Origin of the sequence: Clavibacter vidaverae, from assembly GCF_047529985.1 — a bacterium.
GTDB classification, from domain to species: Bacteria; Actinomycetota; Actinomycetes; order Actinomycetales; family Microbacteriaceae; genus Clavibacter; species Clavibacter nebraskensis_A.
The window spans coordinates 556602-613038 of record NZ_JBLJAM010000002.1; the positions used below are offsets into that span (position 1 = coordinate 556602).

General features: G+C 73.2%; 51 protein-coding genes, 1 tRNA gene and 1 riboswitch (2 of these 53 only partly in view). Of the genes, 26 read left to right on the forward strand and 26 right to left on the reverse strand.

Features of this window, described 5'->3' with window-relative positions; translation table 11 throughout:
* Nucleotides 1–744, reverse strand: the 5' portion of a protein-coding gene (locus ACMT9T_RS15360) for a sensor histidine kinase (RefSeq protein WP_414746357.1). It extends 420 nt beyond the left edge of the window; the window shows 744 of its 1164 coding nt (coding positions 1–744); the start codon lies at nt 742–744; the stop codon falls past the left edge of the window.
* A gap of 208 nt (nt 745–952) precedes the next feature.
* Here ACMT9T_RS15360 and phoU point away from each other — a divergent pair, with 208 nt between their 5' ends.
* Nucleotides 953–1606, forward strand: coding sequence for a phosphate signaling complex protein PhoU (gene phoU / locus ACMT9T_RS15365; RefSeq protein WP_015491088.1), 654 nt, complete (start codon nt 953–955; stop codon nt 1604–1606).
* Nucleotides 1607–1707: 101 nt separating this feature from the next.
* Here the strand turns inward: phoU and ACMT9T_RS15370 are convergent, their stop codons facing one another.
* Nucleotides 1708–2463 (reverse strand): phosphoglyceromutase, encoded by a 756-nt coding sequence (locus ACMT9T_RS15370; RefSeq protein WP_167603812.1) that lies wholly within the window; start codon nt 2461–2463, stop codon nt 1708–1710.
* A gap of 35 nt (nt 2464–2498) precedes the next feature.
* Between ACMT9T_RS15370 and ACMT9T_RS15375 the strand changes: the two genes are divergently transcribed.
* The gene (locus tag ACMT9T_RS15375; RefSeq protein ID WP_414746358.1) at nt 2499–3317 is read left to right on the forward strand and encodes a class I SAM-dependent methyltransferase; all 819 of its coding nucleotides are present in this window, start codon (nt 2499–2501) and stop codon (nt 3315–3317) included.
* Between the two features lie 23 nt (nt 3318–3340).
* On the opposite strand, the gene ACMT9T_RS15380 is transcribed toward ACMT9T_RS15375, so the two are convergent.
* The 5 genes from ACMT9T_RS15380 to ACMT9T_RS15400 all read right to left on the reverse strand — a co-directional run bounded on the left by ACMT9T_RS15380 (nt 3341) and on the right by ACMT9T_RS15400 (nt 8137).
* Nucleotides 3341–4660 (reverse strand): hypothetical protein, encoded by a 1320-nt coding sequence (locus tag ACMT9T_RS15380; RefSeq protein WP_414746359.1) that lies wholly within the window; start codon nt 4658–4660, stop codon nt 3341–3343.
* Nucleotides 4661–4847: 187 nt separating this feature from the next.
* Complete coding sequence (locus ACMT9T_RS15385; RefSeq protein WP_414746360.1) at nt 4848–5969, reverse strand: FUSC family protein; 1122 nt, start codon at nt 5967–5969, stop codon at nt 4848–4850.
* Nucleotides 5953–7110: a CAF17-like 4Fe-4S cluster assembly/insertion protein YgfZ gene (gene ygfZ, locus ACMT9T_RS15390; RefSeq protein WP_414746361.1), complete on the reverse strand. Its 1158-nt coding sequence runs from the start codon at nt 7108–7110 to the stop codon at nt 5953–5955. The genes ACMT9T_RS15385 and ygfZ overlap by 17 nt, the downstream gene beginning before the upstream one ends.
* Nucleotides 7100–7699 (reverse strand): heme-binding beta-barrel domain-containing protein, encoded by a 600-nt coding sequence (locus ACMT9T_RS15395; RefSeq protein ID WP_414746362.1) that lies wholly within the window; start codon nt 7697–7699, stop codon nt 7100–7102. The genes ygfZ and ACMT9T_RS15395 overlap by 11 nt, the downstream gene beginning before the upstream one ends.
* 171 nt (nt 7700–7870) lie before the next feature.
* On the reverse strand, nt 7871–8137 hold the full coding sequence (locus tag ACMT9T_RS15400) for a hypothetical protein (RefSeq protein WP_414746363.1): 267 nt from the start codon (nt 8135–8137) through the stop codon (nt 7871–7873).
* 53 nt (nt 8138–8190) lie between these two features.
* Here ACMT9T_RS15400 and ACMT9T_RS15405 point away from each other — a divergent pair, with 53 nt between their 5' ends.
* From ACMT9T_RS15405 to pstB, 8 genes are all read left to right on the forward strand, one after another.
* Nucleotides 8191–8883 carry a response regulator transcription factor gene (locus ACMT9T_RS15405; protein ID WP_116056266.1) on the forward strand — a complete coding sequence of 231 codons (693 nt, stop codon included), beginning with the start codon at nt 8191–8193 and terminating at the stop codon, nt 8881–8883.
* Complete coding sequence (gene mshD / locus ACMT9T_RS15410) at nt 8852–9766, forward strand: mycothiol synthase (protein ID WP_414746364.1); 915 nt, start codon at nt 8852–8854, stop codon at nt 9764–9766. The genes ACMT9T_RS15405 and mshD overlap by 32 nt, the downstream gene beginning before the upstream one ends.
* A gap of 93 nt (nt 9767–9859) precedes the next feature.
* Nucleotides 9860–12040, forward strand: a complete 2181-nt coding sequence (locus ACMT9T_RS15415; RefSeq protein ID WP_414746365.1) for an RNA degradosome polyphosphate kinase — start codon at nt 9860–9862, stop codon at nt 12038–12040.
* A gap of 58 nt (nt 12041–12098) precedes the next feature.
* Nucleotides 12099–13040 (forward strand): NUDIX hydrolase, encoded by a 942-nt coding sequence (locus ACMT9T_RS15420; protein WP_414746366.1) that lies wholly within the window; start codon nt 12099–12101, stop codon nt 13038–13040.
* A gap of 206 nt (nt 13041–13246) precedes the next feature.
* Complete coding sequence (locus ACMT9T_RS15425; RefSeq protein WP_414746367.1) at nt 13247–14344, forward strand: phosphate ABC transporter substrate-binding protein PstS; 1098 nt, start codon at nt 13247–13249, stop codon at nt 14342–14344.
* A 106-nt stretch (nt 14345–14450) separates the two neighbouring features.
* A complete protein-coding gene (gene pstC / locus ACMT9T_RS15430; protein WP_414746368.1) occupies nt 14451–15461 on the forward strand; it encodes a phosphate ABC transporter permease subunit PstC in 1011 nt (336 codons plus the stop codon).
* Nucleotides 15461–16561 carry a phosphate ABC transporter permease PstA gene (pstA, locus tag ACMT9T_RS15435; protein WP_414746369.1) on the forward strand — a complete coding sequence of 367 codons (1101 nt, stop codon included), beginning with the start codon at nt 15461–15463 and terminating at the stop codon, nt 16559–16561. Before pstC ends, pstA begins: the two co-directional genes overlap by 1 nt.
* A gap of 44 nt (nt 16562–16605) precedes the next feature.
* Nucleotides 16606–17385 (forward strand): phosphate ABC transporter ATP-binding protein PstB, encoded by a 780-nt coding sequence (pstB, locus tag ACMT9T_RS15440; protein WP_043673462.1) that lies wholly within the window; start codon nt 16606–16608, stop codon nt 17383–17385.
* A 75-nt stretch (nt 17386–17460) separates the two neighbouring features.
* On the opposite strand, the gene ACMT9T_RS15445 is transcribed toward pstB, so the two are convergent.
* The 3 genes from ACMT9T_RS15445 to ACMT9T_RS15455 form a co-directional block, all read right to left on the reverse strand.
* On the reverse strand, nt 17461–18324 hold the full coding sequence (locus ACMT9T_RS15445; RefSeq protein WP_414746370.1) for an anti-sigma factor: 864 nt from the start codon (nt 18322–18324) through the stop codon (nt 17461–17463).
* Complete coding sequence (locus tag ACMT9T_RS15450) at nt 18321–18923, reverse strand: sigma-70 family RNA polymerase sigma factor (protein WP_191147383.1); 603 nt, start codon at nt 18921–18923, stop codon at nt 18321–18323. Before ACMT9T_RS15450 ends, ACMT9T_RS15445 begins: the two co-directional genes overlap by 4 nt.
* Before the next feature lie 549 nt (nt 18924–19472).
* Nucleotides 19473–20105: a hypothetical protein gene (locus ACMT9T_RS15455; RefSeq protein WP_043673457.1), complete on the reverse strand. Its 633-nt coding sequence runs from the start codon at nt 20103–20105 to the stop codon at nt 19473–19475.
* Between the two features lie 119 nt (nt 20106–20224).
* On the opposite strand from ACMT9T_RS15455, the gene ACMT9T_RS15460 reads away from it, so the two are divergent.
* From ACMT9T_RS15460 to ACMT9T_RS15470, 3 genes are all read left to right on the forward strand, one after another.
* Nucleotides 20225–20395, forward strand: a complete 171-nt coding sequence (locus ACMT9T_RS15460) for a hypothetical protein (protein WP_199409390.1) — start codon at nt 20225–20227, stop codon at nt 20393–20395.
* 34 nt (nt 20396–20429) lie between these two features.
* A tRNA-Lys gene (locus ACMT9T_RS15465) sits at nt 20430–20502 on the forward strand.
* Nucleotides 20503–20607: 105 nt separating this feature from the next.
* Nucleotides 20608–21042, forward strand: a complete 435-nt coding sequence (locus ACMT9T_RS15470; RefSeq protein WP_414746371.1) for an LbetaH domain-containing protein — start codon at nt 20608–20610, stop codon at nt 21040–21042.
* Between the two features lie 35 nt (nt 21043–21077).
* Here ACMT9T_RS15470 and ACMT9T_RS15475 read toward each other — a convergent pair whose 3' ends face one another.
* Nucleotides 21078–22499 carry a right-handed parallel beta-helix repeat-containing protein gene (locus ACMT9T_RS15475; protein ID WP_414746372.1) on the reverse strand — a complete coding sequence of 474 codons (1422 nt, stop codon included), beginning with the start codon at nt 22497–22499 and terminating at the stop codon, nt 21078–21080.
* A 206-nt stretch (nt 22500–22705) separates the two neighbouring features.
* Here ACMT9T_RS15475 and ACMT9T_RS15480 point away from each other — a divergent pair, with 206 nt between their 5' ends.
* The gene (locus ACMT9T_RS15480; protein ID WP_414746373.1) at nt 22706–22951 is read left to right on the forward strand and encodes a hypothetical protein; all 246 of its coding nucleotides are present in this window, start codon (nt 22706–22708) and stop codon (nt 22949–22951) included.
* Here the strand turns inward: ACMT9T_RS15480 and ACMT9T_RS15485 are convergent.
* The 3 genes from ACMT9T_RS15485 to ACMT9T_RS15495 form a co-directional block, all read right to left on the reverse strand.
* Nucleotides 22948–23142 carry a hypothetical protein gene (locus ACMT9T_RS15485; protein WP_414746374.1) on the reverse strand — a complete coding sequence of 65 codons (195 nt, stop codon included), beginning with the start codon at nt 23140–23142 and terminating at the stop codon, nt 22948–22950. The two genes, ACMT9T_RS15480 and ACMT9T_RS15485, sit on opposite strands and share 4 nt — an antisense overlap.
* Nucleotides 23143–23231: 89 nt before the next feature.
* A complete protein-coding gene (locus ACMT9T_RS15490) occupies nt 23232–24152 on the reverse strand; it encodes an aldose 1-epimerase family protein (protein ID WP_414746375.1) in 921 nt (306 codons plus the stop codon).
* Nucleotides 24153–24162: 10 nt separating this feature from the next.
* Nucleotides 24163–24987, reverse strand: a complete 825-nt coding sequence (locus tag ACMT9T_RS15495) for a DeoR/GlpR family DNA-binding transcription regulator (protein ID WP_414746376.1) — start codon at nt 24985–24987, stop codon at nt 24163–24165.
* Between the two features lie 93 nt (nt 24988–25080).
* Between ACMT9T_RS15495 and galT the strand changes: the two genes are divergently transcribed.
* Genes galT through ACMT9T_RS15515 form a run of 4 tightly spaced genes read left to right on the forward strand, consistent with a single transcriptional unit; the run spans nt 25081 to nt 28935 of the window.
* Nucleotides 25081–26223: a galactose-1-phosphate uridylyltransferase gene (gene galT / locus ACMT9T_RS15500; protein WP_414746377.1), complete on the forward strand. Its 1143-nt coding sequence runs from the start codon at nt 25081–25083 to the stop codon at nt 26221–26223.
* Nucleotides 26220–27380 carry a galactokinase gene (gene galK, locus ACMT9T_RS15505; protein ID WP_414746378.1) on the forward strand — a complete coding sequence of 387 codons (1161 nt, stop codon included), beginning with the start codon at nt 26220–26222 and terminating at the stop codon, nt 27378–27380. The genes galT and galK overlap by 4 nt, the downstream gene beginning before the upstream one ends.
* Nucleotides 27381–27418: 38 nt before the next feature.
* Nucleotides 27419–28345, forward strand: coding sequence for a GNAT family N-acetyltransferase (locus ACMT9T_RS15510; RefSeq protein WP_414746379.1), 927 nt, complete (start codon nt 27419–27421; stop codon nt 28343–28345).
* Nucleotides 28342–28935 carry a gamma carbonic anhydrase family protein gene (locus ACMT9T_RS15515; protein WP_414746380.1) on the forward strand — a complete coding sequence of 198 codons (594 nt, stop codon included), beginning with the start codon at nt 28342–28344 and terminating at the stop codon, nt 28933–28935. The genes ACMT9T_RS15510 and ACMT9T_RS15515 overlap by 4 nt, the downstream gene beginning before the upstream one ends.
* A gap of 63 nt (nt 28936–28998) precedes the next feature.
* Here the strand turns inward: ACMT9T_RS15515 and ACMT9T_RS15520 are convergent, their stop codons facing one another.
* Both ACMT9T_RS15520 and glyA read right to left on the reverse strand, forming a co-directional pair.
* Nucleotides 28999–29901, reverse strand: coding sequence for a bifunctional methylenetetrahydrofolate dehydrogenase/methenyltetrahydrofolate cyclohydrolase (locus ACMT9T_RS15520; protein WP_414746381.1), 903 nt, complete (start codon nt 29899–29901; stop codon nt 28999–29001).
* Nucleotides 29898–31175 (reverse strand): serine hydroxymethyltransferase, encoded by a 1278-nt coding sequence (gene glyA, locus ACMT9T_RS15525; protein WP_414746382.1) that lies wholly within the window; start codon nt 31173–31175, stop codon nt 29898–29900. The genes ACMT9T_RS15520 and glyA overlap by 4 nt, the downstream gene beginning before the upstream one ends.
* A gap of 32 nt (nt 31176–31207) precedes the next feature.
* A riboswitch (ZMP/ZTP riboswitch) is annotated at nt 31208–31291 on the reverse strand.
* A 211-nt stretch (nt 31292–31502) separates the two neighbouring features.
* Here glyA and ACMT9T_RS15530 point away from each other — a divergent pair.
* Together ACMT9T_RS15530 and ACMT9T_RS15535 are read left to right on the forward strand one after the other, a co-directional pair.
* Nucleotides 31503–33068, forward strand: a complete 1566-nt coding sequence (locus ACMT9T_RS15530) for an alpha-amylase family glycosyl hydrolase (RefSeq protein ID WP_414746383.1) — start codon at nt 31503–31505, stop codon at nt 33066–33068.
* Between the two features lie 40 nt (nt 33069–33108).
* Nucleotides 33109–33612, forward strand: coding sequence for a hypothetical protein (locus ACMT9T_RS15535; RefSeq protein WP_414746384.1), 504 nt, complete (start codon nt 33109–33111; stop codon nt 33610–33612).
* A 15-nt stretch (nt 33613–33627) separates the two neighbouring features.
* On the opposite strand, the gene ACMT9T_RS15540 is transcribed toward ACMT9T_RS15535, so the two are convergent.
* Entirely contained in the window at nt 33628–34485 is an 858-nt protein-coding gene (locus ACMT9T_RS15540) for a LysR substrate-binding domain-containing protein (RefSeq protein ID WP_414746412.1), read from the reverse strand.
* A 153-nt stretch (nt 34486–34638) separates the two neighbouring features.
* Here ACMT9T_RS15540 and ACMT9T_RS15545 point away from each other — a divergent pair, with 153 nt between their 5' ends.
* Nucleotides 34639–36108 (forward strand): MFS transporter, encoded by a 1470-nt coding sequence (locus tag ACMT9T_RS15545; RefSeq protein WP_414746385.1) that lies wholly within the window; start codon nt 34639–34641, stop codon nt 36106–36108.
* Here ACMT9T_RS15545 and ACMT9T_RS15550 read toward each other — a convergent pair.
* A complete protein-coding gene (locus tag ACMT9T_RS15550) occupies nt 36017–37048 on the reverse strand; it encodes an aldo/keto reductase (protein WP_414746386.1) in 1032 nt (343 codons plus the stop codon). The two genes, ACMT9T_RS15545 and ACMT9T_RS15550, sit on opposite strands and share 92 nt — an antisense overlap.
* 105 nt (nt 37049–37153) lie before the next feature.
* Between ACMT9T_RS15550 and ACMT9T_RS15555 the strand changes: the two genes are divergently transcribed.
* Entirely contained in the window at nt 37154–37834 is a 681-nt protein-coding gene (locus ACMT9T_RS15555; RefSeq protein ID WP_414746387.1) for a metal-dependent transcriptional regulator, read from the forward strand.
* 32 nt (nt 37835–37866) lie between these two features.
* On the opposite strand, the gene ACMT9T_RS15560 is transcribed toward ACMT9T_RS15555, so the two are convergent.
* From ACMT9T_RS15560 to ACMT9T_RS15570, 3 genes are all read right to left on the reverse strand, one after another.
* Complete coding sequence (locus tag ACMT9T_RS15560; protein WP_414746388.1) at nt 37867–39117, reverse strand: Nramp family divalent metal transporter; 1251 nt, start codon at nt 39115–39117, stop codon at nt 37867–37869.
* A 142-nt stretch (nt 39118–39259) separates the two neighbouring features.
* Nucleotides 39260–40189: a Cof-type HAD-IIB family hydrolase gene (locus ACMT9T_RS15565; RefSeq protein WP_414746389.1), complete on the reverse strand. Its 930-nt coding sequence runs from the start codon at nt 40187–40189 to the stop codon at nt 39260–39262.
* Nucleotides 40190–40238: 49 nt separating this feature from the next.
* Nucleotides 40239–41552, reverse strand: coding sequence for an MFS transporter (locus ACMT9T_RS15570; protein WP_414746390.1), 1314 nt, complete (start codon nt 41550–41552; stop codon nt 40239–40241).
* A 78-nt stretch (nt 41553–41630) separates the two neighbouring features.
* On the opposite strand from ACMT9T_RS15570, the gene purU reads away from it, so the two are divergent.
* A complete protein-coding gene (gene purU / locus ACMT9T_RS15575; protein ID WP_414746391.1) occupies nt 41631–42503 on the forward strand; it encodes a formyltetrahydrofolate deformylase in 873 nt (290 codons plus the stop codon).
* Nucleotides 42504–42582: 79 nt separating this feature from the next.
* Here purU and ACMT9T_RS15580 read toward each other — a convergent pair whose 3' ends face one another.
* The 3 genes from ACMT9T_RS15580 to ACMT9T_RS15590 form a co-directional block, all read right to left on the reverse strand.
* On the reverse strand, nt 42583–46200 hold the full coding sequence (locus tag ACMT9T_RS15580) for a S8 family serine peptidase (RefSeq protein ID WP_414746392.1): 3618 nt from the start codon (nt 46198–46200) through the stop codon (nt 42583–42585).
* Nucleotides 46201–46506: 306 nt separating this feature from the next.
* On the reverse strand, nt 46507–50091 hold the full coding sequence (locus ACMT9T_RS15585) for a S8 family serine peptidase (RefSeq protein ID WP_414746393.1): 3585 nt from the start codon (nt 50089–50091) through the stop codon (nt 46507–46509).
* A 249-nt stretch (nt 50092–50340) separates the two neighbouring features.
* Nucleotides 50341–51555 carry an NADP-dependent isocitrate dehydrogenase gene (locus ACMT9T_RS15590; RefSeq protein ID WP_414746394.1) on the reverse strand — a complete coding sequence of 405 codons (1215 nt, stop codon included), beginning with the start codon at nt 51553–51555 and terminating at the stop codon, nt 50341–50343.
* Between the two features lie 200 nt (nt 51556–51755).
* On the opposite strand from ACMT9T_RS15590, the gene ACMT9T_RS15595 reads away from it, so the two are divergent.
* From ACMT9T_RS15595 to ACMT9T_RS15605, 3 genes are all read left to right on the forward strand, one after another.
* Nucleotides 51756–52208, forward strand: a complete 453-nt coding sequence (locus tag ACMT9T_RS15595; RefSeq protein ID WP_043673388.1) for a GNAT family N-acetyltransferase — start codon at nt 51756–51758, stop codon at nt 52206–52208.
* A 3-nt stretch (nt 52209–52211) separates the two neighbouring features.
* Nucleotides 52212–52532, forward strand: coding sequence for an MGMT family protein (locus ACMT9T_RS15600; RefSeq protein ID WP_414746395.1), 321 nt, complete (start codon nt 52212–52214; stop codon nt 52530–52532).
* Nucleotides 52533–52680: 148 nt separating this feature from the next.
* Nucleotides 52681–53199 (forward strand): hypothetical protein, encoded by a 519-nt coding sequence (locus ACMT9T_RS15605; protein ID WP_414746396.1) that lies wholly within the window; start codon nt 52681–52683, stop codon nt 53197–53199.
* Nucleotides 53200–53221: 22 nt separating this feature from the next.
* Here the strand turns inward: ACMT9T_RS15605 and ACMT9T_RS15610 are convergent, their stop codons facing one another.
* Both ACMT9T_RS15610 and ACMT9T_RS15615 read right to left on the reverse strand, forming a co-directional pair.
* A complete protein-coding gene (locus ACMT9T_RS15610; RefSeq protein WP_414746397.1) occupies nt 53222–55030 on the reverse strand; it encodes an ABC transporter ATP-binding protein in 1809 nt (602 codons plus the stop codon).
* A protein-coding gene (locus ACMT9T_RS15615) for an ABC transporter ATP-binding protein (RefSeq protein ID WP_414746398.1) crosses the window boundary here: on the reverse strand, nt 55027–56437 show its 3' portion. Its footprint extends 437 nt past the window's final position; only the last 1411 of its 1848 coding nucleotides appear in the window; its start codon lies beyond the right edge, outside the window; the stop codon is at nt 55027–55029. The genes ACMT9T_RS15610 and ACMT9T_RS15615 overlap by 4 nt, the downstream gene beginning before the upstream one ends.

A 56437-nucleotide genomic window follows, 5' to 3' on the forward strand; every position in this document is an offset into this window, starting at 1 on the left:
CTCGATGCCGCGGAGCTCCGCGCCGAGGTGCACCTGGTCGAGCGCGACGCTGATCACGTGGTCCACGTCGACGGGCTCCGCCTTCTCCAGCGCGTTCGACGCCTCGAGCCGCGACAGCTCGATGATCTCCTGCGTGATGCGCGCGAGCCGGGCCGACTCCGTGGTGAGCCGGGCGGCGAAGCGCCGCACCTGCACGGCGTCGTCGGCGCACGAGTCGAGCGCCTCCGCGAGCAGGCCCACCGCGCCGATGGGCGTCTTCAGCTCGTGGCTGATGTTGGCCACGAAGTCGCGGCGCACCTGGTCGAGCCGGTGCGACTCCGTGCGGTCCTGCGCGAGGAGCAGGACGTAGCGCGTGCCGAGCCGGGCGACGCGCACGTGCATCTGGAACTCGGCCGCGCCGAACGGGCCGCGCGCGAGCGACACCTCCTCGGCCATCGGCTCGCCGGACCGGCGCACGCGGTCGACCATGGACACGAGCTCGGGGTGCACGAGGGCCTGGTGGAAGACGAGGCCGGACGAGATCGCGCCGGGCGAGGCCTTCATGACGTTGTTGGACGGGTCGAGCACGATGCCGGCCGACTCCAGCGCGTCGAGCACCTGGTCGACGCCGTCCGGGACGACCGGGTTGGTGATCTCGACGGCACGGTCGCCGCGGTCCGCCGCGTGGTGCAGCAGCCACACGAATCCCGCGCCGACCGCCAATCCGATGAGGAGGCAGACGAGCACCAACGCACCGGTGTCCATGGGCCCAGACTAGGAGACCGCGCGTGGGCCTCCCGGCCGTCCGACCGCCCGCTGCGGGGCACGGAGCCGCGAATTCAGCTCGCCGGCACCGTGCGTTAACCTCGCATGACCAGAGTCGTCAGGACGTGGACCCGTCACCCGGGGTCCGCCGTGCCCGAGAACCACCCCGCCCCTCCTGCAGCGGGGCGGCCTGAAAGGACGTCCCCCCATGCGCGAAGTGTTCCAGCAGGAGCTCCACGAGGTCCAGGAGCGTCTCATCGAGATCTCCGCGCTCGTCGCCATCTCCATCGAGAACGCGACCCGGGCGTTCAACGAGTCGAACGTCAGCCTCGCCGAGACCGTCATCGAGCAGGACCGCCGCATCGACGAGCTCGCCACGAGCCTCGACGAGCTGGCCATCAACATCCTCGCCCGCCAGCAGCCGGTGGCCCGCGACCTCCGCATCGTGGTGAGCGCGCTCCGCATCAGCGCGTCGCTCGAGCGCATGGGCGACCTCGCCGAGCACATCGCGCAGCTGTCGCGCTACCGCTTCCCGGACAAGGTGGTGCCGAAGTCGCTCCGCCCCACGTTCCTGGAGCTCGGCCAGCTCGACGTCGCCATCGCCCGCAAGCTCACCGACCTCCTCACCACCGAGGACGCGAAGCTCGCCGAGGAGATCCGCAACGACGACGACCGCATCGACGAGCTGCACCTCAGCGTCTTCGACAAGGTGCTCGGCGAGACCTGGAAGGGCGCGGCCGTCGACACGGTCGACTCCACCCTGGCCAGCCGCTACCACGAGCGCTTCGCCGACCACGCGGTGTCCATCGCCAAGACCGTGCAGTACCTCGCGACCGGCGACTGGGTCCAGGCCGACGCCTGATCCGCGCCCGCCGGCCCCGCGCCGGCCCGCCGCCCCGCGGTGAGACGACGAGAGCCCGACCGGATGATCCGGTCGGGCTCTCGTCGTACGTGCGGGAGGCGCTACTTCTTGGAGCCCTGCGCGGCCACGGCCGCGGCGCCCGCGGCGGCCGCCTCGGGGTCGAGGTACTCACCGCCGGGGACGATCGGGCGGAAGTCCTCGTCGAGGCGGTAGACGAGCGGGATGCCGGTCGGGATGTTGAGCTCGGCGATGTCCGCGTCGGAGATGCCGTCGAGGTGCTTCACCAGCGCGCGCAGCGAGTTGCCGTGCGCGGTGACGAGCACGGTGCGGCCGGACGCGAGGTCGGGCTGGATGTCCGACTCCCAGTACGGCAGCATGCGCTCGATGACGTCCTTGAGGCACTCGGTGCGGGGCAGCGCGTCGCCGAGGTCGGCGTAGCGCGGGTCGCGGGACTGCGAGTACTCGTCGTCGTCGTCGATGGGGGGCGGCGGCACGTCGAACGAGCGGCGCCAGGTGGCGAACTGCTCGGGGCCGTACTCGGCGAGGGTCTGCGCCTTGTCCTTCCCCTGGAGCGCGCCGTAGTGGCGCTCGTTGAGGCGCCAGGTGCGCTGCACGGGGATCCACGAGCGGCCGGCGCGCTTGAGCGCGATGTTCGCGGTGTCGATGGCGCGGATGAGGACGGAGGTGTGCAGCACGTCGGGGAGGATGCCGGACTCGGCGAGGAGCTCGCCGGCGCGCTGGCCCTCCGCGACGCCCTGCTCGCTCAGCTCGACGTCCACCCATCCGGTGAACAGGTTCTTCTGGTTCCAGTCGCTGTTGCCGTGACGCAGCAGCACGAGGGTGCGGGGTTCAGCCATGCCGCCAGCCTATCGAGCGATGGGAGACTGGACCCATGCCGGGCGCCGCCTCCCCCGTCGGCTCCGTCACGCGCGGGACGACCAACACGAACCGCCTCCGGCGCGTGGACAGGTGGATCCGGACCCTCGACTCCCTGCGCACCGCCGAGGCCCCGCTCGTCGTCGACCTCGGCTACGGCGCCAGCGGGATCACGGCGCTCGAGATGCACCGGCGGCTGCGGGAGGCCCGGCCCGACGTGCGCGTCGTCGGCATCGAGATCGAGCCGGGACGCGTGGCGCGCGCCCGGGAGCAGCTCGCGGCGTGGCCCGACCCCGGGGCGCGGGAGCGCGTGTCGTTCGCGCGCGGCGGCTTCGAGGTGCCGCTGCCGGGCGGCGAGCGGGCGACCGTGATCCGCGCGTTCAACGTGCTGCGGCAGTACGACGAGGCGGAGGTGCCGGCCGCCTGGGACCGCATGACGACGCGGCTCGCGCCCGGCGGATCCGTGGTCGAGGGCACGTGCGACGAGATCGGCCGGGTCGCGAGCTGGGTCGACGTGCGCCAGGACGGACCCCGGAGCCTCACGATCTCGCTGCGGCTGGCCGGCCTCGAGCTGCCGTCGATCGTGGCGGAGCGCCTGCCGAAGGCGCTCATCCACCGCAACGTCCCCGGCGAGCGCGTGCACGAGGTGCTCGCCCTGCTCGACCGGAGCTGGATCCTCAGCGCCCCGCTCGGCGTGTACGGCCCGCGGCAGCAGTGGCTGGGCGCCGTCGAGCGGATGCGCGACGCGGGCGTCCCCGTGGAGGGCAGGCACGCACGCTGGCGGCTCGGCGAGCTGACGGTGCCGTGGTCGGCGGTGGCGCCTGCCGCCGGCTGACCGCGGAGGCCGACACCCGAGGATCAGGCCGGCAGCCGGAGGACGTCCGCCACGTCCCACCGCGATCCGGGGAGGTCCGCATCCAGGTTCACGGCGGTCGGGGCGGTGGTCCCCGACATCCCCGGCATGCCGCTCATCCCGGGCATGCCCGCGGCGTGCTGCATCATCGCGCCGGAGGGCACCGACGAGTCCGTGCTGCGCATCGGCTCCACGGTGGTCCCGCCCGCACCGCAGGGGACGGTCACGTCCACGGTCGCCCGATGCGCGGTCTCGTCCATGCTCACGACGCGGACCGACATGCCGTGTCGCAGGTCCGCCTCGTCCCCCGGCAGGAGGCGCTCGGCCATGACGGAGGTGTCCCCCGGTCGCACCGCGATGGAGGTGGCCTCCGGATACAGGGGATCCGTCCGCGACAGCTGGACGCCGGACGGGCGGATGTCGTCCCCCGCCCACGGGGACTCCGTCGCACCCGGGTACTCCTGGCCGTCGACGACGTCGCGGTACTGCACGAACCAGCTCACCGCCGGGTCTCCCGGATCCGCCCACGAGATGATCCGCTGCGCGTCGAAGCCGCCCGACATGGTGCTGATCGTGATGCGGCGCGCGCTCCCGCACGTGGGCACGACGCGGTGCGAGATCAGCCCCAGCCGATCGAGCGTTCCGGCGGTGAAGGGCAGGAAGGTGTGCGCGCGGCCCATGAGGTCGGCGTCGTTCCCGTACTCGTCGCGGACGCATGAGGCGGGCATGGCACGCTCGTCGTAGTCCCACGAATCGGAGCAGCTGACCGACGACGCGTGGAACAGGGACATGTTGTGGCCGAGCTCATGGGCGAGGGCGGTCGGGATCTCCTGGGCGATGAACGCGAAACCCCCGGCGTTCGCGCCCGACCCCTCCGTCCCCCTCGAGGCCTGCGCGCACGCGCTGTTCTGCGGCACCAGCGCCATGAGGTGCTTGTCCGGCCCGGGGGTGAAGCCCGAGAACCGGGCCGCGAAGTCGTGGATCGACTCGAAGTCGTCGCAGCGCACGCTGGGATCGTCGGTGACCTGCCAGTCGCTGATCGACTCCGCATGGATGCGCACGCGTCCGTCCGTCTCGTTCGCGTAGTAGGCGTCGGCCCGCTCCAGATCGGCCGCGACCTTCTCCGGCGTGTAGTTCGTCGGGATCCCCTCCGGCGCGACGAGGACGGCCGTCACCTCCTCCACCGCGGCCTGCCCGTTCGGGGTGGCGGCCATCACCCGATAGGGCGCAGGCCCCCGGGCCGCGGCGTCCGCCGAGGACGCGGTGGACGCAGTGAGGGCGATCGCCGCCAGCGTGCAGACGAGGATCGGGCGGGTGATGCGCATGGTGGGGCCTTTGTCTGGTCCGCCGGGGCGGAGGGGAGGGGGATCCGACGAGCCGCCGGAGGATCACCTCGGCGGGCGGGCGGTCGTCGCGCGTGCCCGCCCGCGCGGACGGCGTCGCCGCGTTCGAGCAGACCGTAGCGTTCGCCAGACGACCGTCGAGCGGAGCCCGCACAGTCGGCTGGGTGCCTCAGACCTCGGGCAGCGCGGCGCGCGCCGCATCTGCGTCGACGCCCGCCGCGACCTGCAGGTCGACGAGGAGCGGCCGCAGCAGCATCACGAGCATCACCTCGCCGACGGGGGCGCCGGGGATGAGCTCGCGGGGATCCAGCCGCACGGCGACGAGCACGAGGTTCTGCTGGGCGAGCGGCGCGGCCGACGGGTCGGACAGGCTCTGCCCGAGGAGGTTCACGCCGTTCGACACGGTGGCCAGCAGCTCGGCGAGCACCGGCCGCCGCACGCCGTCGACCACGAGGAAGTCGATGCGGCGCGAGATGACCCGGAGGTTCCGCACCGCGAGGTCCATGCCGTCGAGCACGCGCCGCTGGGCGCGCAGCTCCGGCAGGTGGCGACGGAGGAAGGGCGAGATGCGCGCGATCGAGAGGGCCGAGTCCGCCGCGGCGCTCCACGCGTCGACGAGCGGCTGGGTGCGCCGGAGCCGGTCGAGCGCCCGGTCGGCGGCCGTCGCGTCGCCGAGCCGCAGCGCGGTGACGAGCGAGGTGAGCGCGTACGAGCACTCGGAGAACACGCGGCGGGCCTCGCGGATGGCCTGCCTGCGCGGATCCCGCGGGATGAGCGCCGTCGCGAGCAGCGCGACCGCGCCACCCACGAGCCCGTCCACGCTGCGCACGAACACGCCGCCGGGCGGCGCGGGCAGGAGCGCGACGAGGACGGCCTGCACCCCCGCGGCCACGGCGAACGCGGAGTTCGACGACAGCAGCCGCGCCACGAGCAGCGTCGCCAGGATGATGACGAACAGCTGCCACGCGCCCCGCCCGATCCCGAGCAGCAGCACCTCGCTCAGCGTGATGCCCACGGTCATGCCGATCGCGGTCTCGAGCACGCGCACCGGGCGCGCGTCGCGCACGAAGCCGAGGCTCGTGATGGTGACGGTCGTCGCGAGCAGCGGGGTGTCGTGGCCGAGGACGTGGTGCGCGAAGGCCCACCCAGCCGTGGCCGCGATGGCGATCTGGAGGGCGGCGGGCGCGGATCCCCACAGCCGCAGGAGCGCGGCCCGCGGATCCGCCCGGTGCCTCAGGGTGCGGGCGGCACGGGCCGAGCGCTCCCGCGCGCGCTCAGCGGCGGACCGCACCGAGCCGGGGCAGGCGGGGGACGTCGGCGGAGCGGCCGGCGTCGGTGGGCACGATGACGTCCTGCATGGCCTGCACGCGCACGTCGTCGGCGACGACCTCGAGCTGCGCGGCGGGATCCACGTTGCGGCGGACGACCGCGAGCGCGACCGGCCCGAGCTCGTGGTGCAGGGCGGAGGAGGTGACGGATCCGACGACCTCGCCGGGCGCTCCGTCGGCGTCAGCGGGGAGCCGCACGTCGGATCCGGCGCCGGGCAGGACCGCGTCCGACCCGTCGAGCTGCAGCAGCACGAGCCGGCGCGGCGGACGGCCGAGGTTGTGCACCTTGGCGACCGTCTCCTGCCCGCGGTAGCAGCCCTTGCTGAGGTGCACGGCGCTGCGCAGCCAGTCGAGCTCGTGCGGGATGGTGCGGTCGTCGACCTCGGTGGCGAAGCGCGGCCGCCACGCGGCGATCCGCAGGGCCTCGGCCGCGAGGACGCCCGCGACGGGCAGGTCGCCGGACCCGACCCGCGCGGCGAGCGCCGGCAGCTCGGAGCGGAGCACGAGGCGCTCGCTCCAGCTCCAGCCCTCGCCGGGGTGCGGCGACGCGGCCGCGTACTGGTGGCCGCCGGACGCGACGTGCGCCCACGGGTCCCGCCACACGAGCGGCACGCCCGCGGGCGCGGCGACGGGGAGGTCGGGCTCGCCCAGCGTGCCGATGACCGCGAGCTCGGCCGTGCGGTCGGCGGGCTCGACGCGCAGCATGAAGCGCATGCGCTGCAGGTAGGCGAGCAGGGCGGGCGCGTCCGCGGCGCCGAGCAGGAGCCACGTGGACGTCCCGTCGTCGAGCACGCCGACCGCGTGCTCGAGGCGGCCGTTCTGGTCGAGGAAGAGCGTCTCGGCCGAGTCGCCGGGCGCGAGGCCGCGGAGCGACTGGCTGGTGATGGAGTCGAGCCAGGTCAGCCGGTCCTCGCCCGTGACGGAGAGGACCGCCCGGTGCGAGAGGTCGACGATCGCCGTGCCCGCGGCGAGCGCGCGCTGCTCCTGCACCAGCGAGCCGTGGTGCGCGGGGACGCCCGCGTCGGGTCCTCCGGCGTCGGCCGCGACGGCGCCCGGCAGGTCGAGGAACGGGGAGCGGGAGACGGGATCCGGGTCAGTCGACATGCGCCACCCGCCCGGAGGCGTGCGTGCGCAGCGGCTGGCCGAGCGCCGCGATGTCCCACGCCCAGAGCAGGTCGCGCTCGACGAGGCCGTAGAGGCGCGTGGCGCCCGTGTACTCCTTGGCGCCCTCGGTGCGCATGACCGCGTCCGTGGCGAGGTCGATGCGCGCGCTCTTCACCTGGCCGACGTAGAGCTCGCTGACGCCGCCCGGGTGCACGAGCGCGACCTCGACGTCGAAGCCGCCGTCCGCGTTGCGGAGCGTCTCGACCTCGTCGGCCGTCGTGAAGGGACGCTGCCCCGTTGGCGGCAGCATGGCCGGGCCCGGGTCACCGTCGGTGACGCGGCGGCGCAGGCGCCAGTAGCCGGTCTCGGTCACGAAGGGGACGGGGCCGTCGTCACCCTCGACCCACGCGTAGGAGGAGTAGTTGAGGTGCGGGAGGCCGTCGTGGCTGAAGCTGATGCGCTGCCCGAACTCGCGGCGGACGACCTCGTCGCCCACGGTGTACTCGACGACGCCGGAGCCCTCCCAGACCCCGAGGAGCCAGGACAGCGGGACGAGCTCGGCGGGGAGGCCGGTCGGGATCTCGATCATGCGGCGCGCGGTCAGCGCTGGCCGCGGAAGAGGTTGTACACCACGACGAGCGACACCCAGCCGATGGAGAGGCTCGCCAGGACCAGCAGTCCGGTGAAGAGGAGTTCCAGAGCAAGCAGCGACGACATGGCCTCAATCTACCCCACGGGCGGCCGCCGCAGGCCTGCCGGATCAGGCGGAGGCGGGCAGGAGCAGCACGACCGCGGTGGCCGCGGCGAGCACGAGCACGGCCCCCACGACGCTGCCGACGGCGCGGTCGACGAAGCCGGTCTTGCGGGGCAGCGCCAGCTGGATCACGAAGGTCGCGACCACGCACGTCGCGAGCACGAGCGGGAACCACCGCGGGGCGGCGTCCGGCCCGACGGCGACAGACACCACGACCGCGCCGACGACGGCGGCCAGCCAGACGGGGACGAGGCTGCGCAGGGGGGAGGTCACCCGCCAATCCTGCCCCACGTATCATGGGGACAATTCATCCATGGAGGATCCCTGTGGCCCAGCTGTTGATCCTGACCTCGTCCGCGGACACCGACGTGCTCCCGGCGCTCGGGCTCCTCAGCCACCGCACGCGCCACATCCAGGCGGATGCCGCCAGCCTCGTGAATGCCCCCGCGGCCGACCTCGTGCTCGTGGACGCGCGCCGCGACCTCGCCAGCGCCAAGTCCCTCTGCAAGATCCTCACGACCACGGGCGGCGGCACGCCGCTCATCCTCGTGCTCACCGAGGGCGGCCTCACCGCGGTCAGCGCCGACTGGGGAGCGACCGACGTGATCCTCGACTCGGCCGGCCCCGCGGAGGTCGACGCGCGCGTCCGCCTCGTCATCGGCCGCGCGGCGCAGGAGCACACGGGCAGCAAGATCCAGGCGTCCGGCGTCGTCATCGACGAGGCCAGCTACTCCGCCAAGGTGCACGGCAAGCCGCTCGACCTCACCTTCAAGGAGTTCGAGCTGCTCCGCTTCTTCGCGAGCCACCCGTCGCGCGTCTTCACGCGCGAGCAGCTGCTCAGCGAGGTGTGGGGCTACGACTACTTCGGCGGCACGCGCACGGTCGACGTGCACGTGCGGCGCCTCCGGGCCAAGCTCGGCGACCTCGAGTCGCTCATCGGCACGGTGCGCAACGTCGGCTACCGGTTCAACGTGTACGAGGAGGACAGTGAGCGCGTTCCCGCCCCCGCAGGAGCCTGAGGCCCCGCGCGTCGACCGGGTCGACGCGACCCCCGACGCCGTCCGCGGGATCCTCGCGCTCGCCGACCGCGCCCGCGAGGCCGACGGGCCCGCGCCCTTCAACGAGCAGACGCGCCTGACCCTGGGCGCCGACGACGGGCCGGCCGCGCTCGTCGTCCGCGGGGAGGACGACCGCCCGGTCGGCGCGGCCGTCGTCGCGCGCGGCGACGGCGGCCTCGAGGCCGAGCTCGTCGTGGATCCGGCCCACCGCCGCCGAGGCGTCGGGCGCGCGCTCCTCGACACCGTGCTCGCGGACGCCGCGGGCTCCCCCGTCTCGGTCTGGGCGCACGGCGACCACCCGGCCGCGCGCGCCCTGGCCGCCGCCACCGGGCTCGACCGGGCCCGCGAGCTGCTGCAGCTGCGCGCGTCGGTCACGGAGGCGCGCGCCGGCCTCGGCGAGCGCCCCCTGCCCGCCGGCCTCGCGCTCGCCTCCTTCTCCCCCGACGACGCCGACGACTGGGTCGCGCTCAACGCGCGCGCCTTCGCGAGCCACCCGGAGCAGGGCCGCATGACCCGCGGCGACCTCGACGACCGCGTCGCCGAGCCCTGGTTCGACCCGGCCCTGCTGCTCCTCGCCCGCGACGCGGACGGCCGACTCGCCGGCTTCCACTGGCTCAAGGTCGAGGGCGACGAGGCCGAGGTCTACGTGCTCGGCGTGGATCCCGACCGCGCCGCCCGCGGGCTCGGCTCCGCGCTCCTCGCGGCCGGCCTCGACGCGCTCGCCGCGCGCGGCCACCAGGAGGTCGACCTCTACGTCGAGGCCGACAACGCGCCCGCTCTCGCGCTCTACCGCCGAGCCGCGTTCCGGGACGCCGCGGTCGACGTCCAGTACCGCCGGGCCTGATCCCCGCGCCTCCCCCGGCGCTCCCCCGATGCGGTTCACCGTGCGTTCACCTCCCGGAGGGCGGAGCGCACACCGCGATGCCATGATGGGCGGATGGACAGCGAGACGTACATCGGCGACGCGAAGGCGGTCGCCGAATCCCTGGACGACTTCGACGAGGACGAGATCCTCGAGGACGACGGGACCCTCCCGGAGGGGCGCTTCCTCGACCGCGAGCTGAGCTGGCTGGCCTTCAACCGCCGCGTGCTCGAGCTCGCCGAGGACCCGGAGCTGCCCGTCCTCGAGCGCGCCAACTTCCTCGCGATCTTCGCGAGCAACCTCGACGAGTTCTTCATGGTCCGCGTCGCCGGCCTCAAGCGCCGCATCGCGACGGGCCTCGCCGTCCCCACCAACATCGGCCGCACCCCCGCGGAGGTGCTCTCCGCCATCAACGAGACCGCCTACCGCCTGCAGGTCCGCCATGCGGCCGCCTTCAACGACAGCGTCCGCCCGGCGCTCGAGGAGAACGGCATCCGCATCGTCCGCTGGGACTCGCTCGACGAGGCCCAGCAGGACCGCCTGCACGAGCTGTTCTCCGAGCAGGTGTTCCCCGTGCTCATGCCCCTCGCCGTGGATCCGGCCCACCCGTTCCCCTACATCTCCGGCCTGTCGCTCAACCTCTCCGTGCGCATCCGCAACCCGAAGACGAACCGCCAGGAGTTCGCGCGCATCAAGGTGCCGCAGATGCTGCCGCGCTTCATGCCGCTCACGCCGGACACCCGCTCGGGCCGCATCGACTTCATCGCCCTCGAGGACCTCATCGCGAACCAGCTGGAGACGCTGTTCCCCGGCATGGAGATCGTCGAGCACCACGTCTTCCGCGTCACGCGCAACGAGGACGTGCAGATCGAGGAGGACGAGACCGAGAACCTCATCCAGGCCCTCGAGAAGGAGCTGCTGCGCCGCCGGTTCGGCCCGCCCATCCGCCTCGAGATCTCGGACGACATGGACGCGGTCACGCTCGACCTGCTCATGCGCGAGCTCGACATCACCGAGCAGGAGGTGTTCACGCTCCCCTCCCCGCTCGACCTGGGCGGCCTGTTCGACCTCGCCAAGCTCGACCGGCCGGCGCTGCACTACCCGAACAACGTGCCCACGACCGCGGTGGCCCTGAAGCCCGCCGAGGACAACTCGCGGGCCGACATCTTCCGCTCCATCGCGCAGCAGGACATCCTGCTGCACCACCCGTACGAGTCGTTCACCACGAGCGTGCAGGCGTTCCTCGAGCAGGCCGCGGCGGATCCGCACGTGCTCGCCATCAAGCAGACGCTCTACCGCACGAGCGGCGACAGCCCCATCGTCGAGGCGCTCATCGACGCGGCCGAGGCGGGCAAGCAGGTCCTCGCGCTGGTGGAGATCAAGGCGCGCTTCGACGAGCAGGCCAACATCACGTGGGCGCGCAAGCTCGAGAAGGCCGGCGTGCACGTCGTCTACGGCGTCGCGGGGCTCAAGACGCACTGCAAGCTCGCGCTCGTCATCCGGCAGGAGAAGGGCGGGGTGCTCCGGCACTACAGCCACATCGGCACGGGCAACTACAACCCCAAGACGAGCCGCATCTACGAGGACCTCGGGCTCCTCACGGCGGACGACGTGGTGGGCAAGGACCTCACCCGCCTGTTCAACGAGCTGTCCGGCTACGGCATCGAGAAGAAGTTCAAGCGCCTGCTCGTCGCTCCGCTGCACCTGCGGAAGGGCCTGCTGAAGCGCATCGCCGTGGAGACGCAGAACGCGCTCGACGGGAAGCCGAGCGGCATCCGCATCAAGGTCAACTCCATCGTCGACGAGAAGATCATCGACGCGCTCTACCGGGCCAGCAACGCGGGCGTGCCCGTGCAGGTCTGGGTGCGCGGCATCTGCTCGCTCACGCCGGGGCAGCCGGGGCTCAGCGAGAACATCGAGGTGCGGTCGATCCTCGGGCGCTACCTCGAGCACTCCCGGGTCTTCTCGTTCGTCAACGACGGCGACCAGGCCACCTACATCGGCAGCGCGGACATGATGCACCGCAACCTCGACCGCCGCGTCGAGGCGCTCGTCCGGCTCGTGGATCCCGCGCACCTGCAGGAGATCGAGGACCTCTTCGACCGCGCCATGGCCGACACCACGTCGGCGTGGGTGCTCGACTCCGACGGCGAGTGGACCAGGCGCAACAAGGGCCCGGACGGCACCACGCTGGAGGACCTGCAGACCGCGGTCATGGGCATCGTCACCAAGCGCAAGCGGCGCGTGCTCCGCTGAGCACCGCTCCGCTGAGCGCGGCGTCCCGGTCGTCGTCGACCCGGCTAGCGTGGGAGTCGTGAGAAGCGCCCCCACCGTCCTCGCCGCCGGCGCCGTCGTCTGGCGGGTCGTCGAGGGGCGCATCCGGGTGCTCATCATCCACCGCACCCGCCGACGCGACACCTCGCTCCCCAAGGGCAAGGTGGATCCGGGCGAGACGCTCCCGCAGACCGCGGTCCGCGAGGTGCACGAGGAGACGGGCCTCCGGGTCGCGCTCGGCGTGCCCCTGGGCGCGATCGAGTACGGCATCTCGGGCGGACGCCGGAAGTCCGTGAGCTACTGGGCCGCCGAGGCGACGGACGCCGTGGTGGAGGCCGGCCGCTTCGAGCCGGACGACGAGGTCGAGAGCGTCGAGTGGGTGTCGATCCCGAACGCGCGCAAGCGCCTCGACTACCCGGGCGAGATCGACATCCTCGACCTGTTCGCCGGGCTCGTGGAGACGGGCTCGCACCGCTCGTTCACCCTCATCGCGCTGCGTCACGGCCACGCCGTGCAGCCCTACGAGTGGGACGGCGCCGATGCCGGCCGGCCGCTCAGCGCGCGCGGTCGCGAGGAGGCGCGCTCCATCGTCCCGACGCTCGCCGCGTTCGGGCCCCGCGTCATCACGAGCAGCACGGCCGAGCGCTGCCTCGAGACCGTCGCGCCGCTCGCCGAGGCCCTCGGGCGTCGCGTCAAGGAGGACGCGGGCATCAGCCAGGACGCGTACGAGACCGACGGCGGATCCGTGCGCGAGACCGTCGCGAAGCGCGTGCGCAAGGCCAGGAGCGCGGTGCTCTGCAGCCACAGCCCGGTGCTGCCGGAGATCCTGCACGAGATCGCGCTCGCGACCGAGACGCCCGACGCGAGCCGCATGCCGCGGGCCGGGATGCTGTCGCCCGCCGAGTTCTCGGTGGTGCACCTGTCGGCGTCGGATCCGGAGGCGGGGATCCTCGCGGTCGAGAGCTACGGGCCCTCCGCCTGACGGCCGCCGCCCGAGCGGGAGACGACCCCCGTTCGGAGTCCGACCGACCACTGTGCGCCCGCGAGCCTGAGCCCGTGCCGATCCGCGCGGTCTGTTCACCTTCCGTTCACCGATATCGGCCGATCCGGTCAAGAGCCCGACATAGCTTCTTCGAGGGGCATGCACCGGCCCCCTCACAGCAAGAAATACCCGGAAGGCTCCATCACGTGAAGATCTCGCGTCTCGGCAGCGCAGCAGCGCTCGCCGCCGTCACCGCCCTCGCACTCTCCTCCTGCGCCTCCAACGAGGCGCCCGCCGAGGGGGGCGCCGCATCCACGTCCACCCTGTCCGGCACGCTCAACGGCATCGGCGCCACCTCCCAGGGCGCCGCCCAGGAGGCCTGGAACGCCGCGTTCCAGACCGCGAACCCCGACGTCACCGTCACCTACGCCGGCGAGGGTTCCGGCGCCGGGCGCGAGGCGTTCATGGCCGGCGGCCAGAACGCCAACTTCGCCGGCTCCGACCGCGCGCTCAAGACCGACGAGCTGACGAAGACGTTCGGCCAGTGCGCCGACGGCGTCAAGCCGATCGACCTCCCCGCCTACATCTCCCCCATCGCGCTGATCTTCCAGGTCGAGGGCGTGAAGGAGCTGCACCTCGACGCCGCCACCACGGCGGGCATCTTCAAGGGCACCATCACGAAGTGGAACGACCCGGCCATCGTCGCGCTCAACCCCGACGCCACGCTGCCCGACGCCGGCATCACCGCCGTGCACCGCTCGGACGACTCGGGCACCACCGAGAACTTCGCGAAGTACCTCAACACCACGGCGAAGGCCGTCTGGGACGCCGAGCCCAAGGGCGTCTGGCCCTACCAGGGCGGCGAGGCGGCCCAGGGCACGACCGGCGTCGTCGACGCCGTCAAGGGCGGCAGCAACATCATCGGCTACGCCGACGCGTCCAAGGCCGGCACGCTCGGCGTCGCGAAGATCAAGGTCGGCGACGAGTTCGTCGGCTACTCCCCGGAGGCCGCAGCGGCCGTCGTCGAGGCCTCGCCCGAGGCCGAGGGCCGCGAGGCGAACGACGTCGTCTTCGACATCGACTACTCCACCACCGAGTCGGGTGTCTACCCGATCGTCCTCGTCAGCTACCTCATCGCCTGCCAGGAGTACAAGGAGCCGGCCGTCGGCGAGCTCGTCAAGGCCTACCTCGGCTACGTGACCAGCCCCGAGGGCCAGAAGGTCGCCGCCGAGAAGGCCGGCGCCGCGCCGCTGTCCGACACGGTCTCCGCTCAGGTGAAGACCGCGGTCGAGTCCATCAAGTAGCACCCGCTGTCCGCCCCCTGATCCGCGCTCGCGCGGGTCAGGGGGCGCTCCCACGGGCGGCCCCACCGCCCCCAGCCCCACCATCTCGACCGAGGGAACCCGACCCATGACGACCGCCTCCCCGCAGCCTCCCGAGGCTCCCGAGTCCGATCGGCCGCGCGACGTCGCCGCCGGCACCGCAGCTCCCCGCAGCTCCCAGGACGCGAAGCCCAAGGCCCGCGTCGGCGACCGCGTGTTCTCCGGCCTCTCCCGCGGATCCGGCACGCTCATCCTCGTCATCCTCGCGGCCGTCGCGCTGTTCCTCGTCGTGCAGAGCATCCCCGCCCTCACCGCGCCTCCCGCCGAGGTCTCCGGCGGAGGCGGCTTCTGGGCGTACGTCGGGCCGCTCATGTTCGGGACCGTCTACGCCGCGGCGCTCGCCATGCTCATGGCCGTGCCCGTCGCCATCGGCATCGCGCTCTTCATCTCGCACTACGCGCCCCGCCGCCTCGCGCAGGGCCTCGGCTACGTGATCGACCTGCTGGCCGCCGTGCCCTCCGTCGTCTTCGGCCTGTGGGGCATCGCGGTGCTGGCGCGGTTCCTGCAGCCGTTCTACGCGTTCCTCACCGACACGTTCGGCTGGTTCCCGCTCTTCGCCGGCCCCGTCTCCGGCACCGGCCGCACGATCTTCACGGTCGCCGTCGTGCTCGCCGTCATGATCCTGCCGATCGTCACCGCGCTCTGCCGCGAGGTCTTCCTCCAGACGCCGAAGCTGCACGAGGAGGCGGCGCTGGCCCTCGGCGCCACGCGCTGGGAGATGATCCAGACCGCCGTGCTGCCCTTCGGCCGCCCGGGCATCATCTCGGCGTCCATGCTCGGCCTCGGCCGCGCCCTCGGCGAGACGATGGCGGTCGCGATCGTCCTCTCCCCCGCCGCGGTCGTGAACTTCGCGTGGTTCCAGTCGACGAACTCGAACACCATCGCCGCCAACATCGCGCTGAGCTTCCCCGAGGCGTACGGCCTCAAGGTCAACGAGCTCATCGCCTCCGGCCTCATGCTCTTCGTCATCACGCTGGCCGTCAACATGCTGGCCCGCTACATCATCAGCCGCCGCAAGGCCTTCTCCGGAGCGAACTAATGGCGACGACTGCCCCCACCCGCCCGCGGCCCGTCGCGAGCACGCTGCCCAACTCCCTCACCGCCGGCAAGCTCAACCGCTTCACGGCCCCCGCGATCTTCGTCGCGTCCTGGGTCGTGATGGCGGCCATCTTCCTGGTGCTCCAGATCTCCGGCGCCGCGGACGACTTCAACATCGTGGGCACCGCGGTGTTCGGCACGCTGCTGTTCGGGATCGCGCTGTTCTGCATCTCGCTCGCCGTCGAGGGCGAGCGGAAGGCGAAGGACCGGGTCATCACGATCCTCGTCACGGTCGCGTTCGTGCTCGCGCTCATCCCGCTGGTGTCGCTCGTGTTCACGGCCGTCTCCAACGGCTCCGCCCGCTTCGACCCGCTGTTCTTCAACTCGAGCCTCCGGAACGTCGTGGGCGAGGGCGGCGGCGGCCTCCACGCGATCATGGGCACCTTGATCGTCACGGCCATCGCCTCGGTGATCTCCATCCCCGTGGGCCTCATGGCGGCCATCTACCTCGTCGAGTACGGCCGCGGCCGCCTGGCGCGCGCCATCACGTTCTTCGTCGACGTCATGACGGGCATCCCGTCCATCGTCGCGGGCCTCTTCGCCTACGCGCTGCTGGTGATCTTCCTCGGCCCGGGCGTCCGCCTCGGCTTCGGCGGCGCGCTGGCGCTGTCCGTGCTGATGATCCCCGTGGTCGTGCGCAGCGCCGAGGAGATGCTGAAGCTCGTGCCGAACGAGCTGCGCGAGGCCTCCTACGCGCTCGGCGTGCCGAAGTGGCTGACGATCGTGAAGATCGTTCTGCCGACCTCGCTCGCCGGCATCGTCACGGGCGTGATGCTCGCGATCGCCCGTGTCATCGGCGAGACCGCCCCGCTGCTCATCGTCGCCGGCTTCACGCAGAGCATGAACTACAACCCCTTCCAGGACCAGATGATGACCCTGCCGGTGTTCGTCTTCCGGCAGTACGCGGACCAGGGCTCCGACGCGTTCGCCTACGTGGACCGCGCGTGGACGGGCGCGCTCGTGCTGATCCTCATCGTCATGGCGCTCAACATCATCGCCCGCCTCATCGCCCGCATCTTCGCCCCCAAGCTCGGCCGCTAGCGCCCGCTCCCCCGGCCCACTCACCCGATCGGTAGGAACACCCTTTGTCCAAGAGCATCGAAGTCAACGACCTGAACGTCTACTACGGCAAGTTCAAGGCGGTCGAGGACGTCAACCTGCGGATCGAGCCGCGTACCGTCACGGCCTTCATCGGCCCGTCCGGCTGCGGCAAGTCGACCTTCCTGCGCACGCTCAACCGCATGCACGAGGTCATCCCCGGCGCGTACGTGGAGGGCGAGGTGCTGGTCGACGGCAACGACCTCTACGGCCCCGGCGTCGACCCGGTGCTCGTGCGCCGCCAGGTGGGCATGGTCTTCCAGCGGCCGAACCCCTTCCCCACCATGTCGATCCGCGACAACGTGCTCGCGGGCGTCAAGCTCAACAACCGCAAGATCTCGAAGTCCGACGCGGACGCGCTCGTCGAGCAGTCGCTCATGGGCGCCAACCTCTGGAACGAGGTGAAGGACCGCCTGGCGCTGCCCGGATCCGGCCTCTCGGGCGGCCAGCAGCAGCGCCTCTGCATCGCGCGCGCCATCGCCGTGCAGCCCGACGTGGTGCTGATGGACGAGCCGTGCTCCGCCCTCGACCCGATCTCCACGCTCGCCATCGAGGACCTCATCGAGGAGCTCAAGGCGCAGTACACGATCGTGATCGTGACGCACAACATGCAGCAGGCCAGCCGCGTCTCCGACCGCACCGCGTTCTTCAACATCGCGGGCACCGGCAAGCCCGGCAAGCTCATCGAGTACGACGACACCACCACGATGTTCTCCAAGCCCAGCGTGCAGGCCACCGAGGACTACGTGAGCGGCCGCTTCGGCTGATCCCGACGCCCGTACGACGACGGCCCCGCATCCTTCGCAGGATGCGGGGCCGTCGTCATGATGGCGTGCGCGCGGTCAGGTGCTGGTGACCGCCACGATGGGCTCGCTGGTGGGCTGCTCGGATCCGCCCTCGGGCTCGACCGTGATGGCCACGGTGTCGCCCGGCGTGTAGCTGCCCTCGAGCACGGCGTGACCCGCGCCGTCCGCCGACGGCATGACGCCGGCGGACACGGGGCCGGCCTTGCCGACGTACCACATCTGCAGGACGCGGCCCTCGGGCAGCGGCGACGCGTCGTTGAGCACGACGGCCGTCTTGGCCTCGGACGCGGAGAAGTAGACCGTGGCGGTGCCGCCGCCGACGACGTCGCGCTTGTCGATCACGACGTCGGACGCGGTGGTCACCTGCTCGTACGCCGAGGCGACGGGCGTCTGGGAGCTGTCGGGACCGCCTGCGTTCGTCCCGACGACCACGCCGCCGATGACGAGCACGACGGCCGCGGCCGCGACGCCGATGAGGGCGCCGGGCTTGCGGAACCAGCGCTCCGAGGCGCGGGCCGACGCGGAGCCGAGGCGCTCACGGGGAGCGGACGCGGACGGGGCCGACGGACCGGACGCGTCGCCGGCGGTGGGGGCCGGACGCAGCTCGGTGACGGGCGCGGGCCGGCGGTCGTCGACCGGAGCGGCGTCGGGCACGGCGAGCGGCGGCAGCTGCGGCGTGGCGTCGAGCAGCGACATGAGGTCGGCCTTGAGGCGCGGCGCGGGATCCACCGCCTCGGTCGTCCAGGCGAGGTCGGCCGCGGTGGCCCGCAGCTCCTCGACCTCGGCGCGGAGCACGGGATCGCGCTCGAGGAGGGCCTCGAACTCGGCCGCCTCCTGCGCGTCCACGGCGCCGAGCGCGTAGGCCGCGGTGAGCGTGCGGAGGTCGTCGTCGGTGGTCATGATGCGACCCCCATCTCGTCGCGCAGGCGGATCATGCCGTCGCGCAGACGTGTCTTCACGGTGCCGATGGGCACGTCGAGCATGGAGGCGACCTCGCTGTGGCTGTAGCCGCCGTAGTACGCGAGCGAGACGGCTTGGCGCTGGATCTCGGTGAGCTTCGTCATCGCCTTCTTCACCCTCTCGTGCTCGATGCTGATCTCGACGGTCTCCGAGACCTGGTCGTAGCCGTTCTCGTGGTCGCGGATGCCGATGCGGACATCGCGATCACGGCTGGACTGCGAGGCGCGCACGCGGTCGACCGCGCGGCGGTGGGCCATGGTGAGGACCCACGTGGTCGCTGCGCCCTTGGCGGGGTCGAAGCGGGAAGCGGACTGCCAGATCTCGAGGAAGATCTCCTGCGTGACCTCCTCCGACTGCGCGTGGTCGACGAGCAGGCGGCGGACGAGACCGAGGACGCGCGGGGCGAGCTGGTCGTAGAGCTCCGAGAAGGCGCGCTTGTCGCCCTGGGCGACGCGGCCGAGGAGGGCCTCCTTCGACTCGGGGTCCGCCGGCCCTGGCAGGTCGGGACGCTCGATCGATGAAGGCACGAGCCCCAGCATCCCAGACCCGCGAGCGTTCCGCATGCAGGCAGGGCGGGGCCCGGCGAGCTGGGTTCGTGCTGCGGGGAGGTCATGTGGCGCTTCCGGTCGTGGTTCGGGTGGGTCGGCCCGCGGGCGGTGCGGAGCCCGCATCGGCCGGTTCCCGAGGCACGTGACATCTGGGATGGCCGGGCGGCCTGCCGCGTGGCAGGAGCCGACCGATGCGGATCGCACCCTCGCGGGTGACGGTACGAGGCGGGTGAGCGCCTCACGATGACTCTTCGGCGCGGGGCGCGGCGTGGATTGGTCACAGGGCGCGGGGATCCCAGCGGGACCGGGACGGCGCCGGGCGGGCCGCTCGCGGGGGAGCCCGTCCTCCCGGCGAGGGAGGGGAAGAGGAGCCGGACCGCAGGAACGCCTCTCGGCGCGAGGCCGCTCGGAGCGGCGAATATTGGAGCCCGGGGTTACTGCGGCCCGACCTCGACCACTGTATCCGAGACGACGCGAGCTGTCCTCCCGGGGGTCGCGCTCACAGCGAACGGGGCGGATCCGAGGACCCGGCCCCGCGGATCAGTCGAGCCGCTCGCTCCGCCACAGCCGGGCGCACTGCACGAGGTCGGCGGCCATCTGCGACAGGCGGAGGGCGCGCGTGGTGAGGTCGCCCGCGCGTTCCGGGGATGCCGTGGCGTCGAGGTCGTCCGCGACGCTCGTGGCGCCGAGCGCGGCCAGGCGACTGAACGCGCCCGCCCGGTCGAGGGCCACGGCGAAGTCGCCGGTGAAGAGGCCGCGGAGGATGCTGTCGGCGAGCTCCACGATCTCGGCGGGCCCGGTCGGGGCGGTGGCTCCGGCGACGACGGGGTCGATGGTCGTCGCGACCTCGGTGCCGCGCTGGTACAGGAGGCTGATGCCGTCGGGATCCTGGCGGATGAGCGCGCGCATGAGGTACAGCCGCCAGAGCGCGCCCGGCAGGCTCCGCGGGCTCGCGCGCGACCACAGCTCGGCGACCGCGTCGATGCCGTGCTCGTCGGTGTAGGAGATGAGGCGCTCGACAACCGCGGGGTCGGGATCCGCCCGCACGCGCGCCAGCAGCGCCGACGCGGTCTCGTGGGCCACGCGGCTGATCATGGCGGGGTCCTCGCCGCCGAGCATGCTCTCGAACTTGGACCCGGAGAACTTGGTGGGCTTGTGGTAGTCGCCGGACATCCCGGCAAGCGTACGCCGGGCAGGGCGGCGGTCGTCCGGCTCGCGTCGGGGACGCCCACGTAGGCTGGATCCATGAGCCCCGCCTCCCGCCTCCCCGGACGCCGACGATGAGCGGCGGCATGCGGTTCGTCGCCGGCCTCGTGGTCCTGTGGCTCGTGCTGGTCGTGCTCGGCTTCGTCGTGAAGGCGCTGGCCTGGCTCGTGGGCGTGGGCGTGTTCCTCGCCGTGGTCACGCTCGTGGCGGGCGCGGTCGTGCGCCGCGGCTCCTCGCGCGACGTCGACCGGCCCTGACCGCGCACCCGCCGTCCCGTAGCATCGGGGGCACGGGCCTCTAGCTCAGTTGGTAGAGCAAGGGACTTTTAATCCCTGGGTCGTCGGTTCGAGCCCGACGGGGCCCACCGTCACCGCTCCCCTGCCATCCGCTCATGGTGCGGATGCGGACGTCGCGACGCCGATCCCGTGGCCACGCGGCGCACCCCGAGGCATACGCTCGCCGTATGGGGATGGTGGAGAAGCTCGTGGGGAAGCGGCATGTCCGGCTGGTGCGGGAGGTGCTGCTCCTGATGGGGGTCGAGGTGCACGCCCGGACGAGCATCGGTCCGGGGCTCGTGCTGCACCATCGGGGGAACGGGGTCGTGATCACGCCGGCCACGAGGATCGGGCGATCGGTCTCCATCTACCAGCAGGTGACCATCGGGCGCAGCGGCGTGGGCATGACCGACCAGGAGCAGGGCTTCGAGGGCGTCGAGATCGGCGACCACGCGGTCCTCTGCGCCGGCGCGAAGATCCTCGGCGGACGCGGGACGCTGCGGGTCGGTACGGGCACGGTCGTAGCGGCGAACGCCGTGCTGACCAGGTCCACCGGCGACTGGGAGGTGTGGGCGGGCGTGCCCGCCGTCAAGGTCTCCGACAGGAAGCGGACGCAGCCCGCCGCCTGACGCGCCCGCGCGGACGCGGACGCGAGCCCGACGGATCAGGCCGCGGGCGTGGGCGTCGGGGTAGGAGTCGGCGTGGGTGTCGGCGTGGGCGTGGGCGTCGGCACCGGTTCCGTCAGCGCGCGGCCGAAGCCGTCGACGCTGCGCACGCCGCGGTCCGTGATGACGGACGCGAACGCCGCGTCCGGGTTGTTGGGCAGCGACGGCCGCTCCACGCGGGTGTCGCGCGCGTAGGGACCCACCACCACGACGCGCTGGGCCGGGTACTTCGTCGGGGTCATGAACATGGTGCCGCGGCCGATGGAGGTGTCCTGCGTGAGCCGGGCGCCCTGGTCGACGAGGCCGACGCCGATGCCGTGGGCGCCGAGGTCGCCGCCCGTCACGATGTTGTAGCCGACCACGGTGGCCCCGACGCCCGCGCCGATCTCCATCTGGTAGCCGCCCGCGCCCGAGTTGCCCTCGAGGCGCATGCCGTTGATCCCGAGCTCGGACACCATGGACGCCGTGTTGCTCGTGGGGATCGCGAGGAAGCCGCGCGCCGCCTTGTTGCCGGCGCCGCAGCCGATGATGCGCGTGTTCTCGAAGCGCGCGTTGGTGGGGGCGATGCGGATCCCGCCGGCGACGCAGTTCACGATCTCGGTGTCGCGCATGACGATGTCGATGGCGTTCACGCCGTCGCAGTCGACGCCCCAGGTGCCGGCGGTGATCACGCGCAGCCCCTCGATGACGTTCGCGTACGAGTACTCGTCGTTGGCGGCGGTGAAGTTCGTGCGCGCGAAGTAGACGCCGGCGCCGCCGGTGGCGTTCAGCTCGATGTCGGTGATGCGGCAGTGCAGCAGCGAGCGCAGGTACAGCCCGTGACGGCCGGTGCGCGTGCCGCTGATGCTGAAGCCGCTGAGCGTGACGGTGGCCTTGTTGTTCGCGGCGGGCCCCGCGTCGGCGCCGATCTTGCCCTGCACCTTGAAGACGTCGCCCGTGGATCCCGCGATCTGCCGGATCGTCGTCACGCGCCGCCCGTAGCCCTCGACGGAGATGGCGGGGTACCCGTACGGCGCTCCGGAGAGGGCCTGCTTGGGCCACGTGGCGCTCGCGTAGTCGATGCCGGTGGAGGTGACGCGGATCTCGCACGGCGGCAGGATCCCCCGCCCGCCGGTCTTCTGCAGGGCGGCGAAGAACGCGTTCATGGCCTTCGTGTGATCCGCGGCGGACGGCACGAAGCCGAACTGCTCCGGGTAGTAGACGCGCGTCTGGTCGCCCACGACGCCGGCGGCCGAGGCGGACGGGGCTGCGGCGGGCGCGGCGACGGACGCGGCACCCGCGGTCGCGCCGACGGCGGCGAGGAAGACGGCACGGCGGCCGACGAGCGGCGGCCGCTCGGCGGGCGCCGGGGCGTCCTGGGCGAGGGCCTCTTCGGGCAGGTCGGAGCTGGGCGCATGCGCATCCGCGCGAGGGTGGGACAAGGGGGAGCCTTCCGGGTGGGCCGTGCTGACGGGCGCAGCCGGGACGCGCCGATCCGCTCCCCCGAGCACCGGACGCCCCACGCTGGGTAGGGCAAGGGTGCGGCCTGCTGCCGCCGGAGCGTATCCCCAGTTCGGGGAGGCGCGACCGCTGTCTCCACCGGCGGCTCCGCGGGAGGAGCGACGACGGCGGTGCGATGCTGGATCGCATGAGCATGCAGGCCGACGAACTCGTGATCGCGATGCTGACCGCCCAGGAGACCTCCGAGCGCTACGACCTGCTGAAGACCGCGCTCGAGGAGCACGACGACCGGGGCGTGCAGTACCTCTCGGGCGTCGTCGGGCGGCTGCTCGCCTACATCGACGGGCTGCGCGAGCCCGAGGAGAACCGGATCGCGCTCGAGCTGTACACGCAGCGGGTCGCGCTGCAGTGGGCGCAGGAGGAGGAGGGCTAGCGCCCCGCCCTCCGGCGGCGCGCGGCGGTCACGAGCGCCGCCACGGCGAGCGCCGCGCCCGCCGACCAGGCGACCCACGCATGATCGGGGACGAGCTGCGCGACGAGCGGCATGGCCGCCGCGACCAGGATCAGCGCCACGGCCGTCCGCGTGCGTCGCGACGGAGCCTCGGTGGGTGGGCGTCCGGTCATGCGCGGCCTCCTCGGATGCGGGATCCGTCCATCACACCGCACGCGACGGCTGCCGCGCCGGTCGCGCGCACAGGGCAGCGCGAGCCGCGTCAGAAGCCGGTCGCGCGGATCCCCCAGCTGAGGGTCCACTCCTCGCCGGGCGTGAGACGGCGGACGCCGACGCCGGAGTTGAAGGCGTCAGCCGGGGCGGTCATCGGCTCGATGGCGACGGCCTGGGATCCGTGGGTCGGGAACTCGCGCGGCGTGTAGACCTGCAGGAAGCCGAAGGACGCGTCCGCCCAGAGCTCGACGCCGCGGCCGTCGGGCGCGGTCAGGCCGTGGCGGCTCGTGCCGCCCTCCACGTGCACGTCGCCGTATCCCGTGTTGAGGTCGAGGTCGCCGACGACGCGGCCGGTGCGGAGGTCCTCGTCGGCGCCGTCGACGGGGTGGTCGGCGATCGGGATCAGCGCGTCGTCGACCTCGGACCACGTGTCCGCGCGGACGGTGAGCGTGAGGTCGGAGGAGGGGACGCCGCCGATCGCGAGGTAGGGGTGGGCGCCGACCGCGACGGGCGCGGCCGCCGCGGAGTCGTTGCGGATCCGGTGCGTGACGACGAGGCCGTCGTCGGTGAGCCGGTAGGTCACGGAGGTGTCGAGGAGGAACGGGTAGCCGTGCTGCGGGAAGACGGTCGCGGAGAGGGTCACGCGGTCGTCGGCGCGGTCGGAGGCCGTGTAGCCGGTGTTGCGGAGGAGGCCGTGGGACGCGTTGCCGAGCGAGGGCTCGGAGACGTCGAGGGCCTGGGCCTTCCCGTCGAGGTCGTAGCGGGCGCCGCGGATCCGGTTGGGCCACGGCACGAGCACCATGCCGGCGCCCATGGGGGCGACCAGGTCCTCGCCGTAGGGCTCGACGAGGTCGACGCCGTCGAGGGTGAGGCCGCGGATGGCCGCCGCGAGCTGCACGACGGTGGCGCGGAGCTCGCCGGACGGGCCGGCGTGGACGAGGTGGTGCTGCTCTCCGGTGACGGGTCTCATGGGATCCACGTTACGGCCGCGCGGCCCCGGACGACCCGCCCGCCTCGACGACGCGCAGGCCCGCGTCCCGCAGGCGGCCGACCTCGTGCGGGTCGGCGCCCGCGTCCGTGAGCAGCGTGTCGACGAGGTCGAGCGGCGCCACGGATCCGAGGTGCGTGCGGCCGAGCTTGGCACCGTCCGCGACGACCACGGTGCGGGCGCTCGCGGCGACCATCCGCCGCTTCACCTCGGCCTCGGGCAGGTTGACGTTGGTGACGCCGCGGTCGACGTCGATGCCGTTGCAGCCGATGAACGCGACGTCGGGGTTCAGGCGGTCGAGCACCGCGGTGGCGAGCGGATCCACGAGGCTGTGCTGGAGCGCCCGGAGCGTGCCGCCCGTGACGACGACGGTGAAGCGGGGCATGGCGCGCTCGAGCTCGAGCGCCAGCGTGAGCCCGTTGGTGATCACGGTGACGTCGACGAGGTCCTCGCGTGCGACCAGCGCCCGCGCCACCTGGAGGGTCGTGCTGCCGACGTCGAGCAGCACGCTCTGCCCGCTCTCGACGAGGTCGGCGGCGGCCCGGCCGATGGCGCGCTTGGCGTCGGCGGCGGACTCGAGCGTCACCTCGAGGCTCTGCTCGCGCGCGGCGAGGCCGGAGCGGAGGACCGCGCCGCCGTGGACGCGCTGCACGGCGGCCGAGTCGGCGAGCGCGTCGAGGTCGGCGCGGATCGTGACGGCGGAGACGCCCGCGTCGGACGCCAGCTCGGCGACGGTCGCGAAGCCGCGGTCGGCGAGCCGCTCGAGGATCCGGGAACGGCGGGTCGCCGCGGGGACGGATGCGGTGTCGTCGGCCATGCGGCGAGCCTCGCGCACGCGGTTGCCGGAACGCAAGCCGGGGCTTTCGCGAGCGCAGATCCGGCCGCCGCGAGCCCGTAGGATCGAGGCATCATGCATGCCGACCAGACCGTCACGACGTCGCCGTCCGGGATCACGCAGCGCCGCACGCTGCTGTCCGACGGCCGCGAGCTCGTCTACTTCGACGACGCCGACACGACCCTGCCGCCCGAGCGCGCCGCCGACGCCCGCCCGGCCGCGCCCCGCCCGCCCACCGCGACGATGCGGCAGGACGTGCTCACGGGCGAGTGGGTCTCCATCGCGGCCGCGCGCCAGAACCGCGCGCACCTGCCGCCGGCGGAGCTGGATCCCCTCGCCCCCGCGAGCCCCACCAACCCGTCCGAGATCCCGAGCATGTACGACGTCGCGGTCTTCGAGAACAAGTCGCCGTCCTTCGGCCCCGCGCTCGCCGACGCGGACGGCGTGGACGCGCCCGTCGACGACGACGACCTCACGTCCATCGGCCTGGAGCGCACCCGCACCTCGGTCGGCCGCTGCGAGGTCGTCTGCTTCAGCCCCGCGCACACCGGCTCGTTCAGCGGCCTCACGCCGTCGCGCGCCCGGACCGTCGTGGAGGCCTGGGCCGAGCGCACGCGCGCCCTGTCGGCGATGCCCGGGATCCGCCAGGTGTTCCCGTTCGAGAACCGCGGCGAGGCCATCGGCGTCACGCTGCACCACCCGCACGGGCAGATCTACTCGTACCCCTACATCACGCCGCGCACGCGCCGACTGGTGGAGTCGATCGAGCGGTTCGGGCCGGGCCTGTTCCAGCGGATCCTCGAGACCGAGCAGGCGTCCGAGCGCGTCGTGCTCCGCGGCGAGCACTTCACCGCGTTCGTGCCGTTCGCGGCCCGCTGGCCCGTGGAGATCCACCTGCTCCCCCACCGCCACGTGCCCGACCTCGCGGAGACGACCGACGCCGAGCGCGACGAGCTCGCGACGATGTACCTCAAGCTGCTGCAGGGCATGGACCGGCTGTACGACACCCCGACGCCGTACATCGCCGCCTGGCACCAGGCCCCCGTGGACGCGCACCGCGACGAGATCCGGCTGATGCTGCAGATCACGTCGCCGCGCCGCGCGGCCGACAAGCTCAAGTTCCTGGCCGGATCCGAGGCGGCCATGGGCGCCTGGATCGGCGACGTGCCGCCCGAGAAGGCGGCCGAGATGATCCGGAAGGCAGTGGAGGACGCATGACCGACATCCGAGACGACGTGCGCGAGGGATTCCGCGCCCGCTTCGAGCGCGAGCCGCACGGCGTGTGGTCCTCGCCCGGGCGCGTGAACCTCATCGGCGAGCACACCGACTACAACGAGGGCTTCGTGTTCCCGTTCGCGATCGACCGTCGCACGGTCATCGCGCTCGCGCCGCGCGACGACGACCGCATCCGCCTCGCCAGCTCCTTCTCCGAGGAGGTCGTGGAGGCGCGCCTCGCCGACCTCACGGGTGAGCGCATCGACGGCTGGCAGGCGTACCCGCTCGGCGTCGCCTGGGCGCTCGGGCAGCGCGGGGCCGACCTCGCCGCCGTGCCCGGCTTCGACGTGTTCATCGACAGCGACGTGCCCGTGGGCGCGGGGCTGTCCTCGTCGGCGGCGCTCGAGGGATCCATCGCCCTCGCGCTCGACGACATCTGGCGCCTCGGCCTCGACCGGCAGACCCTCGCCGCGGTGGGGCAGCTCGCCGAGAACGAGATCGTGGGCGCGCCGACCGGGATCATGGACCAGTCCGCGAGCCTCCTCGGACAGCAGGACGCGGGCGTGTTCCTCGACTGCCGCTCGCTCGAGGCGGAGGTCATCCCGCTCGGGCTCGAGGCGGCCGGCCTCACCATCGCCGTGATCGACACGCACGTCGCCCACGCGCACGCCGACGGCGGCTACCGCGCGCGCCGCGAGTCGTGCGAGCAGGGCGCGCGCCTCATGGGCGTCGCGTCGCTGCGCGACCTGTCGGTCGACGACCTCGTGCGCGCCCGCGAGGTGCTCGACGACGAGACGTTCCGCCGCGTGCGCCACATCGTCACCGAGAACCAGCGCGTGCTCGACACCGTGCGCGCCCTCCGCGAGGAGGGTCCGCGCGCGATCGGGGAGCTGCTGGATGCGAGCCACCGCTCCATGCGCGACGACTTCGAGATCAGCGTCCCGGAGCTCGACCTCGCGGTCGAGGTCGCGCAGAACGAGGGCGCGATCGGCGCGCGCATGACGGGCGGCGGCTTCGGCGGATCGGCCATCGCGCTCATCGACGTCGACTCGCTGTCGCGCCTGCAGGTCGCCATCGACGGCGCGTTCGCGGAGCACGGCTACACGGGCCCGACCGTCTTCACGGTCACGCCGTCGGACGGGGCGAAGGCGGAGCAGTAGGCGCTCGCCGCTCCGGCGGCGCCCCTAGGCTCGGCGGCATGCGACCGTACGAGGGCCTGACCGAGATCCACGACGACCGGGACGACGCCGTCCGCGACATCTCCCGCGCGCTGTCCGGGTGGTTCCCCGCGTCCACGCACCCCGGCGGCTTCGCGTGGGAGGCCGCCACGGGTCAGCTTCCCGGGCGGATCGCCGTGGTCCGCGACGAGGCCGGCGCGCTCGTCGGCTGGGCCGGGTTCTCGGCCGATGACGCCCGGGTCGAGTGCGCGCCCGGCGACGATGCCACCACCGACCTGCTCGCGACGTGGATCCTCGACGCGGCCGGGGACGGGCCCGCGAGCGTCGCCGTGCACCGCGGCCAGGACCGGCTGCGCGGGATCCTCGCGGCCCGCGGGTTCGTCGACGAGGCGGTCCCCCTCGCCGGCCTCCGTCACGCCGCCCGCGACACGGGCGCACGGCCGCCCGCCGGGTACCGCATCCGCCCGGTCGCGGACGGCGAGGAGCGCGCCAAGGTCGACACGCACCGCCTCGCGTGGAAGCCGGTCGACCTGCCCTTCACCGACGGATCCGGCGACGGCATCGACCCCTACGCCGAGAGCCGCTTCGACGCGGCCGGCTACGCGGCCATGCAGTCCGCCGCCGTGTACCGGCGCGACCTGGACCTCGTGATCGAGGCGCCCGACGGATCGCTCGCGGGCACCTGCACGGCCTGGCTCGATCCGGCGAGCGGCTGGGCGGAGCTCGAGCCGCTCGGCATCGTGCCCGGGCACCGCCGCCTCGGCCTCGCGCAGACCCTCGCGCTCGACGTCTGCCGCCGCATCGGCGAGCTGGGCGGGCACGACGTCTTCATCAACGCCTCGCCGCTCCCCTACTACCGCGCGCCGTGGGACGCCTACGTCGCTGCGGGCTTCGCGCCCATGGAGCGCGGCACGCGGATGCGCCCGGCGCCTACCCTGTCGGCATGACCGTCGATCCCCAGGCCACCGTCCGCGCGCTCCCCGGATCGCCCGCGCCCGACATCGCCCCCGACGCCCTCGTGGCGGCGGGGGCGCGCGTCGTCGGGCGCGTGACGCTCGGGGCCGGATCCAGCGTGTGGTTCAACGCCGTCCTGCGCGCCGAGGCCGCCGACATCGCCATCGGCGCGCGCTCGAACCTGCAGGACAACGTGAGCTGCCACGTGGACCCGGGCTTCCCGCTCACGGTCGGCCAGGGCGTGAGCGTCGGCCACAACGCGGTGCTGCACGGCTGCACGGTCGAGGACGACTGCATCGTGGGCATGTCCGCCACCGTGATGAACGGCGCCGTCGTCGGCCGCGAGTCGCTCCTCGCGGGCGGCACCGTGGTGCTCGAGGGGCAGGTGGTCCCGCCGCGCTCGCTCGTCGCGGGCGTGCCCGGCAAGGTGCGGCGCGAGCTCACCGACGACGAGGTCGCGGGACTCCGCGCGAACGCGGACCACTACGTGGAGAACGCGCGCCTGCACGCGGGCACCATCCCGACGCCGGCCGTGCTGCTGGCCGCCTCGACGGACCCCGCACGCGAGGAGGGGACGGCCTGACCGGCCGTCCCCGCCTGCATCACCGCCGCACGGTCGAGTCGGGCGCTGTCGCGGCGAGCGCCGTCAGCCGCGCAGCTCGGCGGCCAGGCGCGCGTCGCGCTCGGCGGCCAGCACCACGTTCACCAGCAGCATCGCGCGGGTCATCGGACCCACGCCCCGCGGGTTCGGCGACAGGTGGCCGGCGACCTCGGCGACGGCCGGATCCACGTCGCCCGTGAGGCGCGCCTTGCCGGTCTCGGGATCCACGACCCGCGTGATCCCCACGTCGAGCACCGCGGCGCCCGGCTTCACCCACTCCGGCTTGATCAGGTGCGCGACGCCCACGGCCGCGACCACGATGTCCGCGCGGCGGACCTCCTGCTCGAGGTCGCGCGTGCGCGAGTGCGTGAGCGTGACGGTGGCGTCGAGGCCCTTGCGCGTGAGCAGCAGGCCGAGCGGCCGCCCGACCGTGAGGCCGCGGCCGACGACGACCACGTGCTGGCCGGCGATCGGCACGTCGTAGCGCTCGAGCATCTCGACGATGCCCGCGGGCGTGCACGGCAGCGGCGAGGTGAGCTCGCCCTGCACGCCGAGCACGAGGCGCCCGAGGTTGGTGGGGTGCAGGCCGTCGGCGTCCTTCGACGGGTCGATGAGCTCGAGCATCGCGTTCTCGTCGATCCCCGCGGGGAGCGGCAGCTGCACGATGTAGCCCGTGACGGCCGGGTCCGAGTTGAGGCGCTCGATGGCCTGGCGCACGTCGTCCTCGGTGGCGTCGGCCGGGAGGTCCACGCGGATGGACTCGATGCCCACCTCGGCGCAGTCGCGGTGCTTGCCGGCGACGTACGAGCGGGATCCCGGGTCGTCGCCCACGAGGAGCGTGCCGAGCCCGGGCACGAGACCCTGCTCGCGCAGCGCGCGGATCCGCACGGCCAGCTCGGACTTGACGGCCGACGCGGTCGCGACGCCGTCGAGCACGACCGCCGTCACTGGGTCAGGCCCTCGTAGAGCGGGAAGCCGTCGGTGAGCGTCAGCACACGCGCGCGGAGGGCGGCGAGGTCGCTGCCGGGCTTCAGGGTCTCGGCGATGACGTCGGCGACCTCCGTGAACTCGGCCTCGCCGAAGCCGCGGGTCGCGAGCGCCGACGTGCCGATGCGGACGCCGGAGGTGACCATCGGCGGGCGCGGGTCGAACGGCACCGAGTTGCGGTTGACCGTGATGCCGACCTCGTGCAGCGCGTCCTCGGCCTGCTTGCCGTCGATCTCCGAGTGGCGGAGGTCGGCCAGCACGAGGTGCACGTCGGTGCCGCCCGTGAGGACCGAGACGCCGGCCTCGGTGGAGTCGGTCGCCGTGAGGCGCTCGGCGAGGATCTGCGCGCCCTGGATGGTGCGGCGCTGGCGGTCCGCGAACTCCTCGGTGGCCGCGATCTTGAACGCCGTGGCCTTGGCCGCGATGACGTGCATGAGCGGTCCGCCCTGCTGGCCCGGGAAGACGGCCGAGTTGAGCTTCTTGGCGAGCGCGGTGTCGCGGCTGAGGATCACGCCGGACCGGGGTCCCGCGAGGGTCTTGTGCACGGTGGAGGAGACGACGTCCGCGTAGGGGATCGGCGAGGGGTGCACGCCCGCCGCGACGAGCCCCGCGAAGTGCGCCATGTCGACCCAGAGCTTGGCGCCGACCTCGTCCGCGATCGCGCGGAACGCGGCGAAGTCGAGGTGGCGGGGGTACGCCGACCAGCCGGCGATGATGACCTGCGGGCGGTGCTCGAGCGCCTTCTCGCGCACGACGTCCATGTCGATGAGGAAGGTGTCGGGATCCACGCCGTACGCGGCCGCGTCGTAGAGCTTGCCGGAGAAGTTGAGCTTCATGCCGTGCGTGAGGTGGCCGCCGTGCGCGAGCTCGAGGCCGAGGATCGTGTCGCCCGGCTGCGCGATGGCGGCGAGGACGGCGGCGTTGGCGGTGGCGCCCGAGTGCGGCTGGACGTTGGCGAACTCGGCGCCGAAGAGGCTCTTCGCGCGGTCGATGGCGAGCTGCTCGGCGACGTCGACGAACTCGCAGCCGCCGTAGTAGCGGCGGCCCGGGTAGCCCTCCGCGTACTTGTTGGTGAGCACGGATCCCTGCGACTGCAGCACCGCGCGCGGCACGAAGTTCTCGCTGGCGATCATCTCGAGGGTGCCGCGCTGGCGGCCGAGCTCCTGCTCGAGGACGGCCGCGATCTCCGGGTCGACCTCGGAGAGGGGGGCGTTGAAGGACTGGTCGACGGGCATGGGACTCCTTGTGCACGGTGGACGAGAGGATGCGTCGTGGCCCAGGCGTACGGCCACCAACCGTGTGAGTCGCTCCCCGATGGTGACCCATCCGAACGCCAGTCGCGACGGGGTCGAGCCTACCCGTCCCGGGCGCGCGGGCGCGAGGCGCGTGCCCACGCGGACGCGCGGCGGATGCGCGACGGGTGGCGCGCGGGCGACCCCGGCTGGCCGCGGAGCGAGGAAAGGCGATGCGCACGAACGGATGGGCCGGTCAGGGCCGCCGACCGCCCGTAGGATCAGGGGATCGGGCGACGGTGCCCGCCGGATGCGGAGGAAGGACCGAGCATGGGGAGCGCAGAGCTCACGACCGATCCCGCGGCAGGCGGACACGACCGCGACGCCCTCGCCGACGACCTGCGACCGCTGCTGGGCGACGACGCCGACGCCCTCGCGGACGCGCTCGCCGCCGACCTCCGCGACGTCCGCGCCCGCATCGCCCCGCCGGCCGCCCTCGACCTCGACCGCCGCACCGGCGGCGTCTGCTACGTCGACCGGTACGCCGACGACCTCCGCGGCCTCGCCGCCCGGATCCCCGCCCTCCGCGACCTCGGCCTCACCCACCTGCAGGTCACGCCCGTCGCCGAGGGGGCGGATCCCGACGCCGACGCCGACGCGCTCCTCGCGCCGGGCGTGCGCGTGCGCCCGGGCCTCGGGTCCGCCGCCGACCTGGCCGCGCTCGTCGACGCGCTGCACGACGCCGGCCTCACGCTGGGCGTCGACCTCTCCGCCGCCGACCCCGACGCGTCGCCCGCCGCGCGCATCGGCTCTGCGATCCGCGAGGCCGTCGCCCTCGCCGCCGTCGGCGCGGACGTCGTGCGCGTCGACCCGGCGGACGTCCTCGGCGAGCGCCCCGACGGCGACCCGCACGCGGACCGCGCCGCCCTCCTCCGCGCGATCGGCGCACTCGCCCGACGCACGGCCCCCGCGCTCGCCCTGGCCGTCGCGGCCGAGGCCGACCCGCGCGGCGGCGCCGACCTCCTCGACGGCGACGCCGTGCGCCTCGCCGAGGACCCCGCCCTCACCGCCCTCGTCTGGGAGGCGCTCGCCACCCGGTCCTCCGCCCTCCTCGCGCGGGCCCTCGTCCGCCGCGGCGACGCCCCGGCCGGATCCGCGCGGATCGCGCGCGTCCGCAGCCTCGACGCCCTCCGCTTCGCCTTCGACGACGACGACGCGCGCGCCCTCGGCATCGACCCCCACGAGCACCGCCGGTTCCTCGCCGACTACCACGTGGGCCGCTTCCCCGGCAGCCACGCGCGCGGCGTCTGGCACCCGGACGGCGCGGTCGCCGGCACCACGGCGTCCCTCGCGGGCCTGGAGCAGGACGACCCGGGCGCCGTGGAGCGGATCCTGCTCGCCCACTCCATCGCCCTCAGCACCGGCGGCCTGCCGCTGCTCGTGCTCGGCGACGAGGTCGGCCAGCTCAACGACTACGGCTACGACGACGTCCCGGCGCACGCCGAGGACAGCAGGTGGGTCAACCGCCCGCTCTACCCCTTCGAGCGCTACGACCAGCGCGACGACCGCACCACGAGCACGGGTGTCGTCCACGCGGGGCTCCGTCGGCTCGTCGCCGTGCGCCGCGCCACGCCCGCGCTCGGCGGCACGCGCGTCGTCGGCTTCGACGCGAACGACCCGCACGTGCTCGGCTACCAGCGCCCGCACGAGGACGGCACGGTCCTCGTGCTCGCGAACCTCGGCGACGAGCCCGCGACGGTGTCCGCCGAGACGCTGGGCGGCTTCGCCGAGCACGCCGTCGACCTCGTGCGCGACGAGCCCCTCCGCCTCACCAAGGGCATCGTGCTGAGCCCGCGCACGTTCGTCTGGCTCCAGGCCGCTCACGACCTGCCGTGACACACTCGCGGGCACAGGCGGGTCGGCACGGAGGAACGGCATGAGCGACGAGGGACGCGGCACGGACGGACCCCGCGAGGGCGCGCGCGGCGCATCGGGGTTCGCATGGCCCATGTGGGTCAACATCGGCTGGATCGCGCTCGGCGCCTGGCACGTGCTCGCCCCCGTGAACGACGCGTCCGGCTGGCTCGGCATGTTCCAGATCGCGGTGGGCGCGTTCGGGATCCTGGCGTCGCGACGCCGCGCGCGCCGTCTCGCGGAGGCGGAGGCCGACGCCATGCCGCTCGACGAGGCCACGCGCGTGCCCGCCGACATGGACGAGGATCCGGCCCGCCGCGAAGAGGCCGCCGCGCACGTGGAGATGGACGCCCGGCTCCGCGCCCTCGCGATGCAGCTCGAGCAGCCCGGCGACCCCGCGGCGGATCCCGACAAGCCCGAGCCGCCGCACCAGCCGGGCGGACGCGGCCGCGGTCGCCGGGGCCGGGGGCGCCCGCGCGACGCCGGGCTCGCCGACGACGGCCTGCCGCCCGTCGCCCGCTGGTAGCGCTCCCGCCCGCGGTCAGCTCGCCCGCGCCACCCCGCGCGACATGATCGCCGACGTCAGCGCCTCGATCGACGCCCGCGGCCCCGCCGGGTTGTCCATCAGCACGTAGTCCACCTCGTCGAGCTCCGGCAGGCCGAGGCGCGAGGTGACCTTCACGAGATCCGTCGGGATGAGCGCCTGCGGCAGCACCGCGACGCCCATGCCCGCGCGCACCGCCGCGAGCACGCCGTTCACGTCGCGCGTGCTGCACGTGATGCGCCAGGTGCGGCCCGCCCGCTCGAGCGCGTCCATCGCCATCTGCCGGCTGATGCTCGGCGCCCGGTACGCGATGAGGGGCACGCTCGCGCCCGGCTCGAGGATCGTCCGCTCGAGGCCGACCCACACCATCCGGTCGCGGCCGACGAGCTTCGCGTCCGGCTGCTCGTCGACCGTGGTCTTGGTGAGGATCAGGTCGAGCTGACCCGCGAGCAGCCGCCGGTGCAGCGGGCCGCTCTGCGTGACCGTGAGCTCCAGCTCGATCTGCGGGTGCAGCTGGCGGAAGTGCCGCAGGATCCGCGGCAGCTGCGTGATGGCGAGGTCGTCCGCCGTGCCGAAGCGCAGGCGGCCGCTCACCGCGGATCCGCCGAAGTAGCTCTCCGCCGTCTGGTGCGCCGCGAGGATGGTGCGCGCGAACCCGGCCATCGCGTCGCCCGCGTCGGTGAGGCGCATGGCGCGGGTGTCGCGCGCGATGAGCGTGCGGTCGACGGACCGCTCGAGCCGCCGTACCTGCTGGCTCACGGTCGGCTGGCTGATGCCGAGGCGGGCGGCCGCCTGCGTGAAGCTGCGGGTGTCGGCCACGGCGAGGAAGGTCCGGAGCAGGGTCGGATCCAGCACGGCGGCCTCCCGGTCATTCGAATGCGTGATGACACTCATCATGTCGAGACGGGATCCGAATGGGAAGCCCGCGGGTAGCGTCGAGCCCGGCCCCACGAGGGCCGCACCCATACGGAACCGATCCGCCCATACGCAACGCACCCGCAGGATGAAGTGACCCCGCCGCCGAACGCCTTCCCCCCGACCGCCCCGCTCCCCGTCCAGACGCAGCGCCCGCCGTGGCGCCACACGCTCATCGCCCTGAGCGTGCCGAACTTCCGTCGGTTCACGGCCTCCAACGTCATCGCCATGACCTCGGGCTGGATGCAGCGCATCGCACAGGACTGGCTCGTGCTCGAGCTCACCGGCAGCGTCACCGCGGTCGGCATCACGGTGGCGATGCAGTTCGCGCCGATGCTGTTCTTCGGCCTGCTGGGCGGCGTCATCGTCGACCGGTGCTCGAAGCGGATGCTGATGATGATCACGCAGGGCACCTACGCACTCCTCAGCGCGCTGCTCGCCGTGCTCACGCTCTCGGGCGCGGTCGAGGCGTGGCACATCTTCGCCATCGCGTTCGCGACCGGGCTCGTGACGGTGATCGACAATCCCGCCCGGCAGGTGTTCGTGACCGAGATCGTGGGCCAGCAGCACCTCAGGAACGCGATCAGCGTCAACTCCTCCGTGTTCCAGCTCGGCGGCATGGTGGGCCCGGCGCTCAGCGGGATCCTGCTGCTCGCGGTCGGCGCCGGCTGGTCGTTCGCGATCAACGCGCTCGCGTGCGTCGTCGTGGTGCTCACGCTGTGGAGCCTCGACGTGAAGGCGCTCATCCGCATGCCGCCGGCACCGCGCCGCCGCGGCCAGCTCGCGGAGGGGCTGCGGTACGCGCGCTCGAAGCCGACCATCCTCTGGCCCGTCGTGCTCGTGGCCGTGTTCAGCGTCTTCGGGCTCACGATGCCCGTGCTCCTCGCGGCGTTCGCGAGCGACGTCTACGACGTGGGCGCGGGCGGCTACGGCTTCTTCAACTCGATGGTCGCGATCGGCGCGCTCACGGGCGCCCTGCTCTCGACGCGGCGCGCGACCGTGCGGCTGCGGACCATCGTGGTCGGCGTCGGGATCACGGGCCTGCTGCAGGCGGCCGCGGGCCTCATGCCCGGGATCGCGCCGTTCGCCGCCGTTCTCGTGACGGTCGGCATGGCGTCGCTGCTGTTCCAGACGGCGGCCAACTCGCTCGTGCAGCTCTCCAGCAACGTGGCCATCCGCGGCCGCGTGATGAGCGTCTACGTGCTCGTTCTGCTCGGCGGCCAGGCGATCGGCGGTCCGCTCATGGGCGGGATCGTCGAGGCGTGGGGCGTGCACGCCGGCATGGTCGTCTCGGGCGGCGTGCCCGCGCTGGCGGCCGCGGTCGTCGCCGTGGTGCTCGCGCGGCGCGGGCAGCTGACCCTCGAGGTCGTGGTGCGTCGGCACGTGCCGCGGGTGCGGATCACGCCCCGGGCGCCGGGTGCCGGCCGCCCCCGCGTCGCCGGAGCGGACGAGGCGACGGCCGGCGGCGGGCTCAGCCGCGCACGTCGATCGCGCGGTGGCGCTGCTGCACGCCGGCCGGGCCGTACGGGTAGTCGGACACCACGGGCGCGCTCACCGCGCTGAGCGACGCGATCTCGTCGGCCGTGAGCTCCAGGTCGGCGGAGGCCATGTTGTCCTCGAGCTGCTCCACGGTGCGGGCGCCGAGGATCACGCTGGTCACGGCCGGCTGCGCCTCGAGCCACGCGAGCGAGACGCGGGCGGAGCTGGATCCGTGCGCGTCCGCGATCCGGCGCACCTCGTCGAGGATCGCCCACGTGCGCTCCTGGCCGTTCCGCGGCGTGAACGCCTCCATGCCGCGCTCCGGGTCCTCGCCGAGGCGGGTGGCGCCGGTCGGCGTCTCGTCGCGGCGGTACTTGCCGGTGAGCCAGCCGCCGGCGAGCGGCGACCAGGGCAGCAGGCCGATGCCGGCGTCCAGCGAAGCGGGCACGATCTCCGACTCGATCTCGCGCACGAGCAGCGAGTACTGCGGCTGCAGCGTCACGGGCGGCGTGTACCCGAGCGCCTTGGCGACGTGCACGGCCTTCGTCAGCTGCCAGCCGAGGTAGTTCGAGAAGCCGTAGTACGAGATCTTGCCGGCGCGCACGGCGTCGTCGAGGAAGCGCAGGGTCTCCTCGAGCGGGGTCACGGCGTCCCACGCGTGCATCTGGTAGAGGTCGATCGTGTCGACGCCGAGGCGGCGCAGCGAGTCGTCGAGCGCGCGGGTGAGGTGGCGACGCGAGGTGCCGACGTCGTTGTTGCCCTCGCCCATCGGGAAGCGGCCCTTGGTCGCGACGACGAGCTGGTCGGCCTCGGCGGGGTGCGCCTTCAGCCAGCGGCCGACGATCTCCTCGGAGACGCCCGACGTGTAGACGTCCGCGGTGTCGATGAACGTGCCGCCGCCCGCGACGTAGGCCTCGAGGATCCGGCCCGAGGTCTCCTCGTCCGCCTCCGCGCCGAAGGTCATGGTGCCGAGCGCGTAGGTCGAGACGACCGCGCCGCTGTTGCCGAGATTCCGGTACTGCATGGGGTTCCTCCATCGGATCCGCCGCGGGCGTCCCTGCCCGCGGGTCCCGTCCAGCATGCTCCGCCGGGCCCCGGGCCGCCGGATCGCCGTCGGTACCATGGGCGCATGTCCGTCGACGAGCTCTCCAGCGCCGCGCAGGACTACCTCAAGCTCATCTGGACCGCCACCGAGTGGTCCGACCAGCCCGTCACCGTCTCGCGCCTGGCCGAGCGGCTCGGGATCCGGCCCGCCACCGCGTCCGACGGCCTCCGCCGCCTCACCGCGCAGGGCCTCGTGGAGCACCGGCCGTACGGCAGCATCGAGCTCACCGCCGACGGGCGGCGGCACGCGATCCAGATGGTGCGGCGCCACCGCCTGCTCGAGACGTTCCTCGTGGAGGTGCTCGGCTACGGCTGGGACGAGGTGCACGACGAGGCCGAGGTGCTCGAGCACGCGGTCTCCGACGACTTCGTGGCGCGCATCGACCAGCACCTCGGGCACCCGTCGCGGGATCCGCACGGCGACCCGATCCCCTCGGCCGACGGCGAGCCGCACCTGCCCGAGGCGACCGTGCTCGCGGACGCGGTCGCCGACCGGCCCATGCGCGTGCGCCGCATCTCCGACGAGGACCCGCGCCTCCTGCGCGAGCTCGCCGAGCACGGCATCGGGCTCGACGCGACGCTCGTGCGGGCGGCGTCCCCCGACGCGTCCGGGCCCGCCGCCGTGGTCGTGACGGTCGACGGATCCGCCGCGCGCCCGCTCACGCCCGCCGCCGCGTCCGCGGTCTGGGTCTCCGACGCCGGCTGACCGGGGACCGGGCCCGGGCCCGGACCACGGGCTCAGCCGGTGACGGTGAGCACCACGAGCGCGACGTTCAGCACGACCACGAGCGACACCGCGACCCACGCCGCGATGCGCGTGAGCAGCCGGTCGACGTGCGCGCCCATCACGCGACGGTCGCCCGTGAGGCGGATGAGCGGCACGAGCGCGAACGGGATCCCGAGGCTCAGCACGACCTGGCTGACGACGAGCGCCGTGGTCGGGTCGACGCCGACCGCGAGGATCGCGAGCGCAGGGATGAGCGTCACCACGCGCCGCGCGAGCAGCGGCACCCGCACGTGCAGCAGGCCGCCCATGATCGCGGCGCCCGCGTAGGCGCCGACGGAGGTGGACGCGAGGCCCGACGCGAGCAGCCCCACCGCGAACACGACGCCGACGACCGGCCCGAGCGACGCCGTGATGGCCGCGTGCGCGCCCTCGATGGAGTCGGTGCCGGGCACGCCGCCGAGGCTCGCGGCAGCGATGAGGAGCATCGAGATGTTGACGGCGCCGGCCACGGCGAGCGCGGTGATCACGTCCCAGCGCGTCGCGCGGAGCAGCCGCCGGAGCACGCCGTCGTCGGTCTGCACGCCGTGCCGGTCGCGGCTGAGCGACGAGTGCAGGTACACGGCGTGCGGCATCACGGTCGCGCCGAGCATGCTCGCGGCGAGCAGGACGCTGTCCGGCCCGTCGAAGCCGGGCACGAGGCCGCCCGCGATCCCCGACGCCGACAGCGGGCTCACGACGAGGCCCGTGAGGAAGCCCACCGTGATCACGAGGAGCAGCGCGCCGATCACGAGCTCGAACGGCCGCTGCCCATGCCGCGACTGCACCGCGAGCAGGCCGATGGAGATGAGGCCGACGATCACGCCGCCCGCGACGAGCGGGATCCCGAACAGCAGGTGCAGCGCGATGGCCCCGCCGATGACCTCCGCGAGGTCGGTGGCCGCGGCGATGAGCTCCGCCTGCACCCAGAACGCCCGGCGACGCCCGGTCGGCAGCCGCTGGCCGAGGAGCTCCGGGAGGCTGCGGCCGGTGACGAGCCCGAGCTTCGCCGACTGGTACTGCACGAGCACGGCGATGAGGTTCGCGGCCACGAGCACCCACACGAGCAGGTAGCCGTAGCGCGCGCCCGCGGTGAGGTTGGCGGCGACGTTGCCCGGATCCACGTAGGCGATGGCCGCGACGAACGCCGGCCCGAGCAGCAGGACGAGCCGCGGGCCGGTGACGGGCCGGCGCGCGCGTCGGCGCTCGGGGGCGGTGCGGGTCATGGCGGCCTCTCCGTCGAGTGTTAGCCGAGGCTAACATCCGTTCGCGCACACGCGGAAGGGCCCGTCCGGGAACGGACGGGCCCTCGAGGCGTGCGGCGAGCGGCCGCGGGCGGAGCGGCGAGCGGCGCGGCGCCGCGCGGTGTCAGCTCGCGGAGCGCCCCGGCGCGAGGAACGCGGAGTCGTCCTCGGCCTCGCCGCGCACGACGCGCACCCACTGCGCGAGGAGCGCGGCACCGGCCTCGTCGTGGATCAGGTCGCCCGCGGTGAGCACGTCGTACGGCGTCGCCGGGATCCCGTCGGCCGGCCGCACGTCGACGTGCGCGACCTCGTGGCCGTTCTCGTGCAGCCAGCGGGCCATCGCGTAGTCCGTGCGCGAGTCGCCGACCGTGCGCCAGCGGAGAGGCAGCGGGCCGCTGTCGGCGAGCAGCTCCAGCGCGCGGGCGGCGCCGAGGTCCTTGCCGAGGCGGACGGACTCGATGTCGGTCGAGATGATCGTGGGATCCACGCGCACCTGCACCTCGCCGCGCGCGTCGGGCACCTCCACGCCCTCCAGCACCGAGCCGAGCCCGTGCGCCGTGAGCATCTCGACCGCGCGCGCGTCGAGGTCGGGCTGCACGGCGAGGTAGTCGGCGGACGCGACGCTCGTCAGCTGCTCCAGCGAGACCATCGCGTGCTTGGTGGCGTCGAAGAACATCCAGTCGGCGAAGCGCTCCGCGACGAGGCGCTCCATGTCGCGCATGAACGCCTCGGGCAGCGCGAGCGCCCGGTCGACGTGCACCTCCCCCGCGCCCTCGGGCGTGATGGAGAACCACGACGCGCCCTTCTCGCACACGGCGTGCACGCGCGCGCCCGCGGGGAGCCCGGCGTCGAGCAGCGGGCCCACGACCTGGGTGCGGATGAAGGCGTCCGAGCGTCCCGTGTTGAAGACGATCGGCACGCCCGCCGCCGCGAGCTCCACGAGGTCGGTCGCGATGCTCGGGATGGCGAGGGTGCGGGTGATCGGGCTGGCGATGGGGCCGTCGACGTCGAGGAGGAGGCCGAGGGGCGCGGGGGTCGTGGTCACGGCTCCCATCCTCCCGCAGGCGTGGGGTGCCCCGGAGCGACTGGGGACGCGCGGGGCGTCAGGCGGCGGAGCGTGCGGCGACCGCGCGACCGCGGGCGGCCCGGCCCGCGGATCCGACGACGAGCACGACCGACACCGCCATCACCGCGAGGTACGCGCCGGGCAGCGACGCGATGCCGAGGCCGTCGAGCAGCGCGCCGCCCACGAGCGCGCCGCCGCCGATCCCGACGTTGAACGCCGTCGTGTAGAAGGAGCTCGCGGTGTCGCGGAACGACGGGTGCGCCGCGTGCAGCATGCGCGTCTGCAGGAGGGACGGGATCGCGCCGAACGCGAGGCCCCAGAGGAGGAAGCCGGGGATCGCGACCGCCCAGAGGCCCGGCACGAGGGCCAGCGCGCTGACGCCCAGTGCCGCCGCCGCGAGCCCGGCGAGCACGCCCAGCTGCGGCCGGCTCGAGAAGACGGTGCCCGCGAGCAGGAGCCCGACGGCCCCGGCGATCCCGTAGCCGAAGAGCATGGCGCTGAGCTGCTGCTCGGGGATCCCCATCACGCGCGTCACGAACGGGTCCACGTACGTGTAGAAGCCGTACTGGCCGATCATGATCACCATCGCCGTGAGGCACACGAACAGCACGCCGCCGACGCCCTGCCCGGCCATGCGCTGCCGGATCCCGACGCGACCGCTGGCGGGGACGCCCGCGGGCGCCTCCCGCTCGGGCCGCCCGACCGCCGGCAGGAAGCGCCAGACGAGCAGGATCCCGAGGAGCGTGAGCACGCCGATCCCCGCGAAGGCCGCGCGCCAGCCGAACGCCTGCCCGGCCGCCGTGCCGACGGGCACGCCGAGCACGAACGCGAGGCTGCCGCCGCCGACCGTGAGCGCGACCGCGCGGCCGATGAGCGCGGGCGGCACGAGGTGCGCCGAGTACGCGCCGACGACCGCCCAGAACAGGCCGTGCGCGAGCCCGCCGAGCACGCGCGTCGCGACCACGAGCTCGAAGGTGGGCGCGAGCGCCGTGAGCAGGTTGCTCGTCGCGAAGACCGCGAGCACGACGAGGAGCAGCGCGTGCCTCGGGACGCGGCGGGTGAGGGCCGCGAGCGGCGCGCTCGAGAGCACCACGGCGATCGCGAACACCGAGACGAGGAGGCCGACGCGCGACTCCTCCACCCGGAGGTCGCCGCTCATCTCGCTGAGGAGGCCGGTGGGCAGCGTCTCGCTCGTGACGCTGAGGAACACGCACGCGGCGAGCGTGAGGATCCCGACCCAGGGGAAGCGGAAGGCGGGATCCCCGGGGTCGTGCGGCGGCACCGGCGAGCGGCGGCCGCCGTGCGCGGCGCGGTCCGGATCGGGCAGGAATATGGGAGAGGTGTTCGTCATGGAGACCCACAGGACGTCGACGGCGGGAGAGCTCCCGGGGCCGGCGGGATCCGCGCAGCCAGGCAATAGCCTAGACGGATGACCGACCAGGCCACCCCGGCGCGTCCCCCGCACCGCGTCCTCAGCTTCTCCTGCGACGACCGACCCGGCATCGTGCACGCCATCGCCGGCGCCATCGTCCAGGCCGGCGGCGACATCACCGAGTCGCAGCAGTTCTCGAGCGCCGACACCGGGCGGTTCTTCATGCGCCTGCAGATCCAGAGCGCCGCCGACGACGACCGGCTCGCCGACGCCCTCGCGGCCGTGGTCGAGCGCTACGACGCGACCTGGCACCTCGACGAGGTGGGCCGGCCGCTGCGCACGCTCGTGCTGGGATCCACCGCCGAGCACTGCGTGAACGACCTGCTGTTCCGCCAGCGCGCGGGCCAGCTGCCCGTCGAGATCCCGCTCGTGCTGAGCAATCACGGGAAGCTGGCCGACCTCGCGGGCTTCTACGGCGTGCCGTTCGAGCACGTCCCCGTCACCGACGACGCGTCGAAGCGGGCGTTCGAGGACCGGGTGATCCGCGCGGTCGAGGAGCACGACATCGAGCTGGTGGTGCTCGCGCGCTACATGCAGATCCTCTCCCCCGAGCTGTGCGCCCGGCTCAGCGGCCGGATCATCAACATCCACCACTCCTTCCTCCCCGGCTTCAAGGGCGCGAACCCCTACAAGCAGGCGCACGCGCGCGGCGTGAAGCTCATCGGCGCGACCGCCCACTTCGTGACGAGCGACCTCGACGAGGGCCCGATCGTGGAGCAGAACGTCGTGCGGGTGGACCACTCGCGCAGCGCCCGCGAGCTCATGGCGATCGGCCAGGACGAGGAGTCGCGCACCCTCACGCAGGCCGTGCGCTGGTTCGCCGAGCACCGCGTGCTGCTCGACGGCGCCCGTACGATCATCTTCCGCTGACGCTCGAGGCCAGGACGCCGAGAGGGGCGGGTGCCTGCCGGCACCCGCCCCTCCGCGGTTCGTCGCTACGTCAGCCGGATCAGCGGCTCACGTAGAGGTACTTCGGCGCGCTGGTCTTCGCCGCGTTCGCGTCGTCGCCCGCGTACGTCGCGGTGACCGCGTAGCGGCCCTTCGCGTACGCCGGCAGCTCGACGCGGCCGGTGCCCGCCGCGTCCAGGGTCACCTCGTACGAGTCCGAGCCGACCTTCACGGTGACGGTGCCGGTGGGCGCCGCCTTCGCCTGGCTGTCGACCTTGACCGTCACGACGGCCTTCTGCGCGCTCGTCACCACGGCGGGCTTGACGGCCACCGTGATCGTGCTGGCCAGCTTGATCACGACGGGCTCGCTGGTCGCGGTGCCCGTCGGGCCCTCGGCCGGCTTCGCCGTCACGACGACGGTGATCGACTTGCCCGACACCGACGGCGAGACCTTGTAGGTCGCGCGCTTCTGGCCGGCGATCGGCTTGCCGTCCGCATACCACTGGTACGAGAACGCGAGGCCCTCCTGGTCCCACGTGCCGGGCGACGCGGTGAGCGTCTGGCCGGCCACGGGCGTGCCCGTGATCACGGGCGGCGCGGTCGCCGCCGGGGCCGGGATCGCCCCGGACTCGACGCGGACGTACGTCGTGAAGGCGGAGCCGGCGTACCCGACGCGGCCGAGGTACGCGGTCTCGGGAGCGAGGTCGCTCCACGACGCCGTGTAGGTGGCCGGACGGCTCTGGACCGCGTCGATCGGGTTCGGGGTCACCTGGAAGGAGCCCTCGTCCGTCGTCGTGGACAGGTCGAACTGCGTGACCGTGTACGCCGCGGTCGTCGAGCCCTCGGGGACCGAGAACACGTCGACCTTGACCACGTAGGCGCCGGCGGTCGGCGTCTCGATGGTGACCGACTCGTCCGCCGACGCGGTGGCCGACGTGTAGGTCGCGACGACCTTCCCGTCGACGACCCGGGTGACCGTGAGGTCGAGGTCGGCGGCGTCGTCCGCGGAGTCGAGGTCGATCCGCGTGGCGAGCTGGCCCGCCGGCACGGTGACCGGGTAGGTGGCCGACGTCTTCGCGGCTCCCGATCCGGTGGTGGGCGACGCGGCGTCCTCCGGGTCCGGGATCACGACGCCGCGGGCGAGGCCCTCGGCGGTGAGCGCGATCGGCCCGGTGGTGCCGGGCGTGACCGTGACGTCCACGGATCCGTCGATGCCCGTGCCCTGCACCTCGGCCGGGGCCGCGATGGAGACGGGGTTGACCGCGACGGGGCTGCGCACGACGTGGTCGGCGCTCGTCCAGGTGAGCGAGCCGGTGGCGTACCGGTCGACGGCCGCCGTGGTGCGCGTGAACGACACCTCGAACGACTTGGTCTGGCCCGCCTCGGTGAACTCGAGCGTCGACGGGGTGACGTCCGCCGTGATGCCGTCGAGGCCCTGCACGCTGGCCGTGTAGGTGCCGGGTCCGGTGGAGGTGACCTCGCGGGTCACGGTCTCGGCGCCCGTGAGGGTGCCGATCGCGATGCTCGCCAGGTTCAGCTCCGACGGGTCGACGGGGTCGATGCCCGTCGCGTAGCCCGTGGCCGCGAGGTACGCGACCCAGTCGTCGTAGCCGTTGAGGTAGAGCAGGCCCGCGTCGAGGTAGCGGCGCGGATCCACGTGCCCGGCGCCCTGGGCGAAGGGGTCGGTGACGGTGGCGCCCTTGGCGTCCTTCGTGTCGTACGCGGTCGTCATGAGCGCGGACTTGATCTCCGAGACGGCCGCGTTCGGGCGCTCGCCCAGGTACAGCAGCGCGAGGCCGGCCACGTGCGGGGCCGCCATCGACGTGCCGGACAGGAGCGCGAAGGTCGGCTCGGCGCCCTCCGCGTTGTTCGTCGCCGCGATGATCGAGACGCCGGGCGCCGTCACGTCGGGCTTGAGGATGTCGCTGCCGTCCGCGAGGACCGGGCCGCGCGAGCTGAAGCCGGCGACCTGGGGGGTCGGGGCGGAGACGCCCGTCGTGTTGTCGGGCACCAGCGTGGCGGTCGCGCCGGGCGTGGCCGCGTACGCGGAGACCGCGGCGTAGACGTCGGCGTCGAGGTGGACGGTCGGCACGGCGTGCGTGTCGGCGTCGATCGAGTTGGGCGTCGGGTTGACGAGGACCATGCCGATGCCGCCCGCGCGCTCGACCTCGGCCGACTTCGCGACGCGGTCGACGACGCCCCGCTCGCACAGGACGATCTTGCCGGCGGTCGTGGCCGGGTCGAGGGTCCCGGGTCCGCACAGGTTCGGCGTGGTGGCGCCGGCCGCGGCGACGGAGGCCGCCGTGGCGAAGGCGCCGGTGACCGGCTCGGTCACGGTGATGGACGAGCCCGCGAACTGCTGCCCGTCGCCGAGCTTCGCGGTGGCCTCGAAGTTGCCCGCGACCGTGCTCGCGGCGACCGTGGTGATCCACGGCGACGCGTTGTCGAGGGTGGAGGCGCCGGGGCCGGAGTTGCCCGCGGAGGCGGACACGAAGATGCCCGCGCTGGCCGCGCCGAGGAACGCCGCGTCGGTGGCGGAGAACGTGGTCTCCGCGGATCCGCCGCCGATGGAGTAGTTGATGACGTCGACGCCGTCCTTCGTCGCCTGCTCGATGGCGGCGACGAGGTCCGCGCCGGCGCAGCCGTCGTCGTCCTGCGTGGAGTTGTCGGGGCCCGACCAGCAGACCTTGTACGCGGCGATCTTCGACGCGGGCGCGACGCCCGAGATCTCGCCGAGCGGGTTGCCGTCGATGGTCGCCTCGACGCCCGCGTTGCCCGCCGCCGTGGATCCGGTGTGCGAGCCGTGGCCGTCGCCGTCGCGCGGGGAGACGTACTCGCCCGTCGTCGCGTTGCCGATGTTGCCCTTGCCGAAGCCGGCCACGAAGTAGCGCGCGCCGACGATCTTGGTGCTGCAGTCGGCGGCCGTGAACTGCTCGCCGGTCTGGCAGACGCCGGTGAACTGCGTGCCGTCGCCCTTGTCGAAGCGGATCGTGGATCCGTCGAGGTAGGGTGCGTCGCCTGCGGAGGTGCCCAGCGGGGCGCCCGCGAAGGACGGGTTCTCGGGGGCGATGCCGGTGTCGATGACGCCGATGACGGCGCCCTCGCCCGCCTTCTCCTGGCCGCCCGTCTTCGCCCAGACGCCGTCGGGGCCGGTGAGCCCGAGGAAGTCGGCCGCCGGGGTGGAGGTGGGGTGGTAGATCCGGTCGGGCTCGACGCTCTGGACCTTGCGGTCGCTCGAGAGCTCGGCGGCCTGCTCGGCGGTGAGGTCGGCCGAGAAGCCGTTGACCGTCAGGGAGTACGAGTAGTCGATGTCGGCGCCGACGCTGGCCGCGACATCCTCCTGCTGCTGCTCCAGGTAGTCCGTGTACTTCGAGACCGGCGCGGATCCCGCGTCGAGCTGCGTACCCGAGCGCGCCTCGGTCGCGGCGAGTCCGGAGACGCCGCCCTGGTAGGTCGCGGCGGCCTCGTCGGCGAGGGTCACGATGTAGCGGCCGTCCTTCAGGTCGGCGGCCTGCTTCGCGACGGTCGGCGCGGGGGCGGCCATGGCGCCTCCCGCTCCGAACGCGACGAGGCCGGCGGCGACGAGGGCGGTGGCGACGACGGAGGCCGTCGCCTTGCGCAGGGAGGCTGCGCGGTCCGACTCCGGGTGGAGCCGAGGGAAGCGTGGGATCACGAACACGTCCTTCAGATGGGGATCAGTGGTCCGAACGCGCCCCTTGCGACGCGCACGAAACCTCAACATACCCCGGGTATTCACCCTGAGAAAGGGCCCGTGTTACCGCCGTGTAACAGTTCCCGCGGGCGCCGGATCGGCGCTCTGGCGGGCTTCCCGAGCCAGACCCGCGTCATCCATGCGCGAGCGCCATCCCCTGCTGCGGGGAAGACATTCAGGAACCCCCGCTCCCTCGCGTGTAAAGGCTGGTGCCGCGCACGACGAAGGGCGGATGCCGTCCGGCACCCGCCCTCCGTCGATCGCTCGCGACCGTCAGCGCACGACGATCCTCTGGGCGCTGCTCGTGCCCGCGCCGACGAGGTGGTCACCCGCGTAGGAGGCCTGCACCGTGCGGGTCCCCGGCGCGATGCCCGTGAGATCCGCGCAGCCGTTCCCGGAGCCGTCGAGGGGCACGTCGTGCTCCGCCCCGTCCACGGTCACCCGCACCACCCCGGTGGCGGCCTGCTTCGCGGCCGACGTCACCGACACCTGCACGTGCACGCCGCCGCTCGGCGTGCCCTGCGGTCGCGTCGCCTGCAGGTGCACCGTCGCCACGTCCCGCGCGGTGACCTGCGGGCTCGTGGCGACGCCCTTCTGCCCGTCGGCTGCGGTGGCCGTCACCTGGACGGCGAGCGCCGTGCCCGCCACCGCGGAGGTCACGCGGAACGTCGATCCCGTCGCCCCGGCGATCGGCGTGCCGTTCGACAGCCACTGCGTGGCCAGCTCGACGCCCTTCGGCGTCCACTCCCCCGTCGACGCCGTGAGCGTCTGCCCGACGTCCGGCGTGCCGCTGATGGCGGGAGCCGCGGTCGCGGCGGGTGCGGCGGCGGGCGTGGTGACGTCCACGAGCGTGGTGGCGGCGGCCCCGCCGTAGCTGACGAGACCGACGTAGGACGCGCCGGCGGCGAGCCCGGACCACGAGGCCGTGTACGAGGCCTTCTTCCCCACGGTGACGGGGAGCTGGGCCGGCGAGACCGCGAACGGCCCCTCCCCGCCCGTGCCCCCCACGTCGTACCGCGTGAGGTCGTAGTCGACGCTCTTCGCCGAACTCGCGAGCTTCGCGGCCTGCACGGTGACGAAGTAGTCGCCCGCCTCGGGTGCCGGCACGACGATGCGCTCCGACAGCGAGGAGGTGTTCTGCAGGGTCACCAACGTGCGGTCGGCGTCGGTCTTGCCCGCCTTCTCCAGCTGCATCACGAGATCCGAGGCCCCGTCGAGCGGTGCCGCGTCGAGGACGAGCGCCTTCTCGCCCGCCTTCACCGTGATCTTGTTCTCGTCGCCCTCGGTGGTGCTGACGCTGCCCGTGTGCCCGGTCTTCCCGTCGCTCACGAGCTGGCCGCGCGAGAGACCGGCGGTCGTCAGCGGGATCCGGCCCGTGACACCCGCGTCGACCGACACGTCGACCCTCCCGCTCGTGCCGGTGCCGTCGACCGTCGCCGGAGCGGAGACCGCGGTCGGCCGCACCGCGACGGGGCTGCGGACGGTGCCGGCGGATCCGCTCCACGTGAGCGAGCCGGTCGACCACGTGTCGGACGGCGCCCCGCGCTTCGCGGTGATGCGCACCTGGAAGGACTTCGTCTGGCCCGGAGCCGTGAACGTCAGCCGCGCGGGCGTGACCTTCACGTCCGCCTGCGACACGCCCTGCACGGATGCCGTCCAGGTGCCCGCGGTCAGCGACGTCACGGTGCGCGTGACGGTCGTGGACCCCAGGAGCTTCCCGACGCCGATGCTCGGCAGGTTCAGCTGGGACGGGGCGACCGGCGCCACCGGGTGCGGCAGCGCGAGCCCCGTGGCCGCGGCGTACGCAGCCCAGTCCTTCGCGCCGCTCGGGTAGAAGAGGCCGGGCTCGAGGAACCGGTCCGGGGCGATCTGCCCCGCTCCCTGGGCGAACGGGTCCGTGTCGGGCTTGCCGTCCGCGCCGAGGGTGTCGGTCGCGGTCGTCATGATCGCCGACTTGACCTCCGCCGGCGACGCCTTCGGGTGGAGGCCGAGGTAGACGAGCCCGAACCCGGCGATGTGCGGCGAGGCCATGGACGTGCCCGAGTACGCGGCGAAGTCGGGCTTGCCGTCCGCGTCGTTGACCGCGGCCAGGATGCCCACGCCCGGAGCCGTGACGTCCGGCTTGATGGTGTCGCCGCCGTCGACCAGCTCGGAGGGGCCGCGGGAGCTGAATCCCGCGACCTGCGGCGCGGGCCGCTCGACGCCCGTCGTGTTCCCGTTCGTCAGGGTCGCCGTGGCACCCGCCTTCGACGCGTACGCGACGATCGCGGCGCGCGAGTCGGCGTCGAGGTGCACCGTGGGGACGCTGTGGAGGTCGAGGTCCTCGGAGTCGGACGTGACGTTGGTGAGCACCATGCCGATGCCGCCCGCGCGCTTCACCTCCGCGCTCTTGTCGACGCGGTTCACCACGCCCCGGTCGCACTGCACGATCCTGCCGCGCACCTTGTCCGGATCCAGCGTGCCGTCCCCGCACGCCTCGGGGGAGGCGGCGCCCTTCACGCCGGAGTCCGCCCCGCGCACGAGGGGTCCCGTGACCGTGGAGCCCACGGTGAGGGAGGCGCCGCTGAAGCTCGCCCCGCTGCCGAGGGTGACCGTCCCGGAGTAGTTGCCCGGCACGCTGCTGGCGGCGACGGTGGTGATCCACGGCTCGGTGTTCGAGATCGTCCCGGCATCGGGGCCGCTGTTGCCGCCTGCCGCCGCGACGAAGACGCCGGCGTTCGCGGCGCCGAGCAGGGCTCGCTCGAACGTGTCCTCCGCCTTCCCCGCGCCGCCGAGCGACATGTTGATCACGTCGACGCCGTCGGCCGTGGCCTGCTCGATCCCGGCGACGATGTCCGACGTCGTGCAGCCGTCGTCGGTCTCCACCTTCGGGTCGGGCCCGTTCCAGCACACCTTGTAGGTCGCGATCCTCGCCGCGGGGGCGATGCCGGCGATGGTCTCCTGGACGGCACCCGTGGTCGCCGTCACGCCCGCGTCGCCCGCGGCCGTGCTCGTGGTGTGGCTCCCGTGCCCGGCGGTGTCGAGCGGGGACACCTTCTCCTGCGGCCCGAGCGGGCTGCCCGATGCGGCCCAGCCGGCCTCGAAGGCCCGTGCGCCGACGATCTTGGTGGAGCAGTCGTCGGCCGTGAACCCGTCGCCCGTCTGGCACGTCCCGTGGAACACGGTGCCGTCCCCCTTGCGGAAGTCGATGCGGGATCCGTCGCGGTACGGCTCCGCCCCGGGCGTCGACCCCAGGGGCTTCCCGGCGAAGGAGGGGTTGTCCGGGGCGATGCCGGTGTCGAGGACGCCCACCACGGTGCCCTGGCCAGCCTTGCCGACGCCGCCCGCCTTCGACCAGAGGCCGTGGTCGCCCTCGAGCCCGAGGAAGCGGGAGTCCGGCGTGGACGTGGGGTGCAGCTTCCGATCGGGCTCAACGCTCAGCACGTGGCTGTCGTGCGCGAGCGCCTGGACCTGGGCGGCCGTCAGCTCGGCGGAGAATCCGTCGACGGTGAGGGAGTACCGGTTGGTCGGGGTGACGCCCGCCGCGTCCGCGGCCGAGTCCTGGAGGTGCGTGAGGTGCTCGGAGTAGCGCTGCACGGCGTCCGACTGGGCGTCGAGCCGGGCGCCCGGCTCGACCTTCGTGCGCGCGAGCCCGTCGAGGGTGCCGTCGTAGGCGGCCGCGGGCTGGTCCTTCAGGGTGACGAGGTAGTGGCCGTCCTTCGCGACGACGGGGACGGACGCCGTCGGCGCATCGTCCGCCATGGCGGTCGTGGTCCCCGCGGCGACGAGCGCCAGCGCGAGCGTGCAGGCCGCGAGGGGCCGGGCCGCGCGCAGTCGGCGCCTCCGGCCGGGCGGGATCGGGTCTCGGTGGATGGGCATGGCTGTTCCCTCCTGTCGCCGGCCTCGGCCGGCATCCGGATCCGCGGCGCGCACGATGTGCAGGACGGCGCGAGCCCCCCGTCGCGGAGTCGCGTCGTCGACGCGATGGGGAGAACCGTAGGGAGGAATCCACGCCCCCCGTCGATGCTCTGCACACGTGATGCCCATCCGGCGATGCGAGAGGCCCCGCCCCCGATGCGGGGGCGGGGCCTCTCGGCGTGCGGCGGCGTCGGATCGACGCCCGCGGGATCAGGCCAGGCGCGTCTGCAGGTTCTCCGCGAGCGACGCGAGGAACTCCTCGGTCGTCTGGTACGGCTGGTCGGGTCCGACGAGGAGCGCGAGGTCCTTCGTCATCCTGCCGCTCTCGACCGTCGTGATGACGACGTCCTCGAGGGTGTCCGCGAACGTCTTGAGCGCGTCGTTGCCGTCGAGCTTGGCGCGGTGCGCGAGGCCACGGGTCCACGCGTAGATGGACGCGATCGGGTTCGTCGACGTGGGCTTGCCCTGCTGGTGCTGGCGGTAGTGGCGCGTGACGGTGCCGTGCGCGGCCTCCGCCTCGACGACCTTGCCGTCGGGCGTGGTGAGCACGCTCGTCATGAGGCCGAGCGAGCCGAAGCCCTGGGCCACGGTGTCGGACTGCACGTCGCCGTCGTAGTTCTTGCAGGCCCAGACGTAGCCGCCCTCCCACTTGAGCGAGGCGGCGACCATGTCGTCGATGAGGCGGTGCTCGTAGGTGAGGCCCGCGGCGGCGAACTGGTCCGCGTACTCGGCCTCGAAGACCTCCTGGAACAGGTCCTTGAAGCGGCCGTCGTAGGCCTTGAGGATCGTGTTCTTGGTGGAGAGGTAGACCGGGTAGTTGCGGGCGAGGCCGTACGAGAGCGACGCGCGCGCGAAGTCGCGGATCGAGTCGTCGAGGTTGTACATGCCCATCGCGACGCCGGATCCGGGGCTCTGGAACACCTCGAACTGCTGCGGCTCGGAGCCGTCCTTCGGGGTGAAGGTCATCGTGAGCGTGCCCTCGCCCTCGAAGCGGAAGTCGGTGGCGCGGTACTGGTCGCCGAACGCGTGGCGGCCGACGATGATCGGCTTGTTCCAGCCGGGCACGAGGCGCGGGATGTTGCTGATGATGATGGGCTCGCGGAAGATCGTGCCGCCCAGGATGTTGCGGATGGTGCCGTTCGGCGAGCGCCACATCTTCTTCAGGCCGAACTCCTCGACGCGCGCCTCGTCGGGCGTGATCGTGGCGCACTTGACGCCGACGCCGTGCTTCTTGATCGCGTTGGCCGCGTCGATCGTGATCTGGTCGTCGGTCTCGTCGCGCTTCTCGATGCCCAGGTCGTAGTACTCGAGGTCGATGTCGAGGTACGGGTGGATGAGCGTGTCCTTGATGGACTGCCAGATGATGCGCGTCATCTCGTCGCCGTCGAGCTCGACGACGGTCCCCTCTACCTTGATCTTCTCCACGAAGTCCTCCTCATGCTCGTCGGTGCCCTCCGATCGCGCGTCTCCGTCGGCGCGCGCCGGGTCCGGCTCGTCGCCGGTGGATCCGTCCGCCAGCCTACCCGCCGACCCCTGTCTCTCGACATCGAGACATCGGCGAGGCGGCCCCGGATGAGGCGCCCGGCCTCCTGGTCCGAGGAGGATCCGCCCGATACCCTGTGCCCATGAGCGACATGAGACTCGAAGAGCTGAGCGCCCGCACGATCGTGGCGGCCAACACGCTGACGCTCAAGCCGGGGCAGGAGAACTACGTCGCCCCCGTGTCGCACTCCATCGCCGAGGCGTACGTCAACCCCACCACCGCCTGGCCCCGCGTCGTGATCGAGGACGAGGAGGTCGTCGGCTTCATCATGGGCAACTTCGACCCCGAGGCCCACGAGGAGATCTTCCGCAGCTGCATCTGGCGCATCAACGTCGACGCGGACGCGCAGGGCCACGGCGTCGGCCGCTTCGCCGTGCTCTCCCTCGCCGACGAGGCGCGCTCGCGCGGCTTCGACCGCCTCACCGTCGTATGGGAGCCGGGCGAGGACGGCCCGGAGGACTTCTTCACGCACGTCGGCTTCGAGGTCATCGGCGAGACGCAGTACGGCGAGGCCATCGGCGCGCTGGCGCTCTAGCGCGTGGCCGTCTTCGCGACGCCCGGCGAGTTCACCGACCGGGTGCTCGAGGTCGTGGCCGAGATCCCGTCGGGCCGGGTCATGACGTACGGCGACGTCGCCGCCGTCTTCGGCCGCCGCGGCGCCCGCGCGGTCGGCATGGTGCTGCGCTACCACGGCTCCGGGCTCCCCTGGTGGCGCGTCCCCCGGGCGGGCGGGCACCCGCCGACGGGGCTCGCCGACGAGGCGCGGCCCCGCTACGAGGCCGAGGGCACGCCGCTCCTCGCGGCGCCGACCGACGCCGGGTACCGCGTCGACCTCGAGGCGGCGCGCTGGTTCCCGTGATCCCGATCCGCTGACGGTGCGCCGGGCCGACCGCGGGCCGGCCGTCCGCTCCCCTCCGCCTCCCGGCCGAACCCGGATCATGCTGCAGGACCACGCCCGGGGCCGCGCGGCCGATGCGCGGCGCCCGCCGCTGCGCTGGACTGGGAGCATGCCCCACAGCCCGTCCGCCCGCCCCTCCGTCGTCGCGTCATCCCCCGAGCCGGGCGTCCCGGGCTCCCGCTCCGCGCGTGGGACGAGGCGCCGGCCGACTGCGCGCCTCACGGCCGCTCCCCTCGCGGCGCTCCTCGTGCTGGCGCTCGGCGGGTGCGGCGCGGCGAGCACCGTCGGCGGCATGACCACCCCGGCGGACGCGCGCATCTACGCGACCGCGGCGGACGCCGACGGGCGGATCCCCTCCTGGATCCCGGCGGACGCGACCGACATCCGGATCAAGACGTCGCTGCGCGGCGAGGGCGCGATCCTCGGGTACCGCTCCGCGACGCCGGCCGATCGGCTCGGCTGCACCGCCGCTCCCGCCGACCCGGCTGCGCCTGCCGTGCAGGACACCTGGTGGCCGGATCCGTCGCCCGCCGCCACGATGACGTGCGGCGACGGATGGCTCGCCGCGGCCGACGGCGACGCCGTGCACGCGTGGCTGCCGAAGGGCTCCCCGGCGCTCGACCTCTGAGCGGGCCGGCGCCGGGAGGCCGTCAGACCAGCGACTCCCGCCAGGCCGCGTGCAGCTGCGAGAACCGGCCGGTGCCCTCGATGAGCGCCTCCGGCGTGCCGTCCTCGACGATGCGGCCCTGCTCCATCACGAGCACCCGGTCGGCGATCGCGACGGTCGAGAGCCGGTGCGCGATGATGATCGCCGTCCGGTCCGCGAGCAGCGTCGTGAGCCCCTGCTGCACGAGCCGCTCGCTGGGGATGTCGAGCGAGCTCGTCGCCTCGTCGAGGATCAGCACCGCCGGATCCGCGAGGAACGCCCGCGCGAACGAGATCAGCTGGCGCTGACCCGCCGACACCCGGCCGCCGCGCTTGTTCACGTCGGTGTCGTAGCCGTCCGGCAGCGACTCGATGAAGGTGTGCGCCCCCACGGCCTCCGCCGCCTCCTGGATCTCGCGCCTCGTCGCGTCGGGCTTGCCGATCGCGATGTTGTCGGCCACGGATCCGGAGAAGAGGTACGCCTCCTGCGTCACCATGACGATGGCGCGGCGCAGGTCCTTCGGGTGCAGGTCGCGGAGGTCGATCCCGTCGAGCGCCACGCGGCCGTCCGACGGGTCGTAGAAGCGCGAGATGAGCTTCGCGAGCGTGGTCTTGCCCGCCCCCGTGGATCCGACGAGCGCGATGGTCTGCCCCGCCGGCATGTCGAGGTCGAACCGCGGCAGGATCGTCTTGCCCTTCCCGTAGCCGAACTCGACGCCCTCGAAGGACACGTGCCCCGTGGACTCCCACAGGTCGACCGGCGCCACCGGATCCGGCACGCTCGGCTCCTCCTCGAGCACGCCCGAGATCTTCTCGAGCGCCGCCGACGCGGACTGGTAGCTGTTGTAGAACATCGCCATGTCCTGCGCCGGCCCGAAGAACTGGCGCGTGTAGAGCACGACGGCCAGCAGCGCGCCGATGCCGAGCTGCCCGTCGGCGACGCGGAGGCCGCCGACCAGCAGCACCACGGCGACCGTGACGTTGCCGATGAGGATGAGGCCCGGGTCGAAGACGCCGAACACCTGGATCACGCGCATGTTGGTGTCGCGGTACCCCTCGACGTGCTCGGAGAACTCGTCCGCGTTGCGCTTCTCCTTGCGGAACGCCTTCACCGCGCGGATCCCCGTCATGGTCTCGACGAAGTGCACGATCAGCCGCGCGGACTTCACGCGCGTCTGCCGGAACAGCGCCTGCGACTTGACGGCGAACCACAGGCTCAGGAAGAACAGCGGCACGAGCGCCGCGAGCAGCACGAGGCCCGAGACCCAGTCGAACGAGAACAGCGCGATCGCGGTGAACGCCATGTAGAGCGCGCCCTGCACGAGCTGGTTGATGCCGCCGTTGAGGAGCTCGCGGATCGAGTCGAGGTCGCTCGTCTGCCGGGAGATGATCCGGCCGGACGTGTAGGTCTCGTGGAACTCCAGGCTCAGCTTCTGCGTGTGCAGGAACATGCGCTTGCGGAGGTCGATGAGGATCTCCTGCGCGATCCGCGCCGACATCACCTGGTACTTCGCCACCAGCACCGCGCCCGTGACCGCCACCAGGACGTACGCCCCGATGATCAGCGCGAGCTGCGTGAAGTCGCCCGTGTCGAGCAGCGCGGGCAGCGCCCGGTCGAGGCCGATGCCGATGAGGGCGGGCCCGGCCACGTTGGCCGCGGTCGCGACGAGGATCGTCACGCCCGTCAGGATCAGCGTCTGCTTGACGGGCTGGATGGTGCTGACGAGCAGCCGCGTCGACCGCCGGCGGATCTGCTTGCTCTCGGCGCGGGAGAAGTCGTCCCTCTCCTCGCCGGTGACTCCGGTGACGCTCATGCTGAGGCCTCCTCGCGCACGGTGTTCCCTTCCACGTCCAGGCTCGAGATGACGAACCGGTAGTGCTCGCTCGTGGCGAGCAGGTCGGAGTGCCGGCCGACCGCGGTGATGCGGCCGTCCTGCATGAGCGCCACCCGGTCCGCGAGCATCACGGTCGAGGGGCGGTGCGCCACGATGAGCGCGGTGGTGGAGGCGAGCACGCGACGCAGCGCCGCCTCGACGAGCGCCTCCGTGTCGACGTCGAGCGCCGAGAGCGGGTCGTCGAGCACGAGTACGTCCGGCGCCGCCGCGACGGCGCGCGCCAGGGCGAGCCGCTGGCGCTGCCCGCCGGAGAGACTGAGGCCCTCCTCCCCCACGGTCGTCTCGATGCCGTCGGGCAGGTCGCGCACGAAGCCGGCCTGCGCGATGTCGAGCGCCTCCTGCAGCACGCGCTCCGCCTCGGGTCCGCCGTCGGCGAGGTCCGGCCGGCCGAGCAGCACGTTGTCGCGGACGCTCGAGGAGAAGAGCGTCGCGTCCTCGAACGCCATGGCGATGCGGCTGCGCAGCTCGTCGAGCCGCACGTCGCGGATGTCCACGCCGTCGAGCTCGATGCTGCCGCCGGTCACGTCGTAGAGCCGGGTCGTGAGCGCCGTCAGCGTGGACTTGCCGCAACCGGTGACCCCGACGAGCGCCATGGTCTCGCCCGGCTGCAGGTCGAGGTCCACGCCGTCGATGAGGTCGGCCTGGTCCGCCGCCGCGTCCTGGTAGCGGAAGTGCGCGCCGCGGAACACGAGATGACCGCGCGGCTCGGCGATGCGCACGGGCGCCTCCGGATCCGTGATGTCGTCCTCCTCGTCCATCACCTCGAAGTAGCGGTCGATGGCCGTGCGCGCGTCGAAGGTCATCGAGAGCAGGAAGCCCACCGACTCGATCGGCCAGCGCAGCACCGCCGCGGTCGCGAAGAACGCGACGAGGTCGCCCACGGAGATCTCCCCCGCGGATGCGAGGAGCACGCCGCCGAGCAGCGCGAGCGCGAAGGTCAGGTCGGGCACGAGCAGCAGCCAGAGCCAGATGCCCGCGATGGCCTTCGCCTTCTTGATCTCCGTGCCCCGCAGCTCCTCGGCCTGCTCGGCGAAGGCGTCGTGCATGTGCTTGCCGCGACCGAACGCCTTGAGCACGCGGATCCCGTGCACCGACTGCTCGACGCTGGTCGCGAGGTCGCCGGACTGGTCCTGGCTGAGGCGCGCGACGGAGGAGTACTTCTGCTCGAAGAGGTAGCCGTACACCCACAGCGGGATGGAGCAGACGAGGAAGCCGAGCCCGAGCCGCCAGTCGATGGAGACGAGGAAGCCGATGCCCACGAGGATCGTGAGGATGTTCACCACGAACAGCACCAGCCCGAACGCCATCCAGCGGCGGATGAGGTTG

Bases quoted from the DNA above. Each gene is read 5' to 3' on its own strand.
- ACMT9T_RS15395 (WP_414746362.1), bottom strand. From the start codon at position 7,699: ATGATCGAGATCCCGACCGGCCTCCCCGCCGAGCTCGTCCCGCTGTCC.
- ACMT9T_RS15470 (WP_414746371.1), top strand. From the start codon at position 20,608: ATGGTGGAGAAGCTCGTGGGGAAGCGGCATGTCCGGCTGGTGCGGGAG.
- ACMT9T_RS15515 (WP_414746380.1), top strand. From the start codon at position 28,342: ATGACCGTCGATCCCCAGGCCACCGTCCGCGCGCTCCCCGGATCGCCC.
- ACMT9T_RS15495 (WP_414746376.1), bottom strand. From the start codon at position 24,987: ATGGCCGACGACACCGCATCCGTCCCCGCGGCGACCCGCCGTTCCCGG.
- phoU (WP_015491088.1), top strand. From the start codon at position 953: ATGCGCGAAGTGTTCCAGCAGGAGCTCCACGAGGTCCAGGAGCGTCTC.
- ACMT9T_RS15455 (WP_043673457.1), bottom strand. From the start codon at position 20,105: ATGTCCGGCGACTACCACAAGCCCACCAAGTTCTCCGGGTCCAAGTTC.
- galT (WP_414746377.1), top strand. From the start codon at position 25,081: ATGCATGCCGACCAGACCGTCACGACGTCGCCGTCCGGGATCACGCAG.
- pstC (WP_414746368.1), top strand. From the start codon at position 14,451: ATGACGACCGCCTCCCCGCAGCCTCCCGAGGCTCCCGAGTCCGATCGG.
- ACMT9T_RS15585 (WP_414746393.1), bottom strand. From the start codon at position 50,091: ATGCCCATCCACCGAGACCCGATCCCGCCCGGCCGGAGGCGCCGACTG.
- ACMT9T_RS15445 (WP_414746370.1), bottom strand. From the start codon at position 18,324: ATGACCACCGACGACGACCTCCGCACGCTCACCGCGGCCTACGCGCTC.
- ACMT9T_RS15530 (WP_414746383.1), top strand. From the start codon at position 31,503: ATGGGGAGCGCAGAGCTCACGACCGATCCCGCGGCAGGCGGACACGAC.
- ACMT9T_RS15555 (WP_414746387.1), top strand. From the start codon at position 37,154: ATGTCCGTCGACGAGCTCTCCAGCGCCGCGCAGGACTACCTCAAGCTC.
- ACMT9T_RS15535 (WP_414746384.1), top strand. From the start codon at position 33,109: ATGAGCGACGAGGGACGCGGCACGGACGGACCCCGCGAGGGCGCGCGC.
- ACMT9T_RS15485 (WP_414746374.1), bottom strand. From the start codon at position 23,142: ATGACCGGACGCCCACCCACCGAGGCTCCGTCGCGACGCACGCGGACG.
- ACMT9T_RS15595 (WP_043673388.1), top strand. From the start codon at position 51,756: ATGAGCGACATGAGACTCGAAGAGCTGAGCGCCCGCACGATCGTGGCG.
- ACMT9T_RS15565 (WP_414746389.1), bottom strand. From the start codon at position 40,189: ATGGGAGCCGTGACCACGACCCCCGCGCCCCTCGGCCTCCTCCTCGAC.
- ACMT9T_RS15510 (WP_414746379.1), top strand. From the start codon at position 27,419: ATGCGACCGTACGAGGGCCTGACCGAGATCCACGACGACCGGGACGAC.
- ACMT9T_RS15380 (WP_414746359.1), bottom strand. From the start codon at position 4,660: ATGCGCATCACCCGCCCGATCCTCGTCTGCACGCTGGCGGCGATCGCC.
- ACMT9T_RS15370 (WP_167603812.1), bottom strand. From the start codon at position 2,463: ATGGCTGAACCCCGCACCCTCGTGCTGCTGCGTCACGGCAACAGCGAC.
- pstA (WP_414746369.1), top strand. From the start codon at position 15,461: ATGGCGACGACTGCCCCCACCCGCCCGCGGCCCGTCGCGAGCACGCTG.
- ACMT9T_RS15460 (WP_199409390.1), top strand. From the start codon at position 20,225: ATGCGGTTCGTCGCCGGCCTCGTGGTCCTGTGGCTCGTGCTGGTCGTG.
- ACMT9T_RS15570 (WP_414746390.1), bottom strand. From the start codon at position 41,552: ATGACGAACACCTCTCCCATATTCCTGCCCGATCCGGACCGCGCCGCG.
- galK (WP_414746378.1), top strand. From the start codon at position 26,220: ATGACCGACATCCGAGACGACGTGCGCGAGGGATTCCGCGCCCGCTTC.
- ACMT9T_RS15560 (WP_414746388.1), bottom strand. From the start codon at position 39,117: ATGACCCGCACCGCCCCCGAGCGCCGACGCGCGCGCCGGCCCGTCACC.
- ACMT9T_RS15605 (WP_414746396.1), top strand. From the start codon at position 52,681: ATGCCCCACAGCCCGTCCGCCCGCCCCTCCGTCGTCGCGTCATCCCCC.
- ACMT9T_RS15375 (WP_414746358.1), top strand. From the start codon at position 2,499: ATGCCGGGCGCCGCCTCCCCCGTCGGCTCCGTCACGCGCGGGACGACC.
- ACMT9T_RS15490 (WP_414746375.1), bottom strand. From the start codon at position 24,152: ATGAGACCCGTCACCGGAGAGCAGCACCACCTCGTCCACGCCGGCCCG.
- purU (WP_414746391.1), top strand. From the start codon at position 41,631: ATGACCGACCAGGCCACCCCGGCGCGTCCCCCGCACCGCGTCCTCAGC.
- ACMT9T_RS15550 (WP_414746386.1), bottom strand. From the start codon at position 37,048: ATGCAGTACCGGAATCTCGGCAACAGCGGCGCGGTCGTCTCGACCTAC.
- ygfZ (WP_414746361.1), bottom strand. From the start codon at position 7,110: ATGTCGACTGACCCGGATCCCGTCTCCCGCTCCCCGTTCCTCGACCTG.
- ACMT9T_RS15415 (WP_414746365.1), top strand. From the start codon at position 9,860: ATGGACAGCGAGACGTACATCGGCGACGCGAAGGCGGTCGCCGAATCC.
- ACMT9T_RS15480 (WP_414746373.1), top strand. From the start codon at position 22,706: ATGAGCATGCAGGCCGACGAACTCGTGATCGCGATGCTGACCGCCCAG.
- ACMT9T_RS15450 (WP_191147383.1), bottom strand. From the start codon at position 18,923: ATGCTGGGGCTCGTGCCTTCATCGATCGAGCGTCCCGACCTGCCAGGG.
- ACMT9T_RS15610 (WP_414746397.1), bottom strand. From the start codon at position 55,030: ATGAGCGTCACCGGAGTCACCGGCGAGGAGAGGGACGACTTCTCCCGC.
- glyA (WP_414746382.1), bottom strand. From the start codon at position 31,175: ATGCCCGTCGACCAGTCCTTCAACGCCCCCCTCTCCGAGGTCGACCCG.